The organism is Nocardia sp. CDC153 (assembly GCF_035818515.1).
Lineage (GTDB): Bacteria > Actinomycetota > Actinomycetes > Mycobacteriales > Mycobacteriaceae > Nocardia.
The window spans coordinates 628,203-684,259 of record NZ_JAYKYU010000004.1 but is presented as its reverse complement, the minus strand read 5'-3'; the positions used below and the strand labels follow the sequence as shown (position 1 = coordinate 684,259).

55 protein-coding genes (2 of these 55 cut by a window edge) are annotated in these 56,057 nt (G+C 66.7%); 31 read left to right on the top strand and 24 right to left on the bottom strand.

Features of this window, described 5'->3' with window-relative positions; translation table 11 throughout:
* The 4 genes from VMT65_RS25710 to VMT65_RS25695 form a co-directional block, all read right to left on the bottom strand.
* A protein-coding gene (locus tag VMT65_RS25710) for a sensor histidine kinase (RefSeq protein WP_326310958.1) crosses the window boundary here: on the bottom strand, window positions 1–2,492 show its 5' portion. Its footprint begins 34 nt before the window's first position; the window shows 2,492 of its 2,526 coding nt (coding positions 1–2,492); it begins with the start codon at window positions 2,490–2,492; its stop codon lies beyond the left edge, outside the window.
* Between the two features lie 108 nt (window positions 2,493–2,600).
* Window positions 2,601–4,154, bottom strand: a complete 1,554-nt coding sequence (locus VMT65_RS25705) for a succinic semialdehyde dehydrogenase (protein ID WP_326310957.1) — start codon at window positions 4,152–4,154, stop codon at window positions 2,601–2,603.
* Between the two features lie 324 nt (window positions 4,155–4,478).
* The gene (locus VMT65_RS25700) at window positions 4,479–4,961 is read right to left on the bottom strand and encodes a hypothetical protein (protein ID WP_326310956.1); all 483 of its coding nucleotides are present in this window, start codon (window positions 4,959–4,961) and stop codon (window positions 4,479–4,481) included.
* Window positions 4,958–6,460: an alkaline phosphatase gene (locus VMT65_RS25695; protein ID WP_326310955.1), complete on the bottom strand. Its 1,503-nt coding sequence runs from the start codon at window positions 6,458–6,460 to the stop codon at window positions 4,958–4,960. The genes VMT65_RS25700 and VMT65_RS25695 overlap by 4 nt, the downstream gene beginning before the upstream one ends.
* A gap of 177 nt (window positions 6,461–6,637) precedes the next feature.
* On the opposite strand from VMT65_RS25695, the gene VMT65_RS25690 reads away from it, so the two are divergent.
* Complete coding sequence (locus VMT65_RS25690; protein WP_326310954.1) at window positions 6,638–7,453, top strand: class I SAM-dependent methyltransferase; 816 nt, start codon at window positions 6,638–6,640, stop codon at window positions 7,451–7,453.
* A 71-nt stretch (window positions 7,454–7,524) separates the two neighbouring features.
* Here VMT65_RS25690 and VMT65_RS25685 read toward each other — a convergent pair whose 3' ends face one another.
* The 3 genes from VMT65_RS25685 to VMT65_RS25675 form a co-directional block, all read right to left on the bottom strand.
* The gene (locus VMT65_RS25685; protein ID WP_326310953.1) at window positions 7,525–7,932 is read right to left on the bottom strand and encodes a DUF779 domain-containing protein; all 408 of its coding nucleotides are present in this window, start codon (window positions 7,930–7,932) and stop codon (window positions 7,525–7,527) included.
* 49 nt (window positions 7,933–7,981) lie between these two features.
* Window positions 7,982–9,499 carry an aldehyde dehydrogenase gene (adh, locus tag VMT65_RS25680; RefSeq protein ID WP_326310952.1) on the bottom strand — a complete coding sequence of 506 codons (1,518 nt, stop codon included), beginning with the start codon at window positions 9,497–9,499 and terminating at the stop codon, window positions 7,982–7,984.
* Window positions 9,500–9,610: 111 nt separating this feature from the next.
* Complete coding sequence (locus tag VMT65_RS25675; RefSeq protein ID WP_326310951.1) at window positions 9,611–10,831, bottom strand: transcriptional regulator; 1,221 nt, start codon at window positions 10,829–10,831, stop codon at window positions 9,611–9,613.
* 193 nt (window positions 10,832–11,024) lie between these two features.
* Between VMT65_RS25675 and VMT65_RS25670 the strand changes: the two genes are divergently transcribed.
* From VMT65_RS25670 to VMT65_RS25660, 3 genes are read left to right on the top strand one after another with little or no spacing between them, the layout of a single operon-like run.
* The gene (locus tag VMT65_RS25670; protein ID WP_326310950.1) at window positions 11,025–12,164 is read left to right on the top strand and encodes a TIGR03621 family F420-dependent LLM class oxidoreductase; all 1,140 of its coding nucleotides are present in this window, start codon (window positions 11,025–11,027) and stop codon (window positions 12,162–12,164) included.
* Window positions 12,067–12,546: a hypothetical protein gene (locus VMT65_RS25665; RefSeq protein ID WP_326310949.1), complete on the top strand. Its 480-nt coding sequence runs from the start codon at window positions 12,067–12,069 to the stop codon at window positions 12,544–12,546. The genes VMT65_RS25670 and VMT65_RS25665 overlap by 98 nt, the downstream gene beginning before the upstream one ends.
* A gap of 9 nt (window positions 12,547–12,555) precedes the next feature.
* Window positions 12,556–13,131: a hypothetical protein gene (locus VMT65_RS25660; RefSeq protein ID WP_326310948.1), complete on the top strand. Its 576-nt coding sequence runs from the start codon at window positions 12,556–12,558 to the stop codon at window positions 13,129–13,131.
* Here VMT65_RS25660 and VMT65_RS25655 read toward each other — a convergent pair.
* Window positions 13,092–13,538 carry a nuclear transport factor 2 family protein gene (locus tag VMT65_RS25655; RefSeq protein WP_326310947.1) on the bottom strand — a complete coding sequence of 149 codons (447 nt, stop codon included), beginning with the start codon at window positions 13,536–13,538 and terminating at the stop codon, window positions 13,092–13,094. The genes VMT65_RS25660 and VMT65_RS25655 overlap by 40 nt on opposite strands.
* Before the next feature lie 334 nt (window positions 13,539–13,872).
* Here VMT65_RS25655 and VMT65_RS25650 point away from each other — a divergent pair, with 334 nt between their 5' ends.
* The 4 genes from VMT65_RS25650 (at window position 13,873) to VMT65_RS25635 (ending at window position 17,734) form a co-directional block, all read left to right on the top strand.
* Window positions 13,873–14,517, top strand: coding sequence for an ABC transporter ATP-binding protein (locus VMT65_RS25650; RefSeq protein WP_326310946.1), 645 nt, complete (start codon window positions 13,873–13,875; stop codon window positions 14,515–14,517).
* Window positions 14,518–14,519: 2 nt separating this feature from the next.
* Entirely contained in the window at window positions 14,520–15,320 is an 801-nt protein-coding gene (locus VMT65_RS25645; protein ID WP_326310945.1) for an ABC transporter permease, read from the top strand.
* Between the two features lie 118 nt (window positions 15,321–15,438).
* On the top strand, window positions 15,439–16,419 hold the full coding sequence (locus VMT65_RS25640; protein WP_326310944.1) for a terpene synthase family protein: 981 nt from the start codon (window positions 15,439–15,441) through the stop codon (window positions 16,417–16,419).
* A gap of 385 nt (window positions 16,420–16,804) precedes the next feature.
* On the top strand, window positions 16,805–17,734 hold the full coding sequence (locus tag VMT65_RS25635) for a polyprenyl synthetase family protein (RefSeq protein WP_326310943.1): 930 nt from the start codon (window positions 16,805–16,807) through the stop codon (window positions 17,732–17,734).
* An 8-nt stretch (window positions 17,735–17,742) separates the two neighbouring features.
* On the opposite strand, the gene VMT65_RS25630 is transcribed toward VMT65_RS25635, so the two are convergent.
* Both VMT65_RS25630 and VMT65_RS25625 read right to left on the bottom strand, forming a co-directional pair.
* Window positions 17,743–19,011, bottom strand: a complete 1,269-nt coding sequence (locus tag VMT65_RS25630; RefSeq protein WP_326310942.1) for an MFS transporter — start codon at window positions 19,009–19,011, stop codon at window positions 17,743–17,745.
* Window positions 19,012–19,105: 94 nt separating this feature from the next.
* Entirely contained in the window at window positions 19,106–19,759 is a 654-nt protein-coding gene (locus VMT65_RS25625; RefSeq protein WP_326310941.1) for a class I SAM-dependent methyltransferase, read from the bottom strand.
* A gap of 85 nt (window positions 19,760–19,844) precedes the next feature.
* Here VMT65_RS25625 and VMT65_RS25620 point away from each other — a divergent pair, with 85 nt between their 5' ends.
* Window positions 19,845–20,585, top strand: coding sequence for a glutamine amidotransferase (locus VMT65_RS25620; RefSeq protein ID WP_326310940.1), 741 nt, complete (start codon window positions 19,845–19,847; stop codon window positions 20,583–20,585).
* A 419-nt stretch (window positions 20,586–21,004) separates the two neighbouring features.
* On the opposite strand, the gene VMT65_RS25615 is transcribed toward VMT65_RS25620, so the two are convergent.
* Window positions 21,005–22,582 (bottom strand): HNH endonuclease signature motif containing protein, encoded by a 1,578-nt coding sequence (locus VMT65_RS25615; protein WP_326310939.1) that lies wholly within the window; start codon window positions 22,580–22,582, stop codon window positions 21,005–21,007.
* A 100-nt stretch (window positions 22,583–22,682) separates the two neighbouring features.
* Window positions 22,683–23,420, bottom strand: a complete 738-nt coding sequence (locus tag VMT65_RS25610; RefSeq protein ID WP_326310938.1) for an IclR family transcriptional regulator — start codon at window positions 23,418–23,420, stop codon at window positions 22,683–22,685.
* 92 nt (window positions 23,421–23,512) lie between these two features.
* Here VMT65_RS25610 and VMT65_RS25605 point away from each other — a divergent pair, with 92 nt between their 5' ends.
* The 5 genes from VMT65_RS25605 to VMT65_RS25585 all read left to right on the top strand — a co-directional run bounded on the left by VMT65_RS25605 (window position 23,513) and on the right by VMT65_RS25585 (window position 30,843).
* Entirely contained in the window at window positions 23,513–24,679 is a 1,167-nt protein-coding gene (locus VMT65_RS25605) for a pyridoxal-phosphate-dependent aminotransferase family protein (RefSeq protein ID WP_326310937.1), read from the top strand.
* Window positions 24,680–24,801: 122 nt separating this feature from the next.
* Window positions 24,802–26,139 carry an MFS transporter gene (locus tag VMT65_RS25600; RefSeq protein WP_326310936.1) on the top strand — a complete coding sequence of 446 codons (1,338 nt, stop codon included), beginning with the start codon at window positions 24,802–24,804 and terminating at the stop codon, window positions 26,137–26,139.
* Entirely contained in the window at window positions 26,136–29,033 is a 2,898-nt protein-coding gene (locus tag VMT65_RS25595) for an FAD-binding and (Fe-S)-binding domain-containing protein (protein WP_326310935.1), read from the top strand. Before VMT65_RS25600 ends, VMT65_RS25595 begins: the two co-directional genes overlap by 4 nt.
* Window positions 29,034–29,036: 3 nt before the next feature.
* Window positions 29,037–29,789, top strand: coding sequence for a fumarylacetoacetate hydrolase family protein (locus VMT65_RS25590; RefSeq protein ID WP_326310934.1), 753 nt, complete (start codon window positions 29,037–29,039; stop codon window positions 29,787–29,789).
* A gap of 136 nt (window positions 29,790–29,925) precedes the next feature.
* Complete coding sequence (locus VMT65_RS25585) at window positions 29,926–30,843, top strand: alpha/beta hydrolase (RefSeq protein ID WP_442790308.1); 918 nt, start codon at window positions 29,926–29,928, stop codon at window positions 30,841–30,843.
* Between the two features lie 5 nt (window positions 30,844–30,848).
* Here the strand turns inward: VMT65_RS25585 and VMT65_RS25580 are convergent, their stop codons facing one another.
* Genes VMT65_RS25580 through VMT65_RS25565 form a run of 4 tightly spaced genes read right to left on the bottom strand, consistent with a single transcriptional unit; the run spans window position 30,849 to window position 33,715 of the window.
* Entirely contained in the window at window positions 30,849–31,256 is a 408-nt protein-coding gene (locus tag VMT65_RS25580; protein ID WP_326310932.1) for a nuclear transport factor 2 family protein, read from the bottom strand.
* A 23-nt stretch (window positions 31,257–31,279) separates the two neighbouring features.
* Window positions 31,280–31,789: a DUF3237 domain-containing protein gene (locus tag VMT65_RS25575; RefSeq protein WP_326310931.1), complete on the bottom strand. Its 510-nt coding sequence runs from the start codon at window positions 31,787–31,789 to the stop codon at window positions 31,280–31,282.
* 55 nt (window positions 31,790–31,844) lie between these two features.
* Entirely contained in the window at window positions 31,845–32,513 is a 669-nt protein-coding gene (locus tag VMT65_RS25570; protein ID WP_326310930.1) for a PAS and ANTAR domain-containing protein, read from the bottom strand.
* 8 nt (window positions 32,514–32,521) lie between these two features.
* A complete protein-coding gene (locus tag VMT65_RS25565) occupies window positions 32,522–33,715 on the bottom strand; it encodes a glycosyltransferase 87 family protein (RefSeq protein ID WP_326310929.1) in 1,194 nt (397 codons plus the stop codon).
* Between the two features lie 251 nt (window positions 33,716–33,966).
* On the opposite strand from VMT65_RS25565, the gene VMT65_RS25560 reads away from it, so the two are divergent.
* The gene (locus VMT65_RS25560; protein ID WP_326310928.1) at window positions 33,967–34,611 is read left to right on the top strand and encodes a hypothetical protein; all 645 of its coding nucleotides are present in this window, start codon (window positions 33,967–33,969) and stop codon (window positions 34,609–34,611) included.
* A 21-nt stretch (window positions 34,612–34,632) separates the two neighbouring features.
* On the opposite strand, the gene VMT65_RS25555 is transcribed toward VMT65_RS25560, so the two are convergent.
* A complete protein-coding gene (locus tag VMT65_RS25555; protein ID WP_326310927.1) occupies window positions 34,633–35,604 on the bottom strand; it encodes a zinc-binding dehydrogenase in 972 nt (323 codons plus the stop codon).
* 327 nt (window positions 35,605–35,931) lie between these two features.
* Between VMT65_RS25555 and VMT65_RS25550 the strand changes: the two genes are divergently transcribed.
* The 4 genes from VMT65_RS25550 to VMT65_RS25535 all read left to right on the top strand — a co-directional run bounded on the left by VMT65_RS25550 (window position 35,932) and on the right by VMT65_RS25535 (window position 39,253).
* Entirely contained in the window at window positions 35,932–36,480 is a 549-nt protein-coding gene (locus VMT65_RS25550; protein ID WP_326310926.1) for an AraC family transcriptional regulator, read from the top strand.
* Between the two features lie 100 nt (window positions 36,481–36,580).
* Window positions 36,581–37,555 carry a 4Fe-4S binding protein gene (locus tag VMT65_RS25545; RefSeq protein ID WP_326310925.1) on the top strand — a complete coding sequence of 325 codons (975 nt, stop codon included), beginning with the start codon at window positions 36,581–36,583 and terminating at the stop codon, window positions 37,553–37,555.
* The gene (locus tag VMT65_RS25540) at window positions 37,552–38,658 is read left to right on the top strand and encodes a 4Fe-4S binding protein (protein ID WP_326310924.1); all 1,107 of its coding nucleotides are present in this window, start codon (window positions 37,552–37,554) and stop codon (window positions 38,656–38,658) included. Before VMT65_RS25545 ends, VMT65_RS25540 begins: the two co-directional genes overlap by 4 nt.
* Complete coding sequence (locus VMT65_RS25535) at window positions 38,651–39,253, top strand: cupin domain-containing protein (protein WP_326310923.1); 603 nt, start codon at window positions 38,651–38,653, stop codon at window positions 39,251–39,253. Before VMT65_RS25540 ends, VMT65_RS25535 begins: the two co-directional genes overlap by 8 nt.
* A 7-nt stretch (window positions 39,254–39,260) precedes the next feature.
* On the opposite strand, the gene VMT65_RS25530 is transcribed toward VMT65_RS25535, so the two are convergent.
* The 3 genes from VMT65_RS25530 to VMT65_RS25520 form a co-directional block, all read right to left on the bottom strand.
* On the bottom strand, window positions 39,261–40,547 hold the full coding sequence (locus VMT65_RS25530; protein ID WP_326310922.1) for a DUF2786 domain-containing protein: 1,287 nt from the start codon (window positions 40,545–40,547) through the stop codon (window positions 39,261–39,263).
* Between the two features lie 118 nt (window positions 40,548–40,665).
* Window positions 40,666–41,973 (bottom strand): hypothetical protein, encoded by a 1,308-nt coding sequence (locus tag VMT65_RS25525; RefSeq protein ID WP_326310921.1) that lies wholly within the window; start codon window positions 41,971–41,973, stop codon window positions 40,666–40,668.
* A gap of 240 nt (window positions 41,974–42,213) precedes the next feature.
* On the bottom strand, window positions 42,214–42,834 hold the full coding sequence (locus tag VMT65_RS25520) for a pentapeptide repeat-containing protein (protein ID WP_326310920.1): 621 nt from the start codon (window positions 42,832–42,834) through the stop codon (window positions 42,214–42,216).
* A 127-nt stretch (window positions 42,835–42,961) separates the two neighbouring features.
* On the opposite strand from VMT65_RS25520, the gene VMT65_RS25515 reads away from it, so the two are divergent.
* Complete coding sequence (locus VMT65_RS25515; RefSeq protein ID WP_326310919.1) at window positions 42,962–43,420, top strand: MaoC family dehydratase; 459 nt, start codon at window positions 42,962–42,964, stop codon at window positions 43,418–43,420.
* 18 nt (window positions 43,421–43,438) lie between these two features.
* Here the strand turns inward: VMT65_RS25515 and VMT65_RS25510 are convergent, their stop codons facing one another.
* Entirely contained in the window at window positions 43,439–43,981 is a 543-nt protein-coding gene (locus VMT65_RS25510) for a TetR/AcrR family transcriptional regulator (RefSeq protein ID WP_326310918.1), read from the bottom strand.
* Window positions 43,982–44,071: 90 nt separating this feature from the next.
* Between VMT65_RS25510 and VMT65_RS25505 the strand changes: the two genes are divergently transcribed.
* Window positions 44,072–44,998, top strand: a complete 927-nt coding sequence (locus tag VMT65_RS25505) for a zinc-binding dehydrogenase (protein ID WP_326310917.1) — start codon at window positions 44,072–44,074, stop codon at window positions 44,996–44,998.
* Between the two features lie 34 nt (window positions 44,999–45,032).
* Here VMT65_RS25505 and VMT65_RS25500 read toward each other — a convergent pair whose 3' ends face one another.
* Together VMT65_RS25500 and VMT65_RS25495 are read right to left on the bottom strand one after the other, a co-directional pair.
* Window positions 45,033–45,323, bottom strand: a complete 291-nt coding sequence (locus VMT65_RS25500) for a hypothetical protein (RefSeq protein ID WP_326310916.1) — start codon at window positions 45,321–45,323, stop codon at window positions 45,033–45,035.
* 123 nt (window positions 45,324–45,446) lie between these two features.
* Complete coding sequence (locus VMT65_RS25495; RefSeq protein WP_326310915.1) at window positions 45,447–47,177, bottom strand: sensor histidine kinase; 1,731 nt, start codon at window positions 47,175–47,177, stop codon at window positions 45,447–45,449.
* A 74-nt stretch (window positions 47,178–47,251) separates the two neighbouring features.
* Here VMT65_RS25495 and VMT65_RS25490 point away from each other — a divergent pair, with 74 nt between their 5' ends.
* Both VMT65_RS25490 and VMT65_RS25485 read left to right on the top strand, forming a co-directional pair.
* Window positions 47,252–47,857 (top strand): response regulator transcription factor, encoded by a 606-nt coding sequence (locus VMT65_RS25490; RefSeq protein WP_326310914.1) that lies wholly within the window; start codon window positions 47,252–47,254, stop codon window positions 47,855–47,857.
* A gap of 131 nt (window positions 47,858–47,988) precedes the next feature.
* Window positions 47,989–48,606: a hypothetical protein gene (locus VMT65_RS25485; RefSeq protein ID WP_326310913.1), complete on the top strand. Its 618-nt coding sequence runs from the start codon at window positions 47,989–47,991 to the stop codon at window positions 48,604–48,606.
* 27 nt (window positions 48,607–48,633) lie between these two features.
* On the opposite strand, the gene sigJ is transcribed toward VMT65_RS25485, so the two are convergent.
* Complete coding sequence (gene sigJ, locus VMT65_RS25480) at window positions 48,634–49,521, bottom strand: RNA polymerase sigma factor SigJ (protein WP_326310912.1); 888 nt, start codon at window positions 49,519–49,521, stop codon at window positions 48,634–48,636.
* Window positions 49,522–49,625: 104 nt separating this feature from the next.
* On the opposite strand from sigJ, the gene VMT65_RS25475 reads away from it, so the two are divergent.
* The 8 genes from VMT65_RS25475 to VMT65_RS25440 form a co-directional block, all read left to right on the top strand.
* The gene (locus VMT65_RS25475) at window positions 49,626–50,198 is read left to right on the top strand and encodes an NADPH-dependent FMN reductase (protein WP_326310911.1); all 573 of its coding nucleotides are present in this window, start codon (window positions 49,626–49,628) and stop codon (window positions 50,196–50,198) included.
* Between the two features lie 10 nt (window positions 50,199–50,208).
* Complete coding sequence (locus tag VMT65_RS25470) at window positions 50,209–50,676, top strand: YybH family protein (protein ID WP_326310910.1); 468 nt, start codon at window positions 50,209–50,211, stop codon at window positions 50,674–50,676.
* Window positions 50,677–50,873: 197 nt separating this feature from the next.
* On the top strand, window positions 50,874–52,229 hold the full coding sequence (locus tag VMT65_RS25465; protein ID WP_326310909.1) for a DegT/DnrJ/EryC1/StrS family aminotransferase: 1,356 nt from the start codon (window positions 50,874–50,876) through the stop codon (window positions 52,227–52,229).
* Window positions 52,226–53,380, top strand: a complete 1,155-nt coding sequence (locus VMT65_RS25460; RefSeq protein WP_326310908.1) for an MFS transporter — start codon at window positions 52,226–52,228, stop codon at window positions 53,378–53,380. Before VMT65_RS25465 ends, VMT65_RS25460 begins: the two co-directional genes overlap by 4 nt.
* A 15-nt stretch (window positions 53,381–53,395) precedes the next feature.
* Complete coding sequence (locus VMT65_RS25455; RefSeq protein WP_326310907.1) at window positions 53,396–54,328, top strand: sulfotransferase; 933 nt, start codon at window positions 53,396–53,398, stop codon at window positions 54,326–54,328.
* 6 nt (window positions 54,329–54,334) lie between these two features.
* Window positions 54,335–55,156, top strand: coding sequence for an SDR family NAD(P)-dependent oxidoreductase (locus VMT65_RS25450; RefSeq protein WP_326310906.1), 822 nt, complete (start codon window positions 54,335–54,337; stop codon window positions 55,154–55,156).
* On the top strand, window positions 55,150–56,025 hold the full coding sequence (locus VMT65_RS25445) for a family 3 encapsulin nanocompartment shell protein (protein ID WP_326310905.1): 876 nt from the start codon (window positions 55,150–55,152) through the stop codon (window positions 56,023–56,025). The genes VMT65_RS25450 and VMT65_RS25445 overlap by 7 nt, the downstream gene beginning before the upstream one ends.
* Window positions 56,026–56,034: 9 nt before the next feature.
* Window positions 56,035–56,057: the start of an NAD(P)/FAD-dependent oxidoreductase gene (locus tag VMT65_RS25440; protein WP_326310904.1), read on the top strand. Its footprint extends 1,264 nt past the window's final position; the window shows 23 of its 1,287 coding nt (coding positions 1–23); its start codon is at window positions 56,035–56,037; the stop codon falls past the right edge of the window.

Below are 56,057 nucleotides of genomic sequence, written 5' to 3'. Positions count from 1 at the left end.
TGTGGATGGGGGGGCGACACGCCGCCGTCGGCCTGCCGCCCCTGTCGGGTTCCGTTCTCGATGGCCGAGAACAGCTCTCGCGCCTGCTCGGCACTGCGCTGATCGGGTGCCGGGGTGGCCGCGGCCCCGGGAGTCTCGGCCAATTCCGGCGCGAGACTGGCCTGCCGCTGCCGCCGGGGCAGCGCCGGGCGCGAATCCGCCCGGTCCGGGCCTTGCCCGGCGCTCGGACCAGGTTCCTCCGGCAGGTCTGGACCGCTGCGGGGCGGGTTCGTATGAGCTGCAGCAACACCCGCGTCGGAAGGTTTGCGGCCAACACTTCCGCCGAGATCGCCACCGGCCAACCGCGCGGGTGGTTCGATGGCCTGCGGCTCCTCGGTCCGAAACTGGCGCGCGTCGCTCTGGCCGATGCGTCCGTCCGCGGCGGTGAGGTCACGCTGGGGCCAGCGGTCGGCCCAGCTGTCCAGGTGGGCGGCGGCCCGGGGCGGGAGGGGCGAATCGGTTGCGGCCTGTTCGAATTCGGCGGATCGGACCGGCAGGCGGGGTTCCGGGCGGCCGTTCGGTGCGGGGATCTCGCCTTCTATGACCGAGGAGGGGATGAGGACGATGGCTCGGATGCCGCCGTAGTCGGAGTCGGACAGGCGGACGGAGATGTCGTGGCGGGCGGCCAGGCGGGAGACGACGAACAGGCCCAGGCGGGAGTCTTCGGACAGGCTGGTGACCGCGAAATCCGGTGGGGCGCTGAGCAGGGCGTTGAGGCGGTCGAGATGGTCGGCGGGGATACCCATGCCCTGATCGCTGATTTCGACCGCTACGCCGCGGCCGACGGACGCGCCGGCGATGTCCACGCGGGATTGGGGCGGGGAGTAGGTGGCGGCATTGTCGATGAGTTCGGCGAGCAGGTGGATGAGGTCGGCGACGGCGAGTCCGGCAATGAAAGCCTGTGGCAGGCGGCCGGTTCGGACCCGGGTGTAGTCGGCGGTCTCACCGACGGCGCTGCGAACCAGTTCGAGCAGCGGGACCGGGTTGCGCCATTGGCGGCCGGGTCGACCGCCCGCGAGGATGATCAGGTTCTCGGCATTGCGGCGTTCGCGGGTGGCCAGGTGATCCAGGCGGAAGTAGATGTCCAGCAGCGCGGGGTCCTCCTGCTGGGATTCGGCCGCGTCGAGAATCTCCAGCTGCCGGTGGACCACCACCTGGCTGCGGTGAGCGATATTGAGGAACACCGACTTCACACCCTCCCGGGTGCGGGCCTCGGTGACCGCGGCCGCGACGGCGGTCGCGTGCGCGTGACCGAAAGCCGCTGCCACCTGGCCGATCTCGTCCCGCCCGAAGTCCAGGGTGGGCTGCTCGATCTCGGCGTCCAGGCCCTCACCGGCCGCGAGTCGCCGCATGGTCTCGGGCAGCTCCTCGTCGGCCAGCGCGAAGGTGCGGTCGCGCAGCCGGGTGAGCCTGCGGATGATGCGATTGGCCAGCACGAGGGCGATCAGGATGGCGACGAGCGCCACCACGATCATGCCGACACCGGCCCACAGTGATTTGCGCGTGGTATCCGATGCGGCGTGACTGGCCAGCCCCTGCGCCTCGGTGTTCTCGGCCTGCCACAGATCGGCCAACCCGTGCGTCACCTCATCGGAGCTGCGCTGCCAATCGGCCATCGAGATCGGAAGCGGCTGCGCGGGAGTCCGTTTCGCCGAGCCGTCGGTCTCGACCAGGGTGTGCTGGGCCAGCACGGGCTCGACGACGCCGAGCCGCTGCCAGGCGGTCGTGGAGACCAGCGCCTTCGCGGCGGTCGCCTGCTTCTCGTCCGGCTGGGTGACGATGCCGTCGACGCGGGTGCGGTAGTAGCCGACCAGACTGAGGTATTCGGCGCCCAGCTCGGGCGAGAGGTCATTGCCGTCGATCAGCGACGCGGCCAGCGCGTAGGCGCGACTCATCGCCTCGAGGCAGTGCAGCACGTCCGCGGCCTGGGTGAGCTCCACGGCGGTGGCGGCGTCGGGCGCGGTCTTCTCCGCGATCTGCACGCCCGCCATCACGCTCTGCGGAATGCGGTTGTACAGCGCGTAGGCGTCGGCCAGCGCCACCGTGCCCGCGTCGACGCCCGAGCGCAGACCGACCAGTCGTTTGCTGACCTCGGCAATGGCATCGGTGGCCTGCCCCATGGATTCCGGACCCATGCGGGTCAGCGCGGACTGCGTGGGTGCGAGCACCCGCAGCGCGTTGTCGAGCCGCTGCCGCGCGGTGGTCAGCCGCCGAACATCGTTGTCCACCCCCGCGATCCGCCACAGCGTGAGCTGCCGCTCGACCTGCACGGCCTCGATCAGCTCACGCGTCGGTGCGATACCCGCCTGCATCTCGTCGGCCCAGCTGCGGGCGCGGTGGGAGCGATCCACCAGGGTGCCGGTCGCGCTGACACCGATGACCACCAGCGCCAAGCTCGGGACCAGCGCGATGGCCAGGATCCGGGTTCGGACCCCGAGCTTCGGAAAGCGCATCGCTGCAACGTAACCGCGTCACCATCGGGGTGGCGATGCGAGTCCTTTTGTGCGGGACGGGATTTGACACCGTCTCGAGCGCCCCGTAAGCCCGGGGTCGGAGCCCGGTCAGCGACCGGGCAGGAAGCGAATGCTACGCGCGATCGCCATCAGGAACGGCTGCCACCTGTCCTGGGGGATGAAGGCCGGAGCATCCAGGTTGAGGAAGCGCGTCACCACGATCGACTGGGGTTCGGTGAATTTCAGCAGCCCGTCGGGACCGTGGCGGCGGCCCACACCGGAGATGCCCATGCCGCCCATGGGAGCACCGGTCGTGCCCCACGCGGGCGCGTAACCCTCGTCGACATTGACCGTGCCCGCGTGCAATTGCTCGGCGATCCGCTCGCCCTCGGCCTTGCTGCCCGCCCACACACTGGCATTGAGGCCGTACTCGGTGTCATTGGCGCGAGTGATGGCCTCCTGCACCGAATCGACCGGGTAGATCGACACCAGCGGGCCGAAGGTCTCGTTGCGGCCGCATTCCATGGCGTCGGTGACATCGGCCAGGACCGTCGGCTCGTAGAAGAGCGGGCCCAGGTCGGGCCGCGCATTGCCACCGGCGAGCACCTTCGCGCCCTTGGAGACCGCGTCGGCGACGTGCTTGGTGACCGTCTCCAGCTGCGACTCGGAGATGAGGCTGCCGATATCGGTCGAGAAGTCATAGGCGGCACCGAGTTTGGCGGCCTTTACCGCGGCGACGAACTTCTCGGTGAACTGGTCGACCACCGCGCGCTCGACGTACATGCGCTCGATGGAGATGCAGAGCTGACCCGCGTTGGAGAAGCAGGCGCGCACCGCGGCCTTGGCGGCCTTGTCGAGATCGGCTCCCCGCGTGACGATCATGGGGTTCTTGCCGCCGAGTTCGGCAGAGAAGCCGATGAGGCGGCGGCCGCACTGTTCGGCCAGGGTGCGGCCGGTGTCCGAGGACCCGGTGAACATGAGGTAGTCGCAGCTGTCGACAATGGCCGTGCCGACCACCGTGCCCGGACCCGGCACCACCGCGAACAGGTCGCGCGGCAGGCCCGCGCGGAGGAAGAGTTCGGCATTGGCCAGCGAGGAGTACGGGGTCTGGCTGTCGGGCTTGACCACCACGGCATTTCCGGCCAGCAGCGCCGGAATCGAATCTCCCACCGAGAGCAGCATCGGGTAGTTCCACGGCGCGATCACCCCGACTACACCCTTGGGCACCGCGCGCACCGAGGCCCGGTTCAGCACCGGGAACGCACCCGTGGTCTTGTGCGGGGCGAGCAGCTGCGGGGCCACGCGGGAGAAGTAGCGGGCCGCGAACATCAGGCCCATGATCTCTTCCTGCGCAGCCCACCGCGCCTTGCCGGTCTCGGCCTGCACGACATCCATGAGGAATTCGCGGTTCTCCACGACCAGCGTCCGGTAGCGCTCCAGCACCTCGGCCCGCTGCTTGGGCGTGCGCGCGGCCCATTCGGCCTGGGCGGCACGGGCTTTGGCCACGGCGGCGGCGACATCGGCCGCGGTGCCCACCGGCACCGTGCCCAGGCTCCGACCGGTGAACACCTCGGTGATCGCGCGGTCCGCGTGGTCCTGGGTGGTATCCACGGCCGCGAACGAGCGCAACCGTTCGAATACCGCGGCATCCGGCACCGGCATCATCGCCTCCTACTTACGGGTAACTTTCGGATACACACAATCTACCTCGCACCCCGCCCTCCAGCCCGCGACTGCGCAATCCAGGCCACTCGAATCGGTCTTCCGACCGGAAATGCCGATGCCCCAAAATGTCTCAATTGCCCAAATTTTGGCCCCTACCTGCGAACTCTGTAACCCATCGCCTGCCCCGAGCGAAGAACCACCCAGTAGTACCCCGGGTAAGGGATTCGGCGGCGACGGCAGCGTCGACCGATCCGGCAAGGATCCCGCATCTGCACGAGGGGTGTGGATGCGGGATTCGCCGGAAGCCTTTGTGTCCGTTGCTTATTCGTTCACCAGGACCGGAATCGACAGCACGGCGGCCGCGACCGTCGCGTCGACGGGAGTCGCGGTGATGGTGAAGGGAATGCCGTCGTTGCTGGGAATGTGCGGACCACCCGCGACGGGTTCCTCGTCGGCGTGCTCGAAGGTTCCGGCACCGACCAGGTGGCCGGTCGCGTCGTAGAAGGCGGCGTGGACCTCGAGAGCCAGGACGTCACTGACATCGGTCGTGATCGCGAGCGTGCCGTGCACGCTCGGGCCGTCGAGGCGAGTTCCGGTCAGCCGCACGCGGTCTGTGAAGGGACCGGGGGACAGTCGCACTTCTCCCGGAGCGACCGAGACGGCGGTGGCGGGCGGTTCGGTCGTCCGCGGTGCGGCAATCGGAGCTGGCGCGGGGGCGGGGGTCGCGGGACGCGGGCTGGACGAGCACCCCGCGACCAGCACCGCGAACACGCCGACGATCAGAACACCGGCTCGCTTGCTCACGGCAGCAGAGCCTTGCGCATCTTGGTGTACAGCGAGGTGTTGTCCTGACTGGCGGCGAAGACCTGCGCGCCCGGGCCGTAGGCGTAGATCTGGACGTCCGCGCCGGTGTGATTGCCCGACAGGTAGGTCAGCCACAGGCTGGCCTCCGGGGAACCGTCCTTGACCTCGGCCGGGTCGTCGGGGGTCCGGAAGGTCGCGGGGGCGAAGTTGCGCGGATCGGCCTGTCCCGCACCGTTGATGAAGCCGGTCGAGCGCGCCGGATCCTTCACGTTCTCCTTGCCGTCGCGGCCGGGCTTGCTGCTGTTGGCCGGGTTGGTGGCATCGACATTGGCCGGGGGTGCGACGGCCTCGGCATTGACGAAGGTGTTCTTCTCGATGATGTTGAAGCCCGCGCACTCGTGGTCGGCGGTCACCACCACCATGGTGTGCCCGTCCTTCTTGGCGAAGTCCACGGCCGCGGCCACCGCGTCATCGAAAGCCTTGACCTCGTCGAGGGTCTGGGCGGCGTCATTGGCGTGCGAGCGCTTGTCGATCAGCGCGCCCTCCACCTGCAGCAGGAATCCCTTGTCGCCCTTGCGGTTCGACAGCAAATCGATGGCCTTGCTGGTCATCTCCGCCAGCGTCGGCTCCTTCTTCTCCGGCGCGGACTCCGGCAGCGCGTTGCGCGCATTGGTGACGGTCATGTTCCCGCGATTGAACAGCCCGATCACCTTCGACGCGTTCACCGACTTCAAATCGGCCGCGGTGGCCACCTTCTGACTCTCGGCCGTCTGCGCCTTCAGCGCCGGATCGCCCATGCTCCCCAACACCTGATACCCATTGTCCTGCATGACCTTCTGATCATCGGGCTCGAACCGCGCCAGCCCGCCGCCGAAGATGACATCGGCGGTGCCATTGCGGGCGATCTGCTCGGCGATCGGGGTGACCAGCGTCTTGTCCGCGGGCTGCGCCTCATAGCCACCATCGGACTTCTTGGGCAAGCAGGTCGACTCACTGAAGGTCGGCCCCTGGCAACCGCGCAGCAGCGCATGGCTGAACATGGCGGCCGGAGTGGCATCGGTGATCTCCGCGGTGCTGACATTGCCGGTCGCGAACCCGGCCGCCTTGGCCTGCTCCATGAGCGTCGGCACCGACTTGCCAAAGGCGTCCACGCCAATGGCCGCGTTGTAGGTCTTCACGCCCGAGGCCCATGCCGTGGCAGCAGACGCCGAGTCCGTCACCAAAGACGGCCTGGCCGAATTGGGTTCGACCGCATACGTCGCAACCGCGCCAACATACGGCAACTGCTCCAAATTGAGCCGCCCATTGGCCCCCACGAACCGCTGCCGCGCCGCCGTCACATGAGTCCGCCCCATCCCGTCACCCAGCAAATAAATGACGTTCCGAACCTCATTGTCGGCCTTCTTCTCCGACCCACACCCCGCGACCAGCGACGCCCCGGCCACGGCGGCCGTCACGGTCGCAATCGCCCCGAGCCACGCGCGTTTCCTCTGCTCCACGTCATCTCCTCCGTCATCGCACCCGAATCGCTGTCCGGCGCCCGGCCGAAGCTAGTGCTGAATGTTTGCCCGCTCTCGACTCACAGGAATCTCACAGCTGGCTCGCAGGTAAACGAATTCCTCCGCAATTAGATAGCGCCGCAAGGCGCGTACGCTGTACTCGTCGGAAGGGTGTTCATGTCGGAGAATCCGCTTGCCGCGCCGGAGGCGTGGGATCAGATCGCTGAGAACTATGACGACATCATGTCGGAGTTGATGCGGCCGTTTGCTGTTCATGTGGTGGAGTCGGCGCCGCTCACCGGGCGGTCGCGGGTTATCGATGTGGCCACGGGGCCGGGGGTGTTGGCGTTGTTGGTGGCGCCGCGGGTGGGGGAGGTGGTGGCGGTGGACTTCTCCGAGGCGATGATTCGGCGGTTGCGGCGGGCGATCATGCAGCGGGGGATCGGGAATGTGCTCACCGGGGTGGGGGATGGGCAGGATTTGCGGTACGCCGCCAATAGTTTCGATGCGGCGTTCTCGATGTTCGGGCTGATGTTCTTCTCTGATCGTGGGAAGGGGTTCGCGGAACTGTTTCGGGTGGTGCGGCCGGGTGGGACCGTGGTGGCGTCGAGTTGGGCTCCGGTCGCGGACTCGCCGTTGATGACGCTGCTGTTCGAGGCCTATCAGGCCGGGATTCCGGGATTTCCCGCACCGCATGCGAATCCGAACAGCCTGGAGAATCCGGACGTGTTCGAGCTGGAGCTGATCGCGGCGGGCTTCGAGAATGTGAGCGTGACCGCGCGCGCGGAGTCGTTCAGCTACGACAGCGCCGAGCAGATGTGGGAGAAGCTGACCCGCGGCAGCGCGCCCTTGCAGAACATGCGCCGCAAGACCGACGCGACGGAGTGGGCCGCGCAGGAGAAGGTCATGATCGATTATCTGCGCGAGCACTATGTGCCGGGTACGGAGCTGTCCACGACGGCCTGGATCGGCACCGGTCGCGTTCCGCGCTAACACTTTTCGCGCACTCGCACGGTTTTACGATGGCGCGGCCGACCCGGAGAAACCGGCCGCGCCACCCTCCTTCATCCGGCCAGTTCGTTGCCGCGCAGCGGTGCGGGAGCCGCTTCCAGCACCGCTGCCTCGGCATCGGTGAACAGGCGTGACCGGATGACGAATCGGACGCCCTCGGGCGCTTCGAGGGAAAAACCACCGCCGCGGCCGGGGACCACGTCGACGGTCAGATGGGTGTGGCGCCAGTATTCGAACTGGTCGGCGCTCATCCAGAACGCCGTATCCGGAAAGACGCGGCCGAGCAGCACATCGGCCGCGCCCACCCGGAATTCGCCGAGGGGGTAACACATCGGGGAGCTGCCGTCGCAGCAGCCGCCGGACTGGTGGAACATCACCGGGCCGTGGTGGTCGATCAAACGTTGCAGCATGTCGGCCGCGGCCTCGGTAATGGTCACCCGGGATACGGGACCTGCCTTCATCGCGCTCCTCGCAGACTGTGCGCTCGTCTGCCATAGAAGTGGTTGGGGTTCAGAAGAATCCGAGCTTCTGGGCGGAGTAGGAGACGAGCAGGTTCTTGGTCTGCTGGTAGTGGTCCAACATCATGCGGTGGTTCTCCCGGCCGATGCCGGACTTCTTGTAGCCGCCGAACGCCGCGTGCGCGGGATAGGCGTGGAAGCAGTTGGTCCACACCCGACCGGCCTTGATGGCCCGGCCTACCCGGTAGGCGGTGTTCCCGTCCCGACTCCAGACGCCCGCGCCCAGCCCGTACAGCGTGTCATTGGCAATGGTGACCGCCTCGACCTCATTGTCGAAGCGGGTCACCGCCACCACCGGGCCGAAGATCTCCTCCTGGAAGATCCGCATGTCATTGCGGCCCTCGAAGATGGTCGGCTCGATGTAGTACCCATTCGGATAGCCCTCCACCTTGCGCATCTCGCCGCCGGTGAGCACCTTCGCGCCCTCTTTGCGGCCGATATCGATGTAGGAGAGGATCTTTTCGTACTGATCGTTACTGGCCTGCGCGCCGATCATGGTCGAATCGTCGAGCGGATTGCCGCCCTTGATCGCCTTGGTGCGCTCGATGGCGCGGGCCATGAAGTCGTCGTAGATGGACGAGTGGATCAGCGCCCGGGACGGACAGGTACACACCTCGCCCTGATTGAGCGCGAACATCACGAACCCCTCGACCGCCTTGTCCAGGAAGTCGTCATCGGCGGCCATGACATCGGGGAAGAAGATGTTCGGGCTCTTGCCACCCAGCTCGAGGGTCACCGGAATGATGTTCTCGCTGGCGTACTGCATGATCAGGCGACCGGTGGTGGTCTCGCCGGTGAACGCGACCTTGGCCACGCGCGGGCTGGAAGCGAGCGGCTTGCCCGCCTCGACACCGAATCCATTGACCACGTTGACGACTCCGGGCGGCAACAGGTCGGCGATGAGCTCGATCACCAGCAGCAGCGAGGCCGGGGTCTGCTCGGCGGGCTTGATGACCACGCAGTTGCCCGCGGCCAGCGCGGGAGCCAACTTCCAGGCGGCCATGAGGATCGGGAAGTTCCACGGAATGATCTGTCCGACAACGCCGAGCGGCTCGTGGAAGTGATATGCCACGGTGTCGGCGTCGATTTCGGAGATGAAGCCCTCCTGCGCGCGCACCGCTCCAGCGAAATAGCGGAAGTGGTCGACCGCCAAAGGCAGGTCGGCGGCGAGGGTTTCGCGGACGGGCTTGCCGTTCTCCCAGGTCTCGGCGACGGCGAGCTGCTCCAGATTCGCCTCGATCCGATCGGCGATCTTGTTGAGGATATTGGCACGATCCGTCACCGAGGTGGCACCCCAGGCGTCGGCCGCCCGATGCGCGGCCTCGAGGGCCATATCGATGTCGGCGGCTCCGGAACGTGCGACCTCGCAGAAGGTTTCACCGTCGATCGGGGAGGGATTCTCGAAATATCTGCCCTCGATCGGCGCTTTCCAGTCACCGCCGATGAAGTTGTCATAGCGGCGGTTGAAGCTGACGATGCTGCCGTCGGTGCCGGGTTTGGCGTAGATCATGGCGCGGCTCCCTGATCGCATATCTGCGGTGACGGGGGTCACTATGAACCGCGAAGGTTGGCGCGGGGTTGGCGTGTGGTTGGTGAAACGTTGCTGAGTCAGTGCCCGAAATCAGCGCCCGGTGAGGGCGGTGTGCAGGCGCGCGGTGGCCAGGCCGCGGCGCGAATCACCATGGGGGAGAAGACGAAGCGCGTGCTCATGGATCTCGATGTCGTCCGGGCAGCGCTGGCCGAAGCGCAGCGCGTGCTCGGGATTGTGGTCGGCGAGCACCGCGGTGCGCAGGCAGACGTCGAGATGCTCGCGCCACTGGACAATGCCCGGCACATCCGAATCCGGCAGCAGCGGACCGCGATACAGCCGCACGGCGGTGGTCAGGTCCCCGGCCTCGAGGGCGGCGAGCAGTTCGACGGCATCGCAAGCGAGGGGTTCGGTGAGCATGTAGCGGCGGTCGGCGATCTGACCGTCGGTGGCGGCGCGCAGGCGGGAGACGTCGGCCTTGAGGGTGCTCGAGGACACCGACCGGTCGCCATAGACGGCCTCGTGCAACCGTTCCGGGGTGAAGCCCTCGGGTTCGAGGGCCAACAGTGTCAGGATCTCGAGCTGCCGCGGGCGCATGGGCAGCGGCTTACCGGACTTGTACAGCCGCGGCACGCCCAGGCATTCCAGCCGGGTGCGGCTCGCGGGGCGGGACTGTTCGGCGTGCACTCGCGCTTCGATGGCTGTCACCAGGGCTCGGACGGTCGTCAGGATCAGGGGGTGGGAGCGATCCCAATAGGTCGATAGATCCAACACGCCCAGTTGACGGCCGTCGGCGGCGCGAATCGGTGCGCAGTAGCAGACCCAGCCGTGCAGCGCCTCGACCAAATGCTCGGCGGCCCACACCGATTCGGGGCGTCCGCTGTGCAGCGAGAGGGCGACGCCGCTGGTGCCCATGTACGGCTCGTCCCAGCAGCCGCCCGGCGCGAGATTGACCGTCTCGGCGCGGCGGCGAACCGAGCGGTCGCCACAGCTGAAGAGCACGGTCCCCGCCTCATCGGTCACCACCGCGACCATGCCCGAATCCTCGGTCAGGGCCCGCAGCTCGCTGGCCATCTCGGTGATCGGGGTGCGCAGCGGCGATTCGGCCCAGCGCGAACCCAATTCGTCGCGGTCGGTGGCGGGGGCGACGGCGCGGGCCGGATCGACCGTGCGCAGCGACCGCTCCCACGATTCGACGACCTCACTGCGCAGGGCGACCTCGGTACCGGGCGGTCGGCCCGCGCCCGAAGTCCATCGCGCCCACGCCTTCTCCAACTCCGCACGCTGATGCGCGGGGGCGGGCAGCTGTGTCATGGCGCAAACTCCTCGCGGTGCGTCCGGACCGAGCGATAACCCATGATGGCGCGCTGTTCCGCCGCGCGGGCCGCATTCGCGGCAGTCCGTGCAGTAATTCATCCCGTGCGGCTTCGCAGCCTTCGCCGCACGCCGGTCCGCGCCCTTCCGGTGCCCTCGGACGGATCCGGATTCAACTGGTAGACAAGACTTCATGGTCCTCCCCTTCAGATTCGGCGTAAACCTGACGGCACCGACTTCCCGCACCGACTGGATCCAGACCTGTCGCCGGGCCGAGGATCTCGGCTACGACGTGATCGGCGTGCCCGACCATCTGGGAATGCCCGCGCCGTTTCCGGCGCTCGCGATCGCGGCCGAGGCGACCGAGCGGCCGCGGCTGAACACCTTCGTGTTGAACACGCCCTTCTACAACCCGGTGCTGCTGGCCCGGGATGTGGCGGGCCTGGATCAGCTCACCGGTGGGCGATTCGAGTTGGGACTTGGATCGGGTTATGTGGAGGCCGAATTCGAGGCGGCGGGGATCCAGTTTCCTTCTCCGGGCCAGCGCGTGAAGCATCTGGAGGACACGGTCCTCACGCTGCGACGGCTGTTCCGCGATCCGGAATACAAGCCCCAGCCCGCGCAGACCGACGGCCCGCCGCTGCTGATCGCCGGATGGGGTGAGCGCGGACTGCGGGTCGCGGCCGAGCACGGCCACATCGTGGCGTTCACCGGCGCGGGCACCTCCGACTCCGGCAAGCTGACCCTCGCCGACGCGGAAACAACACAGAAGAAGACCGACTACGTGCGCGGACTGCTCGGAAACCGCGCCGCGAGTGTGGAATTCAATCTGCTGATCCAGGGCATCGCCGCACCCGAGGAGCGCGACGCCGCCCTGGCCTACCTCACCGAATATCTGCCGTTCGGATTCGGCGGCGAGCCCGAGGACCTGCCGACCATTCTGTTGGGCACGCCCGACCGGATGGCCGACATGTTGCGCGAGCGCCGGGAACGCTTCGGCTTCAACTACATCACCGTGCTCGGCCACAATATCGACAAGTTCGCCCCGCTCATCGAGCGGCTGAAGGGGGAGCGACACACCTGGTTTGAGGCTCCGGTGTCGAGGCATTACGTCCGCGGGGGACGGACTCGACCAGGAGGAGCGAATGTCGAGCACAGGATGGGTCGTGCTCATCATCGTCGTGGTGGTGTGCATCGTGATAGCGCTATTGGTCGCGGTGGGACTGCGACCGCGGATGCGCAGCCGTCAACTACGGGATCGGTTCGGGCCGGAATACGACCGGGCCGTTCAGGAGTCGCCGGACCGCAAGACGGCCGAGCAGGAGCTCACTGAGCGCGAGAAGCGCCACGACCAGCTGCAGTTGCGGGAGCTTTCCGATGAGGAGAAGCGCCGCTACGAGGCGACATGGTCGCGCATTCAGGAGCAGTTCATCGACGATCCGGCCGGGGCGCTGGATTCGGCCGACCGGTTGGTCACCCAGGCGATGACCGATCGCGGCTACCCGAGCCAGAGCTACGACCAGCAGCTGGCCGACCTGTCGGTGGAACACGCGCGCCCCCTGGGCCAGTTCCGCACCGCGCACGATATCGCCGCCCGCGCCGAACGCGGCTCGGTGTCCACCGAGGACATGCGTACGGCCATCGTCCACTACCGGGAGCTGTTCGCCGACCTCGTCGACGGCGGCAACTCGGGCAGCCATCGAACCCACCACTGAGGCATCGTCATGACACCGGAACAGCACCAGCGCAACGATATTCCCCCGACCCCGGTCCACCCCGACGGCGGCCAGCACCACGGCCAACGGCCCGAGACCTTCGCCGACCAGCCGGGAGTCCAATTCGGCGAGCAGCCGACCCAACGCACCGGCGAACAGCGCGCCGAGCAATTCGGGGACCGTCCGGGCGGGCAGCTCGGTGAGCGGTCACCGGGGCAGTTCGGCGAGCGGTCACCGGGGCAGTTCGGCCAGCAGTCACCCGGGCAATACGGCGGCGACGTCGGCCAGGGGCACGACAATCAACGCGCCGAGCAATTCGACGCCGGGCAGCTGCGCGATCAATGGCGTGAGGTGCAAACCCGTTTCGTCGACGATCCCAAGGACGCGGTGACCCGCGCCGACGGCCTGGTGTCCGATGCCCTCCAGCAGCTCACCGACCGTTGCTCGCGTCGCCGCGAGGAGCTCGAAAGCCGCTGGCAGCGCGGCGATGCCGCCGATACCGAGGAGATGCGCCAGGCGCTGCGCGGCTACCGCGAGCTGTTCGATCAGCTCTTGGGCACCGCGTCGGGCGCGACGAACATGTAGCTCTTCTCCTCGATCCGCTGCTGGATCCGCCACTCCCCGTTCACTCGGAGGAAGGTGTCGTGGTACCAGAGGCCGCAGAGCATGAGCTGGCGGGTGCCATCGCCGGAGGTGACCAGCATGGGGTTGTGGCACATCGTCCGCGCTGTGGCGTGGTCGCCCTCGACCCGAATGGAGGAGTTGGCGATCAGGTGTTGGAACGCGGAGAAGTTGGGCATGACGGTGGCGAGGAATTTCTTGGTGGATTCCACGTCACCGGCAGGCCCGCCCATGGCGGTGTAGTCGATATGGGCGTCGGTGGTGAAGATTTCGTCCAGCAGCTCCCACTGATGGGTATCCACGGCGTGGGAATAGCGGACCATGAGGTCCTCGATTTCCAGGCGGTCCGAAATCTCCTGCAGGGACAGCATGGTGCCTCCGGGGTGGTGTCGAAGCATTTCAGCGTCGTGCCGAAAACTGTTCAGGAACGGTGGGCCAGCGTACGGCGAGGCGGGCAATGATCTTGCCGTTTCCGAAAGATATGGGCGTGCAATAGATCTCGTCCAGACCGGTCCGTCACCCTGAGAGCCGGAAATCCGACCCGGTAATCCTTGGCCGCGATGGCCCGGGCCACCTTCTGCGGAGCGCCACCGATGAGCCCTCCCCGGGGAAGGTGTCGGTGAGAATGCGCCGCTGCGCGTCGATATCGCCGAGGGACTGCGGCGGGTCGCCGGGATGCCTGCGGCGTCGGCATAGGGTGAGCGGGTGGCCAGCATCGTCTTGGAGCAGGTGAGCCTCGGACACGGGGCGACGTGTGTGCTGTCCGGTGTCGACGCCACGTTCGCGGCCGGGCGGTGTACGGCCGTGGTCGGGCCGAGTGGGGCCGGGAAGACGACACTGCTGCGGCTGTTGAATCGGTTCGGGGAGCCCGACAGTGGGCGGGTGCTGTTCGATGGGACGCCCGTTGTCGAGATGGATGTGTTGGATTTGCGGCGGCGGGTGGGGCTGGTTCCGCAGCGGCCGGTGCTGTTGACCGACACCGTCGCGGAGGAGGTTCAGGTCGGGCGGGCGGTGGCCGCGGAACGGGTCGCGGAATTGCTCGCCACGGTTGGGCTGCCCGAGGGGTTCGCCGCGCGGCGGTGCGTGGAGCTGTCCGGGGGCGAGGCACAACGGGTTTGCCTGGCGCGTGCGCTGGCCGTCGAACCAGAAGTTTTGCTGCTGGATGAGCCGACTTCGGCGCTGGATGGGGCGTCGGCGGTGGCCATCGGGGAAATGATTCGGGCGCATGTCGACACGGGCGGGAGTGTGGTGCTCGTCAGCCATGATCCGGGGTTCGTGGCCGAGGTGTCGGATGAGGTGTGGACGCTGGCCGGTGGACGGCTCACGCGCGGCGCGGAAGCGGGGAAGTAGCCATGACACAGGTGCTTTCGGCGGCGGAGACCCAGGGACTTTCGGTGCCGGATTGGACCGGGGTGTCCGCGTCGCTGCTGTTGGTCGCGCTCGCGGCGCTCATTGCCTACCGGCAGCACCTGCACCTGACACGCGAACTGCTCATCGCGTCCGCGCGGGCCGGGATACAGCTCGTCGCGGTCGGCGCGATCCTATTGATCCTGTTCCGCCACACCGGATTACCCGGCGCACTGGCCTGGGTGATTCTCATGATCGTGATCGCCGGGCAGGTCGCGGGCCGACGCGGCGCGGGGCTGCCGCACGCCATGCGCTCGGCAACCATCGGCGTGGCGTTCGGATCGTCCATCACCCTGGGCTCATTGATCGTGCTGGGCATCATCTCCACCCAGGCGCGCGTGGTGGTTCCGGTGAGCGGCATGATCGTATCCTCGGCCATGCAGGCGACCGGAATCGCCCTGCGCCGGCTGGTGGAGGACGCGCGCCGGGCCCGCGACGCGGTGGAAGCCCGGCTGGCACTGGGACTTTCGGGACATCAGGCATTCCTGCCGAACCAGCGGTCGGCCTTGCGGACCGCCCTCATCCCTGCCATAGACTCAACGAGGGTGGTCGGACTGATCAGCCTGCCGGGGGCGATGACGGGTTTGATTCTGGCGGGCGTGGATCCGCTCACTGCCATCCGCTACCAGATTGTGGTGATGTACATGCTGCTCGCGGCAACCACTTTGGCGGCGCTCGCCGCCACCCGAGTGGCGGAGCGGACCCTCTTCGATAGCGCGCAACGTCTCGTGTCACTGCCCGACTGACGACCGCCCAGCCCGCAAAATCCTAATGAGTGGGATTTCACATGCGAGCTCAAGTGCCCGAAATGCCGCTATCGTTACGATGTCCTCGATAAAATGCTTGGGGGATAGGTAGTTTCGTATGGAAGCAATCGAATTCTTCATGCCGTTCGACGCCGCAGGCGTCAACCCGGCCGAGCCGGAGGCCGAAGCGGGCATGTGGTCCTGGCTGGAAGCCTACGACCTGGTGCCCACCGAGCCGACCCGGCGTCGCATGGAGCGTACCCGACCGGCCCGCATGTACGCGCTGTGGTGCCCGCGCGCCGAGGTCGAGGAGCTCACGCTGCTGAGCCGGTACACCGCCTGGGCTTTCATAGTGGATGACCAGTTCGATATCGAAATCCCCGATCCCCGCCGCTGTTTGGAGGCGATCACGGCCATCGAGGCCGTACTGGACGGTACCCCAACACCTGCCGGGGTGCTGGCGATCGCGTTCGCCGACCTGTGGGCGCAGTTGTGCCGCGGCCGGTCGACGACGTGGCGCGAGAGTGTGCGCGCGGAGATCCGCGCCTGGCTGTGGACGTACTACACCGAGAGCGTGGGACGGATCTCGGGCAATCTGCCCGATCTCGACACCTACCGCGCGCATCGGCGAGATGGGGTGGCGCTGTTCGTCTTTCTCGATATCAGTGAACGCGCCGAGGGAGTCGACCTGCCCTCGGCGGTCCGGCAGCTGCCCGCCATGCGCACCCTGCGCGAGTCCGCGGTCGAGCACATGGGTCTGTTCAACGACATGCTGTCCGTCGCGTCCGACGAGGCCTCCGGGTACCTTTACAACTCGGTCCTGCTGGCGCAATATCACTACGGGCACAGTCGAGTTGAAGCCCAGCAACTGGTCAACGGCATGCTCTCCGAATGTGTGCAGCGCATGCTCGACGCGGTCGATCGACTACCGACCGAGTTGAACGATGCAGGCATCACCGGCGGCGAGCGCGCGGACACCCTGGTCACCGCTCGCAACTACACCGTCTACGTGCGTGCCAACCATGACTACCACTATCAGGCGGCCCGCTATATGAGCGCACCCGTGGAAGCGCTCGAGCACGGCCTGCCGCTGACCTGAAGGACTGGAACCTATTGCCGTTGCCGAACTGGAATCCGCAGGCAACCCCCAGGTTTCAGGTTGTGATGGGACTATGAGCTTCTTCTAAGCATGGCTGCCCAGCTGCCTGCGGGCGGCAATGGCAACCGTGTCCGAGAGAGCGGGGCCGATAATGCGAGCGTCGAAACCGATCAGATTCACCGTCGGACAACACCTCGAGGGCAGACGCCGGTGGGGCTTGTCCCGCCCGGCCGCGACGGCCCTCGCCGGTCATGACGAGACCCGCGTACGGGCAGCCGAATCCATAACGCGCCCACTCGACGCGCCGACCGAACGGAGGGCCCGGCGCAGACTCGGAGAGGCCCGCGGGGCCATCGAACCGGTGTTGCGGTCGGCGGTCGGCTCCTTGGCCGAACCCCTGGATCTGATGGCCGGGTACCACTTCGGATGGTGCGATCCGGAGGGAGTGGAAGTCGTGGGCGCGCAGGGTAAGGCGCTGCGACCGGCATTGACCTTCGCGGCGGCCATCGCCTGCGGGGGCGGCGTCGAGGAGTCGGTGCACGCGGCCGCCGCGGTCGAACTGCTGCACAACTTCTCGCTCGTGCACGACGACGTGATGGATACCGATCCGTTCCGCCACGGTCGCCCAACGGTCTGGCGGGTGTGGGGCGAGACCAACGCGACGCTCCTCGGCGACGCGCTGCAGGCGCTGGCCTTGGCGGTGCTGTGTGATGGCGCGCCGGAGATGGTGACGTCGGAGGCGGTGATCCGGTTGGCGCGGGCCACGGTGACGCTGTGCCGGGGGCAGTACCAGGATTGCGCCTTCGAGACTCGACCGAGCGTCACCGTCGAGGAGTACCTATCCATGGCCGCCGGGAAGACCGGTGCGCTACTCGGCTGTGCCTGCGCACTGGGCGCACTGTGCGCCGGGGCCGATCATCGGGTGGTCTCGGCGATGCACACCTTCGGGACCGAACTGGGTCTGGTCTTCCAGCTCGTCGATGACTTCATCGATATCTGGGGCGACCCGGAGATCACCGGAAAACCGGCGCACAGCGACCTGATTCACCGCAAACAGTCGTTCCCGGTGGTGTGCGCGCTGGAATCGGAGACCGCGGCGGGACGAGATCTGGCTCGCCTCTATCAATCCCGCCACCCCATGACCGCGGCCCGCGCGGCGCGAGCGGCGGACATGATCGAGGAGGCGGGCGGTCGCCAGCACACCCTGCGTCGCGCGTCGGCGGCCTTGGACGCGGCCTTCGCGGCCCTACCCGAGGAGCTTGCCACCGACGATCTCACCGCCCTGGCCCAGCTCATCGCCCACCGCGATCGCTGAGGTGCGCGTCAGCCGGAGGTCACCGGCGCGGTGGTGGCGCTGTCGGCGGTCCCGAATCGAATCCCCCTGGCCTCCTTGCCGATCGCGGTGAGGATGGCCACGGCGAGGAAGACGGGCACGGCGGTGACGGCCAGCGCGAACGGGTAGCCGTGCGACTCGGCCAGTCGCTCCTGAATCGGAAGGTTCAGGGACGCAAGCAGATTGCCGAGCTGATAGGTGACTCCGGGATAGAAGCCGCGGATGGCGTCGGGGGACATCTCGGTCAGATGGGCCGGGATGACACCCCACGCGCCCTGCACCGCGACTTGGATCAGGAACGAGCCCAGGCAGAGCATGGCGGCGGTCTTGGAGTACGCGAACAGCGGCACGATCGGCAGGCCGAGCAGGGCACAGAAGATGATCGTGTAACGGCGGCCGTACTTTTGGGACAGCGTGCCGAAGACCAGGCCGCCCAGGATCGCGCCGATGTTGTAGATCACCGCGATCCATTTCGCCGCGACCGTGGACAGACCCGCGCCGCCGTGCTGGGTGGCGGACAAGAAGGTCGGGTAGACGTCCTGGGTGCCGTGGCTCATCCAGTTGAAGGCCGTCATCAGCAGGATCAAATAGATGAATCGCCGCACGATCGCCGGGTTGGTGATGATGTCCTGGAACGAGGTCCTGGTGGATTTCATCCGCTGCTGCGTGGACTCCCACACCTCCGATTCCCGTACGCGCGCACGCAGAATCAGGATGATGAGGGCGGGAATGATCGACAGCCCGAACAGCCAGCGCCAGGACAGACCGAGCCAGTTGGTCACCAACAGGGACGCGAGCGAGGCCAGCAGATAGCCGAACGAGTAACCCTCCTGAAGCAGGCCGGAGAAGAAGCCTCGGCGCTCCACCGGAATCTTCTCCATGGCCAGCGCCGCCCCCAAACCCCACTCACCGCCCATGCCTATGCCGTAGAGCATGCGCAGCACGACCAGCACGGTGAAGTTCGGCGCGAACGCGCACGCGAACCCGACCACCGAATACATGGCGACGTCGACCATGAGGGGGATGCGGCGGCCGATGCGGTCGGCCCACAGCCCGAATATCAGCGCACCCACCGGCCGCATGATCAACGTGGCGGTCGTAATGAACGCGACTTCGCTCTTCTGCATGTGGAAGCTCTTCGCGATGTCCGCGTAGACGAAGACGACGAGGAAATAGTCGAACGCGTCCATGGTCCAGCCGAGTTGGGCCGCGATGAACGAGTTGCGCTGGTCTGATGTGAGCCGGGTGCGTATCGCCATGGCACTGCGATCCTCTTGAAAGCAAAGGTACCTGTAACCGACGGTTACAGGTACCTTTGTTTTTGGAAATATCTGATGAGGTACAAGGACTGTATCAGAGCCTGCGGATGCGGGCCATCCAAGCGGCGACATCCACCAGACCGGTGGGGGAGATGTCGAGGTCGGTGGCTTGGTCGGCGACCGCCTCGGTGACTCGGCCGCGGTAGCGGGTGGGGTCGAGACGTTCGAGTTCCCAACCGGTGGTGAAGGATTCGCGGATCACGGTGTCGCTGATGCGGGGGCCGAAACCGGGTTCGGCGTCGGAGAGGGCCAGGAGATGGACGACGCCTCCGGGCTTGCAGACGGCGTGCAGACTGCGGACGTAGGCGGCGCGGGCGTCGGGGTCGGTGCCGAAGACGTGGAAGAGGGCGCTGTCGACGATGGTGTCGTAGGCGGCGCGGTGGTCGGGGTGGTCGGCCAGGGTCAGGGCGTCGGCCACCTCGAAGCGGACGTTGGGGACGTGATGGGACTCGGCGTTGGCGCGGGCGTAATCGATTGCGCTGGGGGAGAAGTCGATGCCGAGGATGTCGTAGCCGAGGCGGGTCAGCAGGATGGTGTGCTCGCCCGCGCCGCAGCCCGGCTCGAGGACTCGGCCCCGGATTTCACCCGACTGTTCCAGTGCCACGATCGCGGGCTGGGGTTCGCCGATCACCCAAGGGGCCGTGTCCTGGTCGTAGACGGTGTTCCAGAATTCTGCCGGTCTTGTCATGGTTCCAGCCTGCAACCTCGAGTTCGGTCGAGGTCAATCCCTCGATAGCGTCAACCCGGGCGGGTGGAGCATTGACAATGTGGGGATGCCCAAGCCTTGTCTGCTGTTGCAGCTGCGACCCGAGCAAGCGGCCTCGGATCAGGAGTATCAGGCGATCCTGGACGCGGGCGGGCTCGCGGCCGCCGACGTGGTCCGTGTGGAGATGAACCGGGGGATGCCGGATGTGGATCTCGACGACTACTGGGGCGTGATCGTCGGGGGCGGGCCCAGCAATATCAGCTATCCGGAGGCCAAGAAGTACGACTATCAGAAGGCGTTCGAGCCGAAGCTGAAGAAGGTGCTCATCGAGGTGGTGCGGCGGGACTTTCCTTATCTCGGAGCGTGCTATGGGCTGAGCATGCTCGCCGACGCGCTGGGAGGGGTCGTCAGTACCGAGCGCTACGCGGAGACCGCGGGAGCCACCACCATCGAGCTCACCGAGAATGCCGCGAAAGACCCTCTGTTGCACGGGCTTCCAGAGGCTTTCCGAGCCTTTGTGGGACACAAGGAATCCTGCCAGGACGTGCCGCCCGGATCGGTCCTCCTGGCCCGGTCAGCCGCATGTCCGGTACAAGCCGTGCGAGTTGGCGAGAACGTCTACGCCACCCAGTTCCACCCCGAACTCGACGGGCACGGGCTGGCGTTGCGGATCGAAATCTACCGCCACGAAGGCTATTTCGATCCAAGCGAAGCCGAATATCTCACCGAACTCGGGCATCGGGAGAAGATCACTGTGCCGCAGGAGATACTGCGCCGGTTCGTTACCCGGTATCAAGGAAAAGACTGAAGAACAAAAGAAAAAGAGAGAAAGATAAAAGACGCCAGGAGGAGGGAGAGAGGGTGGCCGAGCTTGCGAGGCCCCCTCACCTACCAGCCCCCTCCCGGAAAGACAAAAGACAAAAGATGCCTGGAGGAGGCAGAGAGGCGGGTCGAGCTTGCGAGGCCCCCTCACCTACCAGCCCCCTCACCGCTCGGCCGTTCTTCGTCTCTGTGGAATTGTCAAAGAACCTGAAAGCTGTGGAGCTGTAGAGCGTTTCGGGTCTGTGTTTCTTGGGTTGTCTCGAGTAGGTGATGCGTGCAGTCCGTGGGCTGGGAGGTGAGGTGGCGGCTCCCAACCTGGCGTCAGCCCAAGTCCGGTAGGGCAGGCGAGGCGACCACACTTCCCGTTGTTTTGCGTACGCCAGCGGGGCACGAGCTGCTCGGGTGTCACGCTGCCCGTGAACCCCACTTCCGGCAACTGGAATCGACTGCCGTGGCGACCCGCTCCCCGACGTGGTGTTTGTCGTTGACGTGCGGGGTGTGGGAGGGGTCCAACGCCGCCGGAGCAATCCACCCCACCCGGCCCGGCTGGGCCGAGTCTTTGCCCAACATCACTGTCTTCCAGCCGTGTTCGCTGTCGTTGACCATGGCGTGGTGGTGGTCGCAGACCAGGGCGAGGTTGTTGAGGTCGGTGGGTCCGCCCTTGGCCCAATCGATCACGTGATGAGCCGCGCACATGCTCGCGGGTACATCGCAGCCGGGGTGGGTGCAGCCGCGATCGCGGGCGATCAACGCCAACCGCTGCCCTGAGGAGGCGAGGCGTTCGCCGTGGGCGAGGTAGAGCGGGATCTCGTCCTTGTCGAGGATCGCCAGCACCGGGCGAGAACCCTTGGCCAGCTTGAGGGCTTCGTTGATCGACAGGTGCCCGCCGGAGGCGGTGGTGGCCACGCCCGCACCCTTTTCGAGGTCGGCCAGGCTCATGGTGACCACGACCTCGACGGGCAGGCCACGGTGCTTACCCAGCTTCACCGGCTTACCCGCCTTGGCCGCAGCGACACCGGCAGCAGCGAAGACACCAACACCAGCGGCGGTGCCCGCAGCTGCACCAGCGCCCGCAGCGTCAGCGGCATCGATACCAGCGGTGGTGTCGGTGACCGGCTGCAACGCGCTCACGAGCGCGAACAACGCGTCGTGGGTGCGCTGGCCAGCGTCGCGGCGATCGCGGCGCGCGGCCGCTTCCAGCACCTTCGACTCGACTTGCGCAGTGGCGGCGAGGATCTCGGCATCCGCATCGTCGAGGTTGCACATACCGGGCCGCGCCAGCTTGGCGAAGATCGCGTCCAGCAGGGCGCGCAGTTCGGGAGTGAGCCAGCCTTCGATCTTCGACATCCCATCCACCCCCGGGCGGCTGATCGTGATCCCGCGACGGCGACGACGATCGGCATCGGAAATCACCGTGCCCTCCGGATCCAAACGCGCCAGGATTTCGCGACCGATCTTCGGCAGGTCATCGGGGTGCCCGGTCACGCAGTGCTCGACCAACAGTGCCTCGGTCTCGACCCGCGCCGGCGCGGGCACGTCGGCGGGCAGGTGGGTCATGATGTCGACGATGCCGCGCACATGATCACGCGAAATCACCCCTGCTTCAAACGCGTTCGCGGTCGCGGCCAGCGTGATCGTGCGCGGCGTGCCGTCGGCTCCCAGGAACTCCCCACACGCCCCAGCGATCTTCACCCGCATCGCCGCGTCATAGCGCGACAGGCCCAGGGTTTGACGCAGGAACGGCACCACATCCTTCACCCCCGCCTTGCGCGGCAGGTCCCGCTCCGCGATCTCGATCACGAGAGCCGAATCCAGGGCGGCCAGTTGACGCTTGCAGGTCTCCAGATCGCGCATGAATTCCACGGCATCGATATCGGTCCGAGCCTTGAGTTTGCCGTGCAGGACGGTATCGGCGACGTTGGTGATCGCGGTCATCAGGGCGCTGATGCCGGTGGTGTCGAGTGTTTCCCCCTTCGAATTCATGCTCTAATTCTACCGCCGAATTGATCATAATAGAAGGCGAATTCCGTTGTGATATACGCCTTTTCAGTAATACCAGACGGTCGCCATTTACTATTTCATCTCATCCGAGCCGATTGGAAATAGTAGTGGCCGCCTTGGAAACAGCTGCACCGAAAGCGGGTTGGGATTCGGGGGTTAGGCGGCCGATGGGAAGGTTTACGCTGAGGCTTGCGATTGGGTGGCCGGTGGGGTCGAGGATTGCGGCGGCGACTGCGCCTACGTCTGTGCGCCATTCGCCGTTGTTTACCGCGAAGCCTTGGGTGTGAATCAATTCGAGTTCGACGCGGAGGGCTTCGGGGTCGGTGATTGTGGTGTCGGTGTAGCGGGGGAGCTCGTGGCGGAGGAGGGGGCGGAGGTCTTCGGGTGGGGTGAAGGCGAGGACCGCTTTGCCGTTCGCGGAGGCGTGCATCGGGAGGGCGTGGCCGAGGGCCATGCTGGTGCGAACCGGCTTGTCGGTCTCGAGGCGCTCGATGAGGACCATTTTGCCGTTCTCGGGGATCGTCAGGTGAATGGTCTCGCCGGTGGAGCGGCGGAGGTCCTCGAGGATCGGGAGGGCGATGCCGCGCAGGCCGAGGTCGCCGCCCGCGCTGCCGCCCACGGCAAGGGCTTTCGTGGTGATGACCCAGCGGGTGACCTCCCCGGCCGCCGGGCGGATCCAGCCCGCGGTGTCGAGGGTGACCAGGGCGCGTTGGACCGTGCTCTTGGGTAGGTCGAGGACGCGGGCGAGTTCGCCCACCCCGATGGGCTGACGGGCGGCTACTTCCTCGAGAACTCGCAAGGTGTTCAAGACATTTCGCAAGGTATTGACTCCTTCATCGCGCATCCCTACCCTTGCTGCACCTTTTCACGGCACAGTGTGCCATATCACGGCACAGGACGGAAGTTCCCGCTATGACAGCCCGCAGTGGACGCCATTTCCTGCAGATTCCCGGACCCACCAATGTTCCCGATCGCGTCCTACGCGCCATCGCGCAACCGACCATCGATCACCGCGGACCCGAATTCGCCGAACTGGCAAAGGATTTGCTGCAGCGGATCAAACCGGTATTCGGGACCGATGGGCCGGTTGTCATCTACCCCTCGTCCGGCACGGCGGCGTGGGAGGCCGCGTTGGTGAACACGCTCTCGCCGGGCGATCACGTACTCGCCTTCGAGACCGGGCATTTCGCGACACTGTGGCGACAGATGGCCGAACGACTAGGTCTCACAGTCGAATTCGTGCCGGGGGATTGGCGGCACGGCGCGGACCCGGCGATGGTGGCCGAGAAGCTCACGACCGATACCGCGCACCGCATCTCGGCGGTGATGGTCGTGCACAACGAGACCTCGACCGGTGTCACCAGCCGCATTCCCGAGATCCGGGCCGCCATCGACGAAGCCGAGCATCCTGCGCTCCTGCTGGTCGACACCATCTCCTCGCTCGGCTCCATCGACTACCGCCATGCGGAGTGGGGAGTCGATGTGACCGTCGGGTGTTCGCAGAAGGGGTTGATGCTGCCACCCGGGTTGGGCTTCAATGCCGTCAGCGAGAAAGCCCTCACCGCCTCCCGCACGGCCCGGCTGCCGCGCTCCTACTTCGACTGGTCGGCGATTCTCGACGCCAACGAGCATGGTTTCTACCCCTACACACCGGCCACGAATCTGCTCTACGGCCTGCGCGAAGCCTGCCTGATGCTCGAAGAGGAAGGTCTGGCACATGTTTTCGCGCGCCACGACCGCCATGCCGCGGCCACCCGGGCCGCCGTCCGCGGTTGGGGTTTGGAGGTGCTGTGCGCCGATGAGCGCGAGTACTCCAGTTCCCTCACCGCCGTCCTGGTGGGCGGTGCGCACGATGCCGACAAGGTGCGGCGGATCATCCTGGACCGTTTCGACATGTCGCTGGGCACGGGGCTGGGCAAGCTCGCCGGTCGGGTGTTCCGGATCGGGCACCTGGGCGATCTCAACGACCTGACGCTGGCCGGGACCCTGTCCGGCGTGCAGATGGGCCTCGAGCTCGCGGGCGTTTCGATCGATCCGGGCGGGCTGCAGGACGCCCTCGAGGTCCTGCGCGGCGAGTGAGCGCGCGCGGACATTCTTCTCTCTCTTTACTTTCATCGCTCCCCGCTGGGCGGCCGAGACGAAACGGCCCGCGATCTACCCGGATGCTCCGCTCCGAGCGATTTCCTACGAGGAGGTAGGTCGTGATCGAGCGGACTTCCCCTGTCCGGCGACTGTCCCATATGAAACGGTGGACCTATATTCTGCCGGTCGTCGTCTTCATCTACGTCATCTGTTATATCGACCGCACGAATATCAGTTTCGCTCTGCCACACCTGAAAACCGATATGCACCTCACCGGTGCGCAGCAGGGATTGGCGAGCGGCATCTTCTTCTGGGGCTATCTGCTGCTGCAGATTCCCGGCGGGTACATGGCCGAGCGGTGGAGTGCCCGGCAGTGGATCGCCATCCTCATGGTGCTCTGGAGCGTGGCCGCCATGGCCTCGGGGCTGACGCATTCGGTCGGGCAGCTGCTGCTGGCTCGATTCCTGCTCGGGGTGGCCGAGGGCGGGGTGCAACCGGCGTTGATGACCACCATTCGCGCCTGGTTCCCCTTCGCCGAAAGAAGCCGGGCCTTCGCGATTTTCAAGCTCTACACCCCGATCGCGGCGATTGTGGCGGCACCGTTCTCGGGCGTCATCCTCACCTATCTGGACTGGCGGTGGATGTTCGTCATCCAGGGCGGGGCTCCGCTGATCGTCGGGCTCATCGCGTGGCTGGCGATCGTGCGCGATACCCCGGCCAAGGCGGGGTGGCTGTCGCAGGTCGAGCGTGACTACATCGAGAACGCTCGGCTCCAAGAGGGCGAGCAGCTGCAGTCGCGCGGAACGTTCAAGGCGGCGTTCACCTCTCGAATCGTGTGGCAGTTCGCGCTCATCTACACCCTCACCCAGATGGGCCTGCTCGGGCTGACGCTGTGGATGCCGAGTGTGCTCAAGAAGGCCTTTCATACCGATATGAAGGTCGGGCTGGTGGCGATCCTGCCGCAGATCGCGGCGGGGGCGGCGATCATTCTGGTCGGGCGGTCCGCGGATCGGCGGGGCGGGCACATCGCCCACATGTCGGTGGTGCTGGGTTCCGCGGCCCTGATCCTGGTGGGCGCGAGTTTCGTTTCGGCGGAACAGAAGTGGATCGTGCTGTTGGCCATGATCCTGGGTACGGCGGCATCCATCGCCTGGTACGGCCCCTTCTGGGCGACGGTCACCAAGCTCACGCCGGTGGCCGCGGCCGGTGCCGGCATGGGACTGATCAATGGGGTCGGGAATCTCGGGAGCTTCTTCGGACCGTATATCGGCGGCTGGCTCAGTGATCTCAGTGGCGGTGGCTACGCACTCACGCAGGTGTTCTTCGGGATCGTGTTCGCGGTCGCGGCGCTGCTGGTGCTGACCCTGCGCAAGCACCTGCACGCCGCCACCCAGGCCGCGGCGCCCGCGCAACCACCCATGCAGCCAATCACCGTGGACAACAAGGATTTTCAATGACACCACTCGAGCAGGCATTGAGCGCGGTCATGGACGGCGAACTCGCCTTCGACGACTACAGCCGACACCTCTTCTCCCGCGACGCCAGCATGTACGCCATCACCCCGCTGGGCGTGGCGTTTCCCAAACACGCCGAGGATGTCGCCGCCGCGGTGCGGGTGGCCGCCGAATTCGGGGTGCCGATCGTGGCGCGCGGCGCGGGCACCAGCCTCGCGGGCCAGACCGTGGGCCCCGGGCTGGTGCTGGACATGTCGCGGCATTTGAATCGGATTGTCATCGACGCCGAGAGCCGCACGGCCCTGGTCGAAGTCGGGGTCGTCCAGGATCAGCTCAATCGGGCCGCGGCCGAATACGGGCTGATGTTCGGGCCGGATACCTCCACCAGCAACCGCGCCACGATCGGCGGGATGATCGGAAACAATTCCGCCGGAAGCGGTTCCCTGACCTACGGCATGACCATCGACCATGTGCGCGCGTTGGACGTCGTGCTCGCCGATGGCTCACGAGCCCGGCTGGAGCCCGTCGACGAGGCCGAACGGCAGCGGCGAGCCACCGCCGACACGCTGGAGGGCCGGATCTATCGGGAACTCCCGCGGCTGGTCCTCGACAACGAGCAGGCCATCCGGTCCGGTATGCCGCTCTTCTGGCGACGCGCCGGCGGCTACCGGCTCGACCGGTTGGTCGGCTTCGGCAAGGGCACGCCGTTCGATCTGGCCAAGTTCGTGGTCGGCGCGGAGGGCACGCTGGTCATCGCGACCCATGCGCTGGTCGATCTCATTCCCAAGCCCGCGCATACCGTCTATGCCGTAGGGCATTTCGACGACACCCACAACGCCATCGCCGCCACGACCGACGCGCTCAGTTGCGACCCCCATCAGGTCGAGCTGATGGATCGCACGATCCTCGAACTCTCCCGCCAGAAGATCGAATACGCCGAGCTGGGCACCATCCTCGTCGGCGATCCGGGCGCGCTGCTGTTCGTCTCGTTCAGCGGTGACGACGAGGCGGCGCTGGTCGCGAAACTCGATGAGCTGGAGGCGATCTGGCGCGAGAGCGGGCACGGCTATCACATCCTGCGCGCGGTGACCCCCGCCGATCAGAAGGCTCTGCTCAAGGTCCGCAAGTCCAGTCTCGGACTGCTCATGGCCGCGGGGGAGGGCACCCGCCGCCCGCTGGCCTTCATCGAGGACACCGCGGTCGACCCGATCCATCTGGCCGAATACACCAAGCGGCTCGCGAGGATTCTCGACGAACACCACATGGAGGCCGGCTTCTACGGCCACTGCTCGGTGGGCTGCCTGCATATTCGGCCGTTCGTGGATCTGACCGATCCGCAGCAGGTCGAGAACATGCGTACGGTGGCCGAGGCGGTCAAGGATCTGGTCGCCGAATACGGCGGGGTGAACTCCAGCGAGCACGGCGACGGGCTGGCGCGCAGCGAGTTCAATCGGGAGATCTTCGGCGACGAGCTGTATGAGGCCATGCGGAAGGTCAAGCGGCTCTTCGATCCGCTCGGCATCATGAACCCGGGCAAGATCGTGGACGCCCCGCCCATGACCGAGAACCTGCGCGACCGGGATGCCCTGCCACCCGCGCCGCCGCTGACCACCAAGCTGGCGTTCGAGGTCGTCGGCGGGATGCGCGGCGCGGCGGATCGATGCATGAATATCGGGCTGTGCCGCAAGGCCGGACCCGGAGTGATGTGCCCGTCCTACATCGCCACCAAGAACGAGGAGGACGCCACCCGTGGACGAGCCAACGCCCTGGTCAAGGCCCTGTCCGAACCCGATCCACACGTGGCGCTCGGCGATGAGCGGCTGCACGAGATCCTCGACCTGTGCCTGATGTGCAAGGCGTGCAAGAGCGAATGCCCGATGAGCGTGGACATGGCGTCATTGAAGGCCGAGACGCTCGCGCATCACCATGAAATCCACGGAACACCCTTGCGCTCACGGCTTTTCGGGTCGATTCGGGCCCTGAACCGGATCGGCTCGGCGACCGCACCGCTGTCGAATGTGCCCGGCCGGATCTGGCTGCTGCGTCGACTCCTGGACCGGACACTCGGCATCGCGGCACCCCGACCTCTGCCAACCTTCCAGCGGGCCAACCTGATTCGCTGGTTCGGTCGGCGCGACATGGTCGGTGCCCCCGCGCCGCTGGGGACGGTGAACTGGCTGGCCGATTCGTTCACCACATTCACCGAACCGCATATCGGTCGGGCGGGCATCGAACTGCTGGAGCGCGCGGGATGGCAGGTCGAGCTCGCCGCCGGGGGTTGCTGCGGACGGTCCAGCATGTCCAAGGGGCTGCTCGACGATGCGAAGAAAAAGGCCGCGGCACTGGTCGATTCGCTGACCCACACGACGGTCCCCGATTCGCCGATCGTCGGCTGCGAACCGTCGTGCGTCTTCATGCTGCGCGACGAGTACAAGGCGCTCGCGCCCTACACCCACGCGGTGCACACGGTGGCCGATCGGGTCCGGCAGGTCGAGGAGCTGCTCGTCGAGGCCATCGACGCCGGAAGGCTACGGCTGCGGGCGGATTCCCGATTCGCCGGGCAGCGGATCGTCTTCCACGGCCACTGCCACCAGAAGGCCGAGGTCGGCACGGCCGCCACCATGGCGCTGCTGCGCCGCATTCCGGGTGCGGTGGTCGAGGAGATCGACTCCGGATGCTGTGGCATGGCCGGATCGTTCGGTTTCGAATCCGAGCACTACGAGATGTCTCTCGCGGTCGGCGAGGATCGCCTGTTCCCGGCCTTGGCCGCCGAACCGGCCGATACGATCGTGGCGGCGACGGGGGTCTCGTGTCGGCAGCAGATCTTCCACGGGGCCGGTCGAACGGCCTGGCATCCGTTGGAGCTGGTGCGGGAAGCCTTGGCGGAGAACGGATAAAGGATGCGGATCGTTCGATACGCGGTGAAGGGCCGGGTCGGCCGCGGAGTCCTGGTCGGGGACGCGGTGCACGAATTACCCTGGGGCAAAACCGAACCCGGCGCGCACGTAGCACCCCTGGCGGAGGTGGAACTGCTCGCCCCGTGCGAGCCACGCACCATCGTGTGCGCGGGCAGCAATTACGCCGGACACCTGGCCGCACAAGGCCGGGCCCGCCCGACCCGGCCGTCGCTGTTTCTCAAGTCTCCCAACGCGATCACCGGCCCCGACACATCGATCCGGCGGCCCAGCGAACTGCGGCGGCTCGAGTACGAGGGCGAGCTGGCCGTGGTCATCGGCCGCACCGCCCGGCGGGTGCCGGTCGAGCGGGCAGGGGAGTACGTCCTCGGGTACACCTGCGCCAATGACGTCACCGCCCATGACTGGCGCGATGACGGGCAGTGGGCGCGGGCCAAGAGCTCCGATACCTTCTGCCCGCTCGGCCCGTGGATCGAAACCGAGCTCGCCGACCCGTCCGACATCCACCTCACGACGAGGGTGGGAGGCCGTGTCGTGCAGTCGGAATCGACCGCGGACATGGTCTTCGGGGTCGACCGCCTGCTGGCCTATGTGACCCGCTGGATCACCCTGCAACCCGGTGACATCCTGCTCACCGGCAGCCCGGCGGGCGTGGGCCCGCTGGTGCCCGGCGATCTGGTCGAAGTCGAGATCGCGGGCATCGGTACCCTGCGCAACACCGTGGTCGAACGCACCTGACCGGGCGACAGCTGGCCACCGCCGCAATCGGCGCCTGAGCTGCTGTCAACAGGACTACCATCTATTGGTGGTGCCAAAAGTCCGGAATGTACTGCGCACAGCCTTGGCCGCGGCCCTGATCTCGTTGACTCCCATCATGATTCCGACGGCGCACGCCGAGACCGCACATGTCGATCGAATCGAGTGGGTCAGTGATCATCAACTGACGGTCTATGTCTACTCGGCCGCCATGGATCGAGTCATTCCGCAGGATGTTCTCATTCCCGATGGCGGCAGCGTCGGACGACCGACCGCGTACCTCTTGTTCGGCGCGACACTCGACGATGAGGAAACCGTCTGGCAGACAAAGACAGATCTGCTCGCCTTCGCGCCCGGTACGGGGATCAATATCGTCATTCCACACGGCGGCGGGTCGACCTATTACACCGACTGGCAGCACGACGACCCTGTTCTCGGGCGCAATAGGTGGAAGACGTTCCTGACCTCCGAACTGCCCCCGATCATCGACGCCGTACTACACCCGTCGGGACGCAATGCCCTTGTCGGACTGTCGATGTCGGGGACATCGGCGTTGGCACTCACCGAGGCGGCTCCCGACCTGTACGAGGCGGTGGGCGCGTTCAGCAGCTGCCCGGAGACCAGCACGCCCCTCGGCCGGTCTTACGTCTATCTCACCACCCACGTGCACGGCGGTGGGAATACCGACAATATGTGGGGCCCGATCGGCGATTCCGCGTGGACCGACAACGATCCCTACCTGCACGCCGAACTCCTGCGCGGCCACACCATTTACCTGTCGAGCGGGAACGGACTGCCCGGCCGCCACGACAATCTCGCCGAGGCGGGCAGCGCCGATGTCCTACAGAATCAGATCGTCGAGGGCGGCGCGATCGAGGCCGCGACCGGTCAGTGCACGTTGCGCCTGGCAGCGCGATTGGCCGGACTGGGCATTCCCGCGACCTATCGACCGCACGAGGGGACCCACTCCTGGGGGTACTGGCAGGACGATCTGCACGAATTCTGGCCCATCATGGCGGCTGCGATCGGCGCGTGAACCGCTCAGGCGAGCGCGGACAGCGACGCCCGGACCTGCGCGGCGTCGACAAAGGTGTCCTTGCGAACCACGAGTCCGTCCGCGTCCACGGTCACGATGTCCACGCAGTCGAAGCGGATCGGATGCGGTTGTCCGTCCGAGCCGGTCGGCTCGGCGGTCAGGGCCCAGTCCAGGACCCAGTGCTGCTCACCGAGCAGCAGTCGATAGACCTCGAAGCCGAATCCCGGCCACTGCCGGAACATTTCGGCGAAGGCCTCCCGCACGGCCGGGCGGCCCTGGACCGGCTGCGCTCCGGAGTGCAGCCAGAATTGAGTGTCGAGGGAGTGCAGGGCGATGATGGCATCGGGGTCGTGGGCGGACCACGCCTTGGCGTAGGTGTCGAAGGTGGCGGCCAAATCGAGTGTGGTGGGCATGGGAAATCCGTTCCGCCGGAGCGCTATTCGATGGTGTAGACGCGGTAGGTGATGTGGGTGAGGGACAGCTCGGCGAATCCGACGTTCACGGTGCGATTGAGCCACGCGTAGCGTTCGGCGCCGGTTTCGAAGACCGGCAGCGTGCGCGCGTGCATGTCCGCGGCGCGCAGGGTCTCCCCGGCCAGATAGCGTTGCATCGCAGCCGAATCCGCGAGTGCGACGCGACCGCCCGAGGTCAGGTAGATGTATTCCGCGTCGTCGGTGCGCAGGGTCGCGCGGATGTCGAGTCGGCAGATCAGATCCTTGCCCATGGTCAGCCAATCGCCGCCGCCGGGCCGGATGGTGCCGCGCAGGCGCGGCCCCTCGAAGGTTCCCGTCCCCGCGACGGCGATCAGCCGGAACGCGGCGGGGGTCGGGAATATTTGTGTCTCTTGGAATTTCAGGTCGATGTCCATCAGGTGTTCGACGGCCAGAGTCGACCGAACCGGTCCCTCCAGTACTCCCGAACCATCCCGCGTAGCACTAGCTGACATGAGTCAACTATAGCCAGCATGGGCGAGGAACCCAAGGGTGCGGCCCGATCCGGGATCACTCCTCGGGGACGCGGAGGTGCAGGGTCAGCAGGATGTGGTCGAAGGCCGCCACGATCGCCGGGGACGGCGGCGGAACATCGGCCAGTTCGGCAATGAGCTGGGCGGCCAGCACGCGCAGCTTGACATTCGTCTCCTGCGAGCGCCAGACCAGGATCTTGAAGGCCTGATCGGCGCTGATGCGGTACATGCGCATGAGAATGGACTTGGCCTGTTCGATCACCGCGCGGGCCTCGATGACCTCGGGCAGCTTCTGATCCAGCGCCATGCGTTCGACCTCGGAGAGGTCGATATAGAAACCCGCGGTTCCCACCGGATTCCCGTCACTGTCGAGAATGCGGTCCGCCACCACCATGACGTGGTGCTCGACGCCGTGCGCGTCGATGAACCGGTGGCGACTCGAGAAGGGGTTGCCCTCCTGTATCGAACGGTTGATGGTGTCCGCGACATGCTCGCGGTCGTCGGGATGCTTGTGCGCGAGCAGCAGTTCGGTGGTGGGTTCGATCTCGCCGGGCTGATAGCCGTGCATCTGGTACAGCTCCGGCGACCACTCCCAACGCTCGGTGGCGAACCAAAAGCGGAAACTCCCCGTCGCGCTGGACGGCAAGGATGCCTCGCCGGGCGATGGGAGCGATTCCGCGGTCGGGAATCCGTCAGGCGACACCATGACGAACATTATGACCCGGCGCGTTCTTCGACAGGCCGCATACTCCGCAGCCACAGTGCCGTCGCCGCGAACAGCGCGAGGGTCAGCCAGATGTAGGCATTGTGGTCGAGCAGCGCGAACGGCCCGTGGCTCGGGATGTCGAAGATGCTGCCGTAATGCAGGTGGACCAGGTCCATCACGCCACCGGAGGTAATCACAAAGGTGACGAGCAGGACCGCGACGGTCGGCAGACTGGGATGCCGGACAGCCAGGTGGGTCAGATAGATCAGCAGCGGGGCCAGCCACACCCAGTGGTGGATCCAGCTGTACGGGGACACGACCGTACTGGTCAGGCCGACCAGGGTGACGGCGGGGAGCTCGCGACCGGTCATCGACAACCGGCGGGCCAGCAGCAGGCAGACCACGGCGATCGCCACGGCGGCCGCCAGCCACAGCAGCTGCGGTCCGAACGCCGCGCCCAGGGAGCGCGCGATCATGCCGCGCAGTGACTCGTTCTGCGGGTTCTCGGGCACGCCCACGCGGGCCGGGTCGGCGAACGCGCCGCTCCAGAAGGTCAGCGAATCCTTGGGCAGGACGGCCAGACCCACGACCATGGTGACGACGAGCGCGCCGATCGCGGTGGCGGCGGCCCGGAATCGACGGGTGACCAGCAGATAGGCCACGAAAAAGATGGGGGTCAGCTTGATTCCGGCCGCGATACCGGTGAGCGCGCCCTTCCACCGGGACGAATCGGGCAGCGCCATATCGGCGAGGACCAGCAGAAGCAGCAGGATATTGATCTGACCGAAGCCCACGGTTTCGCGAATCGGCTCGCACAGCAGCAGGATCGCGGCCGCCGCGGGACCGACGATGAGCGTGTGCCGGTCCCAGCGGTAGCGCAGCACCAGCAGTGCCGCCCAGACCGAACCGGTGAGCAGTGCGAAGTTGGTGAGCCCGCCCACCCAGGTGAAGACCGTCCCGTGCAGGAAGGCCAAGGGCACGAACATGATCGCCGCGAACGGGGTGTAGACGAATTCGAAAACACCGCGTGTGTGGCCGCGCAGCGGGCTGTCGTAGACCGACACCCCGTGCACCACACGGTCTCCCGCGACCTGATACGCGCCCAGGTCGACCAGGTGCATCATCATGCGCGGTGCGGCGGCCACCTGCCCGAGGTAGTACCACCCGGCCAGCGCTCCCAGGATCGCCACGACCCACGTCACCGCGGGTGGTATCGAACGCCGCCGTGGAACGGCCTCCGTCGTGACTGCCACCTGGTCGAACGCCGATACCGGCATGCTCACCCCCATCGATTGGGCTTCCCGATTGCCCGCCCCACCGTAGTAACCGGGGCGCGGGATCGCCACTCGGTGATGCGCAACGAACCAACCGGTCATTGCGCAATGAGTAGCGATCACGCTGCCGCACAACGGTTTTCCAATATTCGATCACCATCGCGCGGACAATGAGCGCAATGTACGATTACCACCTCGACTGGAAATATGCGGCCGCCCCCGATAAGCATCCGCGTCCTCAGACCAGCGGTTATCTGATCGGTCTGATAGCCGATACGACGACGCTGTCGCCGGATGTCTCCACACCGGCCACCTTTACCGGAGTTCCGAACTATCCCGGTATCGGGAAAGCCCTGAATCCGGCCACCAAGACGATGCACACCTGCGGGCTCATCGAAAACCTGGATTGGGACGGCGAAGCCACCGCGCCGCTGCACATGGGCTTTTACGTGAGCGAACGCAATCAGCAATCGCTGCAGAACGCGGTGCAGCGCGGGAACCTGCTGACGATCACCGACCTGAAGTTCTGGGTGGTCGGCTACGAGTTCCCGGCACAGTCCGGCAAGCCGGGGACCTGGTACGAGGTCGCGTATCCGATCGGCGCGGCGTCGGAGCCCTCGGGGTCGGTGCACGGCCGGATCAACCGCACGGGCGCGAATCTCGACATCAGGATCTCCGATGTGGCGACCCCGGTCGATCCCACCGGGCAGAAGATGTTCGCCTGCGAAATGAGCGTCGTTCCCGCGGTGAACGTCACCTTCACCTTGTTCCAAGCCACCTCCCCGACGAACAAGCAGGTATATACCTGGGGTGTCGGAAAGTAGGCGGCCGAGCCACCGCCTCGACTACGGCAGCATGACGAGTTTGCCGGTGGCGCGGTTGTCCTCCATATACCGGTGTGCGGCGACAATGTCGTCGAGGGCGAAGACGCGGTCCACGTTCGGGCGGTAGGTGCCGGACTCGACCTCGTGGACGACGCGCTGCAGCAGGGTTGTCGCGCCCTTGTAGGTGTCGCTGTGGAAGGCGGTGAGTTTCGTGCCGGGCGGGATCAGGGCGATGGGTTCGAAGTTCGGGATCAGCCAGCCGCTCAGGGAGCCCGAGACGCAGACGGTGCCGCCGCGGCGGACCAGTTGGAGCGAGTCCGCGGCGGTGTTCGCGCCGACCAGATCGAGGATGTAATCCGGTCCCTCGGGCCAGAATTCGTGGATCTGGTCCGCGAGCGAGCCGCCGGTGTCGAGGATCGCGTGGTCGACCCCGGCGACGGTCAGGGCGGCGGTCTTGACCTGCTGCCGGGTGGTGGCCGCGGTATCGAGGCTGTAGCCGGAGGCGATCGAGATCGCGGCCATGCCGACCGAGGACGTGCCGCCTCGGATGAGGAGTCGGCCGCGGTCGCCCGGGGTGATGCCCAGCGCGTCCAGAGCGCCCTGCGCGGTCAGGTAGGTTTCGGGCAGGGCGGCCAGCACATCCCAGGGCAGGGTGGTGTCGAGCGGCATCAGCAGCGAGTTCGGCAGCAGGGCGTATTCGGCGTAGCCGCCATCGAATTGGCGGCCCATCTCACCCATGACCGCGGCGACGGTCGTGCCCTCCGGCAGGCGGGGATCGGTCGAGGCGGCGACGGTGCCCACGCATTCGATGCCGAGCACACGCGGGAATCGCACGGTCGGCGAATGTCCCTGGCGGGTACGCAATTCCGATCGGTTGAGACCGGTGCCGTGCACCTGGACCAGGCTCCAACCCTCCCGCACCCGTGGGACGGGCAGCTCCCGAATCTCGAGTACCTCCGGGCCGCCCGCCGCGACACACACGGCGGCTCGCATTGTCCTGCTCCTGTGTTCGCTCATGCCTCGAGTTTGGACGGCTGGCGGGGTGGCGAGCTACCGATAGAATGCCAACCTATGCCCGTTCGCCGCCAAAACCCCGCGACCGGTCCGACCTCGCGGCTCTGGTCGTCGGGTGGGGCGCATCTGTGGCCTTCCGGGGGCACGAGCTCGGGACACTCGCATACGCGCGGACATCTGGTGTACGCGGCCCGCGGGGTGCTCTCGGTACACACCGAGACCGGGACCTCGATCGTGCCTGCCAATCGAATCGCTTGGACGCCAGCCGGATTCGCGCACTACCACCGGGCACACGGTGAGACGGACATGCGGATCCTGTTCCTGCCACCCGGACAGGCCCGGCTCGCCCCGCCGCGTCCGGCGGTGTTCGAGGTCTCCAACCTCGCACGCGAACTGCTGTTGGTGCTGACCGGGCCGGGCAATTACGACGACTCCGCCCGCAAGTACGACCGTGCGGCGCAGGCGCGGTTACGCCGCATCCTGCTCGACGAGCTGCACGAATCACCCGAGCAGCGGCTGCATCTCCCGGAACCCCACGATGATCGCCTGCGCGCCATCGCCGTCCGCCTTTACGACAACCCCGCCGACAACACCTCGCTGCCGGACCTCGGCCGCGCGATCGGTGCCAGCGCTCGCACCCTGAGCCGCCTGTTCCAGTCCGAACTCGGAATGACCTATTACGAGTGGCGAACCCAGCTCCGCGTGTACCGCGCCCTCATCCTCCTCGCGGAGGGCCACGACACCACCTGCACGGCTCATGCCTGCGGCTGGTCCAACCCCAGCCACTTCATTGCCGCCTTCACCAACCTCATCGGCACGACCCCGGGCAGATATCGCGCCGACCAGCGCTCATGAGGTGACGCGAAGGCCTTGTCGGACAACGCGTTTATCGTATGACGTGGATCACCGATGAGTTTCGGCGGTGCGCGAGGTCTATGTCTTGGGAGGTACCGACATGACCGGGATTCTGGATGCGGCGGAGCTGCGGGAGTTGTGTCTCGCGGCGGGAGCCGATGATGTGGGGTTCGCGGCGTTGGAGACGCCGGGGCTCGAAGGGGAAGTCGAGTATGTGCGGGAGGCGCTTCCGAGTACACGGTCGTTGATCGCGGTGTGCGTCCGGGTCACGCGGGCGAATTTCGTCAGCCGCGCGGCCAGCAATGTCAATACCGAGATCGATACGGCCATACCGGTTCTCGATCAGATCGGCCACCGGATCAGTATCGCGCTGCAGGACCGGGGGTTTCGGACGCTGTATCCGTCGGTGACGTTTCCGGTGGAGTCGCATCGGTTGCCGAGTCGAGGGTGGACGGTGTCGCACAAGCCGGTCGCGGTGGCGGCCGGATTGGGGCATATGGGGATCCATCGGTGCGTGATTCATCCGCGGTTCGGGAGCTTCATCGGGCTGGGCACCGTCTTGACCGAGGCGGTGATCGCGCCGTATTCGCAACCGCTGGACTGGAACCCATGCCTGGGCTGCTATCTGTGCGTGGCGGCCTGCCCGGTGGGGGCGATCCACAATGACGGCAGTTTCGACTTCAACTCCTGCTACACCCACACCTACAACCAGTTCGTGAACAACTTCGCCGACTGGGCCGAGACCATGGCCGACAGCGCCGACGCGCAGGACTACAACGGGCGAATGACCGCTCGCGAGACCACCATGCAGTCGCGGCGTCAGTATCGGTCGGGGTATTGCGTGGCGGTGTGCCCGGCCGGTGAGGAGGTGATCGGGCCGTACCTCGACGATCGGGTCGGTCACCTGCAGCAGGTGCTGCGGCCGCTGCAACGCAAGCCGGAGAACGTCTATGTGAGCGCCGGATCCAATGCGGAAAGGCATGTGCGCAAGCGGTACAAGGCCAAGACGGTGCGATACGTCGACACCGGGATCATGCCGCCCGACGGCATCGACGCGGCACCGGAGTCGAAATGAACGACGCTGGGCGGCTGTGGAATTCCTTGCATGTGCCGGTGGATCGCAGCGGGGGAGTGGAGGCGCATCCGACGGTGCGAAAGGTGCGTGCCCGGGCCGATGCGCCTGCCGAGCCGGCGGAACTCGATGCCGACTGGCTGCGTGAGCTCTGCCTGTCCGAGGGGATCGACGATGTCGGATTCGTCGATCTGAACGCGCCCGGGCTCGAAGGCGAACGCGATTATGTGCTCGAGGCGTTGCCCGGCACCCGCGCCCTGATCGGCTTCTGTCTGCGGACCAGTCGCGACAACCTGCGCAGTCGGTCGACGAGTGCGGCGAACCGCGATGTCGCTACCACGCAGGAACTCGGGCACGAGGCGGCGCGGCGCATCTGCCTGACGTTGCAGCAGCACGGGGTGCGGGCGTTGTATCCGGCGGCCGGATTTCCCGCCGAGATTCACCGGTTCCCGAATCGCAGCTGGGTGGTTTCGCACAAGCTGGTGGCGGTGGCCGCCGGGCTGGGTCAGATGGGATTGCACCGCAATGTGATTCATCCGCGCTTCGGGACGTTCATAGTGCTGGGCACAATCCTGATCGACCGGGCGGTGTCGCGGTATTCGAGCCCGGTCGCTTCGAATCCCTGCATCGACTGCGGGCTGTGTGTGACCACCTGTCCGGTCGGGGCGATTCACGCCGACGGCGGATTCGACTTCGATGCCTGTTACACCCACAACAATCATCACGAGCTGTCGAACTTCGCGGGGTGGGTCGAGGAGGTCGTGGACAGCGCCGACGCGGCGGACTATCGGCGGCGCGTGACGCCGAGCGAGACCCTCGCGGTGTGGCAGAGCCTGTCGTTCGAACCGCAGTTCCGGGCGGGGTATTGCGTCGCGGTGTGCCCGGCGGGCAGTGATGTGCTCGGCGGTTACCTCGCCGACCCGGAGGCGCACGCCCGCGACGTGGTGCAGCCGTTGGCGCGTAAGCCGGAGTACGTGTACGTGGACGGTGGGTCGTCGGCCGAAGCGCATGTTCGGAACCGCTTCCCCCACAAGACCATTCGACATCCTCGCCGGGTCGATGTTCCGGCACCCGAGATCGATCCCGCGCCGGAGCGCCATGACTAGCGTGCCCGATTTCCCGTTGGATCTACCGATCTTCGAGATCTACTCGGGCGCTGATGGCGCGCGGATCGAGATCCATCCCTGGTTCTTCGTCGAGGGTCGGCAGTACCTGGGCGTCACTCGGGTGCTGCCGCCCGGGACCGGAAAGGGACCGGCGCACATCCATCTCGGGACAACCCAGTACTGTCTGCTCCTCGAGGGTGCTCGAGCTCGCTTCCGCCGGGGTCGTCGCTCCGGAATCCTCGAGCCCGGCGAGGTGCTGACCATTCCGGCCGACACCCCACACGTCGATCCCTACAACGACTCCGACCAACCAATCGTCCTGCGCACGCTCTACACGCCCGGACCGGTCTGGCTCCTGGCCTTCGGACGCACGCTCGGCCAGGCGATCCGCGATCGACAAACCAACGGCCAGCAGGAGCTTCGCCTGCTCCACCTACTGATGATGCTCGGCACCCCGGGTTCGGTCACCTACGCCGCATCCATCCCGGTGCCTGTGCAGCGACGGCTGCTGCTGCCCTTGGCCACGCGCGTCGCGAAACAGCGCGGCTACCGCCCGGCGGCAGGCCTGCGCGACCACATCTTCCGAACGAGCTGACCGCGCGCTACTTCCGGATCGGCCGGCGGGCCGCCAGTTGCGCACGGTCCGCGGCCTCGCGTCCCGCGTGCCACCCCTCCGCACTGCCCACCGACACGCGCGACCTTCTGGCAGTCGGGAACAGAGTGTCGAAGGCCTTGTCGATTGCCACCTGATACGAAGCCAGAACCGGCAACAGCCGTTCGGGCGCAGCGGATTTCGCGATCGTCTCCTCGTTCGCACGGGTCAGTCGCTCACCGATGCGAGTGGCGTAGGAAACCAGGAACGATTTGCGGAACGTGCGACTGCGGGCGTGATTGTCGCGGCCGCTCTCATTGCCGTGGGCGATCATCGCCCTGGTCGCCTGGACCAGCAGCGAGGTGACCAACAATTCGACGACATCGAGTTCGTCCTCATCGCCGACAATGGCGACGAACCCCCACGCGGAGGAGAAAATCGCGCGGCACCGGTTCGCCTTGGCGACCGCATCGACCAAGAGCGCCTTCGCATCCAAATACGGTGTCTCCAACCAGATTCGGCGCGCACCCGGCAGCTCCGGCGCACTGGTATCCGCCTCGACGAGCACCCGATCGATCGCGTACTTGGTCATGAGTTCCTGAGCCTTCGCCGAAAGCGTCTCCGCCTCATCCGGAAAGTCCGTCGACTCCGCCTTCGCCAGCAACCCCCGAACCCGCCCCAACACCTTCTCATCAATGGCGTGCCGCGCCCCGGACGCCGGTCGCGCGGTCCCCGGCAACGGCCGAATGACCGCCAACTGCGGAAAGTTGCTCAACAACGCAAGCGCTTCGATCACGGTGGTCATGGCCTCGACCGGAATCAGCAACTGCTTGCGAGCCCACTGCCCCAGATGCGGCTCATCCGCCGACCACCACACCGTGGCACCCATCTCCTCCAGCTGTGCCAGCCAGATCGGATCAACCGACTCGGGAGCAAACTCCCGAACATACGCGGCCAGAGTATCGACCAGATACCCCACAGCGAATTCATCAACCCGCCGAACCGCAGCCTGATACACATCCCCCGGCAACCATCCCCGCCTACCGGCCTCCACGATCAGATGTCGAGCCGCCCAGTCCGCACCCCGCTCGAGTTCCGGCGTAAACGCCCCGCCACCCGTCAAAATCCCCGCAAAATACTGTGCCGCACGGGCACTCTGAATGGACTGAAGCGCGGCCTCGAGAACCGCGGCACCAACCTGCTCCGCCGTCGCCCCCTCAACCAGCCCCAATACCTCGCCCCCGCCAGCGAGCCGCGCCCGCTGAGCTGCGGCCCGATGCCGCCGATTCTTACCCACAGCTCCGCCCTCCGCTCACCCAGCACCACCGGAACCCACGATAAGGCCTACCGATGTCACGGCGGCCGCCAGCACGGCAGGCGGCGATGAGGTGCCGCCTGCCGTGCCGACGGGATGGTCAGGCGTTGTAGCGGACTACCACGAAGTTGTCGCCCTGCTGGGGGTCTGCGGTGCTGCCGGCCACGAGGATCTTGCCGTCGGACTGGAGGGCCACGGCGCTGCCGTGATCGGCTTTGGTGCCCAGATCGGTGGATATCTTGCCGCCGTCACCGAAACCGTTGTCCGGCTTGCCGTCCGCGCTGTAGCGGGCCAGCGCGATGTTGTCGCCAGTGGCGGTGCCGGTGCTGGTTCCGGCGGCGACCAGCTTGCCGTCCGGGGCGATCGCCAGCCCGTAGGCGACGTCGGCCTTGCCGCCGAAATCGGTCGTCGCCTTGCCGCCGTCGCCGAATCCCGTGTCCTGCTTGCCGTCGGCGGTGTAGCGCACCAGTACGAAGTTGTCGCCCTGGGCGGGATCGTGGGTGGAGCCCGCGATCACGATCCGGCCCTCGGAGGTGAGCGCGACGGCGTTGGCGTGATCGGCCTGGGTGCCCAGGTCGGTCGAGACCTTGCCGCCATCACCGAAACCGGCGTCGAGCATGCCGTCGGCGGTGTAGCGGGCCAGGGCGATATTGTCGCCCGTGGTGGTGCCGTGGCTGGTGCCCGCCGCGACGATCTTGCCGTCGGTTTGGATCGCGACCGCGTTGGCGACATCGGCCTTACCGCCGAAATCAGTGGAGACCACGCCATTGCGGCCGAACCCGGTGTCGGGCTTGCCATCCGATGCGTAGCGCACCACCACGAAGTCGTCGCCCTGGGCGGGATCTGGATCATGGGTGGAGCCTGCGACGACGATCTTGCCGTCGGATTGCACCGCGACGGCGTTGGCGTGATCCGCCTGGGTGCCCAGGTCGGTCGAGACCTTGCCGCCATCACCGAATCCGGTGTCGGGCTTGCCGTCGGCGGTGTAGCGGGCCAGGGCGATGTTGTCGCCGGTGGCGGTGCCGTGGCTGGTGCCCGCGACGATGATCTTGCCGTCGGATTCGATCGCCACCGCGTTGGCCACATCGGCCTTACCGCCGAAATCGGTGGAGACCTTGCCGTGGTCGCCGAATCCGGCGTCGAGTTGGCCGTCGGCCGTATAGCGAACGATCGCGAAATTGTCGCCCTGGGCGGGATCCTGGGCCGAGCCCGCGACGACAATCTTGCCATCGGACTGCACCGCGACCGCGCGGGCATGGTCGGCGCTCGATCCGAGATCGGTGGAGACCTTACCGCCGGAACCGAACCCGGCATCAAGCGTTCCCGCGGTGGCGGGAGTGGTGGAGTGCGAACTCGCGCAGGAGGTCACCGCTAGCGCGGCGATCGCACCGAAACTCCAGCGCGACAACGTCTTCCCGGTCGATCGTGTGGCACACAGCAATCCAGCTACCTCATTTCGATAGTTCGATGACGGTAGAGCGATTGTTCGGCGAGAACACACCAAAAGAGCCTGGACAGTATGACTACCAGGTGGTCGACGCCGTCACCGAATGAACACGTTGCCGCCACCCGGCACGGCGTGTCCGATCCTGGCCATGAGAACACACCTCAGGGATGACAAGGTGTTCGATCGAGGCGCGAGACAGTTTCAAGTAGGTAGCACCTTGACGCCGAGGGCGGTGGCGAGGGTGATGGCTTGGGCTGGGTCGATGAGGGCGGCGGTGATGGTGGTGTTCAGGGGGTCGAGGGAGGTGAGGTCGCTGCCGCGTAGGTCGGCTGCGGTGAAGTCGGCCTTGGTGAGCCAGGCGCCGGAGAGGTCGACGGTGTGGAAGGTGGCTTTTTGGCAGCGGGCGTAGGTGAGGTCGATTTCTCGCATGCGGAGGTCGGTGAAGGTGGTGCCGCGCAGGTCGGCTCCGGGGAGGCCGACGAAAGACCAGTCTCCGCCTACCGCTTTCAGCAGGGTGAAGGTGCAGCGGTCGAACATGCTGCCGGTGAGTTTGCACATCGTGAACTCGGTTTCGAAGAACCGGCATGCGGTGAACGTGCAGTTCAGGAATCCGACGCTGGAGTGGGTGGCTTGGGCGAAGCTCACGTTTCGGAAGGAGCATTCGGTGAAAACGGTTCGCCGCGTGGTGATCTCGCTCATGTCGACATCGAGAAACTCGACCCGGGAGAAGGTTTCGTCCACCAATTCCCGGCCGTACCAGTCCTCGCCACGGATCGTGTGTTCGGTCGGTGGCGCCTTCTCCCCAGCCCGCCGATCAGCCACCGTATGCCCCGCGATTCGTCCACATACCGCCACCGTATCGCTGTCCACCGACACCCCACAGTTCCCGATCTCCTGCAATCATGGTGCGTACCCAGCCGTCCAAGACAAACGAATACGGAGAGATGCCGTGCAGGTCTTCCACAGCCTTGATGAACTGAAGGCCCATGTCGGGCAGGAGTTGGGGCCGAGTGGGTGGCTGACCGTTGAGCAGGGGCGGATCGACGAGTTCGCCGGGGCCAGTGAGGATCGGCAGTGGATACATGTCGATCCGGTGCGCGCGGCGAAGGGGCCGTTCGGGGCGACGATCGCGCATGGGTACCTGACGCTTTCGCTGCTGGCCCATTTCTCGTGGGATCAGTTCGAGTTGTCCGGGGCGGCAATGGCGGTCAACTACGGGCTGAACAAGGTGCGCTTTCCCGCGCCGGTTCCAGTGGGTTCGCGCTTACGCGCCATCGGAAAGCTGGACGGCATAAGGGAATTGGCGGACGGTTGGACCGAGTTGACGATCACCCAGACCGTCGAGATCGAGGGCGCGGTGAAGCCCGCCTGTGTCGCCGAGACGCTGACGCGCGTGCTCTGGTCCTGATCGAAGGGCCATACGCCGTCAACACGCAAGCCCGGCCAGCATGACCGCGTGGGCGAGGCGGCGTTGTTCGGGGGAGTGCGCGGAGTCTGCCATTCGCATGAACGCGGCCACATCGTCGGTGCTCACATCGCCGCGCAGCGCACCCGCGCGCTGAGCTCGTTCGACGACGGGCGCGATGAGGTCCGCGGTGGCTCGATATCCCAGCTCGGCGGCGGCGGGGCTGGTGCGGCAGAGGATGTCGAACAGGCGCAGGTCGGCCGGATCGAGCACGCAGCCTTCGGTGAACACGAGGGTGAATGCCTGCCAGGCATCCGCTGTCGCTGCCGCCCGGGCCGCGACTTCGCGTGCGCCGCCGGTGAGTTCGGCGAGCAGGCTGGCGACGAGCGCATCCTTGGTCGGGAAGTGGCGATAGAAGGTCGTGGTTCCCACTCCGGCCCTGCGGGCCACGGCGTCGATGCCGACGCCCGCACCCTGCTCCGCGAACACCGCGCGAGCGGTGTCGAGCAGCCTTCGGCGGTTCTGCAATTGATCCTTGCGTGGGGCACGCGCGGCCTCCGCCATGTCGCCTCCAAGTTCCAAAGTGGTAGCACTACTACCGTTTAGCGCCTACAGTAATCCGGTAGTGATACTACCGTTTTGAGGAGATTGGTTATGCGCGCACTGGTTTCGGCGGTCGGCCACGGTGGGTGGACGAGCATCGAGGAGGTCGACACCCCGGTGCCGCGAGCGGGAGAGGCGCTCGTTCGGGTTCACGAGTTCGGTTTGAATCGTGCGGACTACCTCTATCTGCGACGGGGCGTTTCGGGGTTCCGACCGGGGCTCGACGGTGCCGGTGTGGTGGCGGCAGCCGATGGTGATGGCGCACCGGAGGTGGGCACTGCGGTCGCGTTCCATTTGCCATCGGGCGGTGCGGCGGCCGAATTCGTCGCGGTACCCGTGGACCGGCTCGCCCGAGTACCGGCCGAGCTGCCGCTGGCCGTCGCCGCAGCGGTGCCGTTGCCCGGCCTGGTCGCCGTGCGATTGCTCGAGTTGGCCGGGCCGCTCGCGGGCACCACCGTATTGGCGACCGGAATGGGCGGCGGCGTAGGGCAATTCATCGTCCGGCTCGCCGTTGCCGAGGGTGCCACGGTGATCGCGATGGCGCAGCCGGAACTGCCGACCGACCATATCGAGGCAGCCGGAGCCAAGATCGTCCACGACATGAGCGCGATACCGGATGGATCGGTCGACATCGTGCTGGAGTCGGTCGGTGGACAACTGGGCTCGGCCGCCGCACGCAAGCTGCGCACCGCCGGATCGCTGCTGTGGTTCGGACAATCCAGCGGGCAGCCGATGACCCTCGACTTCTTCGAAATGCTCCGCGCCGGAGGGTCATTGACGCTGCGGCAGTTCGTCTTCGACGCCGACGGCCACCCCGAACACGACACCCGCGAACTCCAGCGATTGCTCGGAATGGCCGCGGCAAGTGAGCTGTCCGTACCGATCGGCCATCATCACGACTGGACCCATGCCGCCGGGCTACTCGAGGACATGGCCGCCGGGCGATTGCGCGGCAAGGCCGTGCTCACCATTCCCTGAGTGGAGGGATCGCCCCGATCGTCGACCCCCTCTCCTAGTGTTCGTCGATGATCTCGGCGTTGGTGGCGGTGGGGGCGATGGTCAGCGACATGGTGGTGGCCACGAGCGGGAAGCCCTGGGATGCGCCCAGGGCCGTGAGCATTTGTTCGGCGGATTCCCAGCGCCAGGTGTCGAGATAGGTGCCGTCTTCGAGGCGGGCCAGGCGGGTTTCGGTCAGGCCGGCGACGGCCTTGCGGATTCCGGCGATCAGGGCGGCGCGTTGGGTGAGGAGGGTGTCGAGGTCGGCGTCGTCGACTCGGTAGTTGTGGACGCGTAGGACCGGCATGAGGGGCTCCTTTGTTGTCTGTTGAACAACTACAAGCCTCTTGTCCGAGACCGCGATTTCGTAGTGCGCGGGCCATCGGTTCGGTGTGCGGTGCACACCTTCCGGGGTGTGCATTGTGCACGGTCAGGGGCATGGCACCTGGGCGGTGAGGGAGAACTCGCCGCCCGTGAGAGCGGTCTCGAACAGGCCGCCCGCGTCGACGACTCGGGTGCGCATGTTGCGTAGGCCCTGGCCGCCGGTGCGCGGCGAAGTGGAGACGCCGTCGTTGCGCATGTTCAAGTGCACGAACCCTTTTCGGTTTCGGCACGCGATTTCGACGTGGGTCGGGGTGCTGTGGCGGAGCACATTGGTGACCGCTTCACGCACCACCGGCGCGAGCACCGCGCCGGCTCGGTCGGGGAGGTCGTCGTCGTAATCGACCCGAACGGTTCGGCACGCGTCGGTGAGGGCCTGGCGGGCGGCTTCGAGTTCGCGGCGCAGCGATCGCGCGGCGGTGTCGTCGACCAGTGCGCGCGCCTCGGTGTGGGCACCGGCGATAATGCGCAGGGCCTCATCGATTTCGGTCTCCGCGCGCCCGGCATCGCGGGTGACGAGTGCGGCGATGAGGTCCCCTTTGAGCGCCAGCACCGAGAGCGTCATGCCCAGCAGGTCGTGGATGTCGCGGGCGACGCGCAACCGCTCGACCTGCAATATGGTGCCCGCCAACGCGATTCGCGAGGCGTTCAGCTGCGTCGAAAGCTGCCAGAAGCGGCACAGACCGGATACCACCAGAATCGCCTCCGTCGCCAGGATCATCCAACCCCAGCGCGCGTCCGGTGCGGAGTAGACGGCTCGCAACGCGACCAGGCCGACGGTGGCGAGCACCGCCGTGATCCCGCGTCCGGACAGCAGCACCGCCACCGCGAGCAGCATCAGCCAGACGCCCCATGCGGAACCCAACCAGGGCAGGGGCAGCAGCGTTACCGCGGCCTGAACCGGCAGCAGCCGTTTCGCCCAGGCCGGCCGAAGCACCTGCGCCACCAGCAGACTCGACAACACCGCACCGCCGACCGCCGTCGCCACGGAGTCGTGTTCGGATTCGAGGGTCTTGATCACCGTCCACGCGAAAAGACTCGTGATCAGTGCGAACAGGGTCAGCCGGGGTGTCAGCCGTGACACCGGAGACTCATCCGCGGGACGGATCTCGAGCTCGCGGTGCACAGCGGCGGTTTCGCGGACGGTCTCGATCACCCGACGAGTCGCGGCGGTCGCCTGCTCGACTGAGGTGCGAGCTCGCAGGGGATCGGCAGTCAGTTCGGTCCGTGCCCGGCGCAACAGATCTCCGACACCGGTCAGCTGGTCGCCGAGCGCCGCACGCAGGCGGCGCGCGACCTCCAACCGTTCCCGAGCCAGCGTCGCGTCGGCGAGGTCACCCTGCGTCCGTTCCAGGCGATCGACCAGGCTCGGCAACCGCAGCAGGCTATAGGCGACCAAACCGATCGCCGCCGTATTGAGGTCGGCGTAAAGGTGATCCGTCCACACACCGTGCCAACCGACATGCACGAATCCGGAACTCGCCGCGACCGCGAGGAAAACGACCCATCGCAACCGATTCGGCAAGCACCACAGCACGGTCGCCGCGAGCAGACAGTCCACATTCGCTTCGGCTCGCCCCAGGACGATGGGCAAATAGGTGAGCAGCGGCTGCACCGCCATCACCGCCCCGCGGCTCCCGGGCCGACGCTGCGCGAGGGTCAGCAAGACCGCCTGCGCCGCAGCGCAAATCGTCGGCACCACACCGGCCCCGTCCGCCCACACCGACAGTACGAAGAGCAGCAAGAACAGGTACCCGCCGTACCGCGGCAAAAACGACACGCCGATGATTGCATATCACCAAGGGCGTTTCAGGCAACCGGAGCCTCGCCTGACCTGCGACGGGGAGAGAACCCATGATCAAAGTGCTGGTCGCCGAGGACATGCGGCTATTGCGCGACACGCTGATCGCGACCCTGACGCTGGAAGACGATATCGATGTCGTGGCGGCCGTGGATCGCGGCGATGCGGTACTGACCACGGCGATCACCACGCAACCCGACCTCGCGCTGCTCGATATCGACCTGCCCGGCAAGGACGGGCTGGCCGCCGCGGTCGAACTTCGCGAACAGGTACCCACCTGCCGCATCCTCATCCTCACCGCGCTGAGCAGCCCGGGACATGTCAAGCGCGCCACCGCGATCGGTGTGGGCGGGTTCGTCCTCAAGGATTGCGCCCGGCCGGAGCTCATGCACGCGGTGCGGACCGTCGCCGCGGGCGGCACCGTCCTCGACCCGAACCTGGCCTTCACCACCTTGCGCGCCCCGGACAACCCGCTCACCGATCGCGAGACCGAGGTGCTGCGCGGCTACGCGGCGGGCGCGGACGCCAAGGAGATCGCCGCCCGCCTGCACCTGTCCTACGGCACGGTGCGCAACTATCTCGCCTCGTCGGTGTCGAAGCTGCAGGCCCGCAATCGCATCGACGCGGTCCGGGTGGCCACCGAATCCGGCTGGCTGTGACTCGCATCCTGCCCGGGCATGTTCGCTGATTCGTGACCGGTGCGGGGACGATCCGCATTCGGCAGTGCTGCGAACACCATGTGAACGCCCCGATCGGGCGGCGCACTCGAGGCCGAATGAGGTTCGCAGCAATGGAATTCGACAGCAACCTGTTCGCATCCCGGTCCCACCTCGACCCGGTTCGGCTCGCCGATACGCTGAAACTCGTTCACCGGATCCCGGCCAGTGGTCTCGGGTCGGCCGAGTGGGATCCGCTCGGCGGGCTCGAGCGGGGCATCGACACCGCGTACGCCCTCGATGTCGCCGACCGACGATGGCTGCACACCCATCTCGCCGAGCTGCGGGGTCGTTGGAAGGGCTTGCCCGAGGGGCGGTCCCGCTGCGTGATTCACGGCACGATCGGCATCGACGGTGTCCTGACCGGTGCCGACGATTGCGCGGAACCGCCGGATTCCGGATCGCCGACGGTCGGGCCGCCCGAGTGGGACCTGGTGCCGGTGGCCATGGCCTATTGGTCCTTCGGGTGGCTCACCACACCGCAATACGTCGCGTTCTGCCAGACCTACGGGCAGGATGTCGCCCGCAGCGGCCGCTACTACCTGCTGCGGGACATCCAGGAATTCGCCATGACCATCGCGGCCGCCCGCACGACGGGCAATGGGCGGCACCACAGTCAGGCTGTGCGCCGACTCGCCTCGATCCGCGGCGACATCGGGCCGCGTCCATGGCCGGGCTGGGTGCCGATTTGATGTCGAAACCCCCGGCACGGCAGCGATTTACGCCGTCCAGGGCCGCAGCTTCTCCGGGTTCCGGATCACCCAGATGCGGGTGATCCGGCCGTCGGCGATATCGAACGCGTAGACCGACACCACCGTGCCGTCGACCTCGGCGACCAGGCCGGGCTGTCCGTTCACGGTCCGCTCCAGCAGCGTGATGGCCGAGCCGCGGGCGGCGATCTCCATCCAGGCGTGCGCGATCGCCTCGCCGCCCCGAATCGGCTCGAGGAAGGCCAGGGCCAGGCCGCCACCGTCGGCGGTCGCGGTCGCCTCCGGATCCAGCAACCCGATGAGGGCCTCGATATCCTGTGTCTCCCAAGCCTGTTTGAAGTCCCGGACCACTTCGGCGCGTTCACTGCCCGGCGTGCTGCGGGAGGTGTCGATGCGGCGGCGGGCGCTCGAGGCCAACTGGCGGCAGGCGGCGGGAGTGCGGCCGACGACCTCGGCGATCTCCGCGAACGAGTACCGGAAGACATCGTGCAGGACGAAGGCGACGCGCTCGGCCGGCGTCATGGAGTCCAACACCACCAGGAACGCCATACTGATCGACTCGTCGAGGGTGATCCGGTCGGCGGGGTCGACCGGATCACGCCCGTCCAGCCACGTCGACCGACCCGGCACCGGCTCCGGAAGCCATTCGCCCACATAGCTTTCCCGGCGGGCCCGCGCCGAACCGAGCAGATCCAGGCAGATGCGCCCCGCGACCGTGGTGAACCACGCACCGGGCGCGGCGACCTCCTGACGCTGCGCCTCCGAGAGCCCGTACCAGCGCGCGTAGGTCTCCTGCACCACGTCCTCGGCCTCGGCCAGCGAGCCGAGCAGCCGGTAGGCGAGATTGATCAGCTGACGGCGTTCCTTGATCACCGCGGGTAGCTGCGGATCGGTCATTGTCGTCTCCTTCGGTCCATCGGGTGCCTCACCGATATCGACGAATCACCGACCTATTTTGTGAGACCGCCTGACATTCCGCACGGCTGCGTCGTCGGAAGGGTATGACCAGAATCGCTATCATCCTCGGCAGTACCCGTCCCAACCGCAGGGGCGACCAGGTCGCACGCTGGGTGCTCGACACCGCATCCCAGCGCGGCGACGCCGACTTCGAGCTCATCGACCTGCGCGATCACCCGCTTCCACACTTCGACGAGGCCGTGCCGCCGATGTTCGGTCCGTCGGTCAATGCCCATACGCGCGCGTGGGCCGAACGGCTCGCGACCTTCGACGGGTTCATCATCGTCACCCCCGAGTACAACGGCTCGGCGCCCGGCGTGCTGAAGAACGCTCTGGACCACGCGTTCGCCGAGTGGGTCAACAAGGCGGTCGGTTTCGTTTCCTACGGCGTGGACGGCGGCGTGCGCTCGGTGCAGCAGCTGCGACTCGTGTGCGGCACGCTCGGCATGGCCGACGTCGGATACCAGGTATCGATCTCCGTGCTCACCGACTTCGAGAACAACACCACTTTCGTCCCCACCGACCGCCAGAGTGGGGCTCTGACCAAGACCCTCGACCAGACCATCGCGTGGAGCAACGCCCTGGCCCCGCTGCGCACCACCCTCGTCACTTCGTAAGGAGCCGACCATGAACGCATCCAACGACTTCCAATCCCACGACGACCGGATCAAGGCCGAGGAGGCCGAGCTGCGCGCGACGATCGACACCGTGATCGACGGCCTGCACGACAAGGACCTCGACGCCGTGCGCCGGGCCTACACCGACGATGTGGTGTCCTTCGATGTCGAGCCGCCCCTCCAGCACGTCGGCATCGACGCGAAACTCCGGAACTGGACCAACGTGTTTCGCATATTCGAGTCCGTCACCTACGACGTGCGAGACCTGAGCTTCACGATCGGAGACGAGGTCGCCTTCGGCCACGCCTTCGCCCGCCTGCGCGGCACGCTGAAGAACGGGGCGACATCCAACGGCATGTGGGTCCGGGTCACCTATGGTCTGCGAAAGATCGACGGCGCCTGGCGGATTGCCCACGATCAGGTCTCGGTGCCGTTCGACCACCTCACCGGAAAGGGTGTCGCCGATCTCGAGCCCTGACCTCGTGCGACACTGATTCCGTTGGGGCACAGTTGATTGCATGAATCCATCGATTTCGGTCGCGTGACCAGAATTTAACGATGATTCGCTCATGATCGTCGCGAGTTCGGCGTAGCGTGCTTGAACATTCACCGAGGTTCCTCGCTCTGAGTGCCTCGGCAGGCAAGCAGGCAGTACCGCCGATACCGGGTCGGCCGGTGGCCGCGAGTTTCATGGCGGACAATGTGATTGATGATTCGACATCGGCCCCGACAGCATCGGCGACGCAACCGGAATCCGGTGCGCGACTGGCTCTCGACGGCGGAGAGCCCGTCCGATGTACCCCCTGGCCGACCTATGACCGGGGCGCGGTCTGCGTCCATCCCGAGGACGAGGACGCGGCGCTGCGCGCGATCCGCAGCCACCTCTATTTCCGGTACGACCATCGGCCGCCGCACGAGACCGAGTGCGCGCGATTCGAGGCCGAACTGTGCGAGTACTTCGGGTCCGCGCACGCACTCGCCGTCTCCAGTGGAACCACCGCGCTGACACTGGCGATCATGGCCTCCGGGATCGAACCCGGAGCCCTGATCGCCTGTCCCGGTTTCACTTTCGCCGCCACACCCAGTTCCATCCTGTTGGCGGGCTGCACGCCGTTCCTCGTCGACGTCGACGAGAATCTGCACCTGGATGTGGCGGATCTGCGGCACCGGTGGACACCGCAGATCAAGGCGATCGTGGTCGTCCACATGCGCGGATTCGCCGGGGACATGGACGCGCTGCTCCAATTCGCCGAGGAGCAGGGCGTGCCGGTGTTCGAAGACGCCGTTCCCGCGCTCGGAGCGGAGTTGAACGGGCGCAAACTCGGCACGTTCGGGCTGGCCGGGGCGTTCAGCACCCAGTCGGACAAGTCGCTCAACAGTGGCGAGGGCGGCTTCCTGGTGACCGACGACAGCGCCCTGTTCGCCCGTGCCACAGTGCTTTCCGGCGCGTACGAGGGTCGGCTGCGACGACACTTTCCCGAGGACGGGCCACCGCTGGCCACCGATCTGGACCTGCCGCTCTACAGCTTTCGAATGGACGAGATTCGGGCGGCGCTGCTGCGGTCCGAACTGGAACGACTGCCGATCCGGCTGGCGGCGTTCCGCACGAACTACGACTACGTCGCCGCGGAACTGGCCGACCTCGAAGGCATTTCGATCCGGCGGCCGGTCGCACCGGGCGCGTACCTGGGTGAGGCGTTCATCTTCCAGGTCGCCGAGGGGCGCGCGCAGTGGTTCGCCCGGGCGCTGTGCCGGGAGGGTATCGAGGCGCGCAATCTCGGCTCGGACTCCGATCACAATATTCGCGCGTTCTGGAACTGGCGATTCCTGTTCCGGGGCATGGACACCGGTGCGGTCAAGGCCCTGCTGCCGAACGCGACACGGTATCTGCAACGGGCCGTGGACATTCCGCTGTCCTCGACGCTGACGCGGGCGGACTGCGACGACCTCGTCGCGGCGGTCCGGAAGGTCGCCGCCGCGACGCCGACGGGGGAGATCGACCCTGATTCGGTGTGGATCGGGCGGCTATGACGGCGTCTCCCGAGACCGGAACGCTGCCCAAGCTCGCGCTCGCCGGGGTTTTCGGTGGGCTGTTCTGCGGATACCTCGGCCTCTCCGCCGCCATTCCGGTGCTGCCCGACCATGTTCGGGATCGGTTCGGCGCCGGGGATCTGAGCGTGGGGCTCGTGGTCACGGCCACCGCGCTGACCGCGCTGCTCACCCGGCCCGTGTTCGGCGGGTTGGCCGATCGGCACGGCTATCGGCAGGTCATGCGGTTCGGCGCGCTCGCCGTCGCGGTCGGCGGGCTGCTGTATTTCGTGCCGCTCGGGTTGGGCGGGCTGATCGGGGTGCGGCTGCTGGTCGGCATCGGCGAGGCGGCGCTGTTCACCGCGGGCGCCGCCTGGACCGTGACCCTGGCTCCGCACAACCGGCGCGGGCAGCTCATCGGGCTCTACGGGGTGGCCATGTGGGGTGGCATCTCGGCGGGGACCGCGCTCGGTGCGGCCTTGCGGCACTTCGGGATTGGGGCGGTGTGGGGGCTGTGCGCGGCCGCGCCGCTCGCCGGACTCGCGCTGATCACGATTGTCGGGCCCGAGCCCGAGGTCGCGCGATCGACGGGTGGGCGCGGGTTGATGCTCAAGCCCGCGGCGCTGCCCGGGTTGGCGCTCGCCCTCGCCGCGGCGGGCTATGTGGGGCTGGCCGCGTTCATCATTCGAGACCTGCAGGTGCGCGGAATCGGTTCCGGCGCGGTCGTATTGGCTGTCTTCAGCGCCGTGTACGCGGGGACGCGACTGGTCATCGGGAAGCTTCCCGACCAGCTCGGGCCGCGACGGGTGGGCACCTGGTCCGGGCTCGGCGAGGCGGCCGGGCTGCTGATCGTCGCGTGGTCGCCGAACCTGCCCGTGGCCATTGTCGGGGTCGTCGTGATGGGCGTCGGGTTCTCGCTCCTGCACCCGTCGCTGGCATTGATGGTCATGAACAACGCCGAGAGCTCGAAACAGGGTGCGGCACTGGGGGCCTACACCTCGTTCTGGGATCTGGGGCTGTTCGTGTGGGGTCCGGCGACCGGGGCCATCGCGAGCGGGCTCGGGTATCCGGCCGTGTATCTCGTCGGCGCGGGCTGCGCGCTCACCGCCGCGGTCATGGCGTACACGATTCGGCAATCGGTCACGACCGACTGAGAAGGGAGTCGGCAGATGACTAGCGCATCACCGGTCAAGGTTCTGTGCGTCACCGGATGGTGCCGCAATGGCAGCACCATTCTCGGCAACATCCTCAACGAGATTCCCGGGGTGTTCCATGTGGGAGAGCTGCATTTCCTGTGGAAGAACGCGTCCGGGCGGGGCGTGAACGAGCTGTGCGGGTGCGGGCACAAGCTCGTCGACTGCGAGTTCTGGTCCACCATTCTGCCCGTCGGCAGGCCCGCCGGGCTCACGTTGGAAGCGCACGCGGACAGTGTGATTCGGGCGCAGCTCGCGCAGGTGCGGACGCGGCACACCTGGCAGGTATTGGGTCGCGGTCTGCGCAACGAGCAGATTCGGGCGCACGGTGAACTGCTGCGGCAGGTCTATCGGGCGATCGCCGAACGCAGCGAGGCGGATCTGATCGTCGATACCTCGAAGATGCCGGGGGAGGCGGCGTTGGTGTCCTACCTCGACGGGGTCGAGCCGTACTACCTGCACCTCGTGCGCGATCCCCGGGCGGTGGCCCAATCCTGGAGTAAGCCAAAGGATTACGTGTACGCCATGTCGGCGGGGAAGAGCACCGCCTACTGGACCGGCTTCAATCTCGCCTCGCATGCGATCTCGCGGCGGGTTCCGCAGCGGTCGATGTTCCTGCGCTACGAGGACTTCATCGCCGATCCGGCAAGCAGCATCGACACCGTGCTGCGGTTGTGCCGGCTCGATCCGGCACTTAATCCGATGACCGATCGGAGTGTGGAGCTGCACGCCAACCACACGGTGACCGGCAACCCGGATCGCTTCAATACCGGTGTCACCACTATTCGACCGACCGATGACTCGTGGCGTCGAACGCTGCCGGACTCGGCCAAGGTGGCGGCGACGGCACTGTCCCTGCCGCTGTCGCTGCGCTACGGATATCTACACCGTGGCCATGGGAGAGGTTGAGCGACAGTGGATTTGGGACTGGCAGGCAAGGTCGCACTGGTCGCGGGCGGGTCGAGCGGCATCGGTCTGGCGATCGCGGCGGAGTTGGCGGCCGAGGGTGCGCATGTCGCCATCGGGGCGCGCGACCCCGCGCGGCTGGCCGCCGCCGAACGCACGCTCAAGGAGTTGGCGCGGGGGCGGGTGCATGCCACGCGCGTGGATGTCACCGATGCCGCGGCCACGCGCCACTGGGTCGAGGAGGTCGCCTCGGAGTTCGGGGGACTCCACATCGTCGCCGTCAGCGGCGGTACACCGCCCACCGGGAACGCGACCAGCTTCGAGGCGTCGGTGTATCGGGAAGCTGTCGAGACGGTGTTGATGCCCGCCGTCGAGCTTTCGATGGCGGCGCTGCCGCATCTGCGCGCGGCCCGGTGGGGCCGAATTCTGCTCGTAGCCTCGGAGACCGCCGTGGTTCCCATTGGCGGGCTGGCGCTCTCAGGGGTCACCCGGGCCGCGATCGTGCGCTTCGCGCAGGCGCTGGCGGCGGATCTCGGGCGCGACGGGGTGACCGTCAATGTGCTCGCGCCCAGCGCCACCCATACGCCATTGCTGGAGCGGGTGCTGACGCAGGGATCTTCCGGTCGACTGCCCGCGGAACTGGCCGCCGTCGGCGGCAAGACGGCGATCGGCCGGGTCGCGCGACCCGACGAAATCGCCGCTCTGGCAGCGTTTTTAGCCAGCGAACGGGCCGGATACATCACCGGCACCGTGCAGCTGATCGACGGCGGCTCGAGCGTGCTCGGCGCGTCCTCATCGCATTACATCGATTCCCAGGAGGGGACATGCTGAAAGCGGACACCATCAAGCAGACGCTGGCGCAGGTCGTCGCGGATCGCAAACAGGAGGCCTCGCCGGGGCGGATGTTCGTGGAGGCCTGCATCGAGCACGGGCTGGACGCGGCCGTCGAGTACGACGTCACCATTACCGATTCGCTGACCAGCTCGCGGCGCAAGCCGCGCAATCCGGCGCGGAATATGCTCAAGACCATCGATCTGTCGCGCGATCCGCGCCAATTCTATTGGCACGAAAGCGCTCCCGGTCCCGAGGACGCGCCGATCGAGGGGGCCGAGGTGCGGCGGGAGTTGGCCAGTCGGTTCCGCAAGTCGCCGATTCCGGAGCTGCTCACGACCACGGCGTGGGTGCAGGTGCCGCCGGATCTGTGGAAGGACCCGGATACCTTCGAGAACTTCATCAACTATCGCTTGATCGTGCGGCTGTGTACCGCCGAGAACCACACGATCATCAGTGGTGAGGGCGGGCTGCTCGGGATGCCGGAGATCGAGCGGATGACCTCGCCCGGGCCGTTCGCCTCGACAATCCTGCGCGCCTGCAACGAGATCGAGCAGATGGGTGGGACGGCCGACGGGATGATCATCAACCCGGTCGACTACTACCGGGCCATGGGGACCGGGCGGTTGATGGAGGACCTCGAGGCCAACGGGGTGTTCATCGTGCGGACGCGGCTGGTCGAGCCGGGGCAGGCGATTGTCGGCGACTTCGGGCACGGCGCACAGCTTTTCGACGCGGGACGGTCGGTGATTCGCTTCGACGAAGCACCCGCGGGGACGTTCACCGAGCCCGGAATCGCGTTGAAGGCGGAGATCTACGAGCGGGTCGTGGTGAACCTGCCGACGAACTTCTTCGTCGTCAGCGTGTAGGTCGCTGTCGTGGAAAACGAGTTCCCCGGGCG

What these genes read in the sequence shown, in the direction of transcription:
- VMT65_RS25705 (WP_326310957.1), bottom strand. Translation starts at nt 4,154, where the DNA reads ATGCCGGTGCCGGATGCCGCGGTATTCGAACGGTTGCGCTCGTTCGCG.
- VMT65_RS25690 (WP_326310954.1), top strand. Translation starts at nt 6,638, where the DNA reads ATGTCGGAGAATCCGCTTGCCGCGCCGGAGGCGTGGGATCAGATCGCT.
- VMT65_RS25685 (WP_326310953.1), bottom strand. Translation starts at nt 7,932, where the DNA reads ATGAAGGCAGGTCCCGTATCCCGGGTGACCATTACCGAGGCCGCGGCC.
- adh (WP_326310952.1), bottom strand. Translation starts at nt 9,499, where the DNA reads ATGATCTACGCCAAACCCGGCACCGACGGCAGCATCGTCAGCTTCAAC.
- VMT65_RS25675 (WP_326310951.1), bottom strand. Translation starts at nt 10,831, where the DNA reads ATGACACAGCTGCCCGCCCCCGCGCATCAGCGTGCGGAGTTGGAGAAG.
- VMT65_RS25670 (WP_326310950.1), top strand. Translation starts at nt 11,025, where the DNA reads ATGGTCCTCCCCTTCAGATTCGGCGTAAACCTGACGGCACCGACTTCC.
- VMT65_RS25665 (WP_326310949.1), top strand. Translation starts at nt 12,067, where the DNA reads ATGCGCAGCCGTCAACTACGGGATCGGTTCGGGCCGGAATACGACCGG.
- VMT65_RS25660 (WP_326310948.1), top strand. Translation starts at nt 12,556, where the DNA reads ATGACACCGGAACAGCACCAGCGCAACGATATTCCCCCGACCCCGGTC.
- VMT65_RS25655 (WP_326310947.1), bottom strand. Translation starts at nt 13,538, where the DNA reads ATGCTGTCCCTGCAGGAGATTTCGGACCGCCTGGAAATCGAGGACCTC.
- VMT65_RS25645 (WP_326310945.1), top strand. Translation starts at nt 14,520, where the DNA reads ATGACACAGGTGCTTTCGGCGGCGGAGACCCAGGGACTTTCGGTGCCG.
- VMT65_RS25640 (WP_326310944.1), top strand. Translation starts at nt 15,439, where the DNA reads ATGGAAGCAATCGAATTCTTCATGCCGTTCGACGCCGCAGGCGTCAAC.
- VMT65_RS25630 (WP_326310942.1), bottom strand. Translation starts at nt 19,011, where the DNA reads ATGGCGATACGCACCCGGCTCACATCAGACCAGCGCAACTCGTTCATC.
- VMT65_RS25625 (WP_326310941.1), bottom strand. Translation starts at nt 19,759, where the DNA reads ATGACAAGACCGGCAGAATTCTGGAACACCGTCTACGACCAGGACACG.
- VMT65_RS25620 (WP_326310940.1), top strand. Translation starts at nt 19,845, where the DNA reads ATGCCCAAGCCTTGTCTGCTGTTGCAGCTGCGACCCGAGCAAGCGGCC.
- VMT65_RS25615 (WP_326310939.1), bottom strand. Translation starts at nt 22,582, where the DNA reads ATGAATTCGAAGGGGGAAACACTCGACACCACCGGCATCAGCGCCCTG.
- VMT65_RS25605 (WP_326310937.1), top strand. Translation starts at nt 23,513, where the DNA reads ATGACAGCCCGCAGTGGACGCCATTTCCTGCAGATTCCCGGACCCACC.
- VMT65_RS25595 (WP_326310935.1), top strand. Translation starts at nt 26,136, where the DNA reads ATGACACCACTCGAGCAGGCATTGAGCGCGGTCATGGACGGCGAACTC.
- VMT65_RS25590 (WP_326310934.1), top strand. Translation starts at nt 29,037, where the DNA reads ATGCGGATCGTTCGATACGCGGTGAAGGGCCGGGTCGGCCGCGGAGTC.
- VMT65_RS25585 (WP_442790308.1), top strand. Translation starts at nt 29,926, where the DNA reads ATGATTCCGACGGCGCACGCCGAGACCGCACATGTCGATCGAATCGAG.
- VMT65_RS25580 (WP_326310932.1), bottom strand. Translation starts at nt 31,256, where the DNA reads ATGCCCACCACACTCGATTTGGCCGCCACCTTCGACACCTACGCCAAG.
- VMT65_RS25575 (WP_326310931.1), bottom strand. Translation starts at nt 31,789, where the DNA reads ATGTCAGCTAGTGCTACGCGGGATGGTTCGGGAGTACTGGAGGGACCG.
- VMT65_RS25570 (WP_326310930.1), bottom strand. Translation starts at nt 32,513, where the DNA reads ATGGTGTCGCCTGACGGATTCCCGACCGCGGAATCGCTCCCATCGCCC.
- VMT65_RS25560 (WP_326310928.1), top strand. Translation starts at nt 33,967, where the DNA reads ATGTACGATTACCACCTCGACTGGAAATATGCGGCCGCCCCCGATAAG.
- VMT65_RS25555 (WP_326310927.1), bottom strand. Translation starts at nt 35,604, where the DNA reads ATGCGAGCCGCCGTGTGTGTCGCGGCGGGCGGCCCGGAGGTACTCGAG.
- VMT65_RS25550 (WP_326310926.1), top strand. Translation starts at nt 35,932, where the DNA reads ATGCGGATCCTGTTCCTGCCACCCGGACAGGCCCGGCTCGCCCCGCCG.
- VMT65_RS25545 (WP_326310925.1), top strand. Translation starts at nt 36,581, where the DNA reads ATGACCGGGATTCTGGATGCGGCGGAGCTGCGGGAGTTGTGTCTCGCG.
- VMT65_RS25540 (WP_326310924.1), top strand. Translation starts at nt 37,552, where the DNA reads ATGAACGACGCTGGGCGGCTGTGGAATTCCTTGCATGTGCCGGTGGAT.
- VMT65_RS25535 (WP_326310923.1), top strand. Translation starts at nt 38,651, where the DNA reads ATGACTAGCGTGCCCGATTTCCCGTTGGATCTACCGATCTTCGAGATC.
- VMT65_RS25510 (WP_326310918.1), bottom strand. Translation starts at nt 43,981, where the DNA reads ATGGCGGAGGCCGCGCGTGCCCCACGCAAGGATCAATTGCAGAACCGC.
- VMT65_RS25505 (WP_326310917.1), top strand. Translation starts at nt 44,072, where the DNA reads ATGCGCGCACTGGTTTCGGCGGTCGGCCACGGTGGGTGGACGAGCATC.
- VMT65_RS25500 (WP_326310916.1), bottom strand. Translation starts at nt 45,323, where the DNA reads ATGCCGGTCCTACGCGTCCACAACTACCGAGTCGACGACGCCGACCTC.
- VMT65_RS25490 (WP_326310914.1), top strand. Translation starts at nt 47,252, where the DNA reads ATGATCAAAGTGCTGGTCGCCGAGGACATGCGGCTATTGCGCGACACG.
- VMT65_RS25485 (WP_326310913.1), top strand. Translation starts at nt 47,989, where the DNA reads ATGGAATTCGACAGCAACCTGTTCGCATCCCGGTCCCACCTCGACCCG.
- sigJ (WP_326310912.1), bottom strand. Translation starts at nt 49,521, where the DNA reads ATGACCGATCCGCAGCTACCCGCGGTGATCAAGGAACGCCGTCAGCTG.
- VMT65_RS25475 (WP_326310911.1), top strand. Translation starts at nt 49,626, where the DNA reads ATGACCAGAATCGCTATCATCCTCGGCAGTACCCGTCCCAACCGCAGG.
- VMT65_RS25470 (WP_326310910.1), top strand. Translation starts at nt 50,209, where the DNA reads ATGAACGCATCCAACGACTTCCAATCCCACGACGACCGGATCAAGGCC.
- VMT65_RS25460 (WP_326310908.1), top strand. Translation starts at nt 52,226, where the DNA reads ATGACGGCGTCTCCCGAGACCGGAACGCTGCCCAAGCTCGCGCTCGCC.
- VMT65_RS25455 (WP_326310907.1), top strand. Translation starts at nt 53,396, where the DNA reads ATGACTAGCGCATCACCGGTCAAGGTTCTGTGCGTCACCGGATGGTGC.
- VMT65_RS25445 (WP_326310905.1), top strand. Translation starts at nt 55,150, where the DNA reads ATGCTGAAAGCGGACACCATCAAGCAGACGCTGGCGCAGGTCGTCGCG.